Origin of the sequence: Variovorax sp. UC74_104, assembly GCF_044055375.1 — a bacterium.
GTDB lineage: Bacteria > Pseudomonadota > Gammaproteobacteria > Burkholderiales > Burkholderiaceae_C > Variovorax.
Map to the genome: position 1 here is coordinate 773840 of NZ_CP171978.1, position 56041 is coordinate 829880.

The window sequence follows — 56041 nt, forward strand, 5'->3', positions numbered from 1 at the left end:
GACATCGTGCAGACGGCCGAGTTCAGGAAGCGCTACGACGACATCGGCGCCTTCACCGTGGGCAGCTCGCCGGAAGACTTCGCGCGCTTCATCCAGTCGGAGACCGTCAAGTGGACCGCGGTGGTGAAGCAGGCCGGCATCCAGCCCAATTGAGCGGCAGGCCCCGGAGAATGCGCGCATGAGCACGCCCCCGAAGAACACCGTCGCGCCGGCCGAACTGTGGGCCCTGCTGCTGGCGGAGCCCGCGGCGGAGCTCGCCCTGCTCGACGTGCGCGAGACGCGCTGGTTCGTGCAGCGCCACCTGAACCTCGCGCGCAACGCGCCTCTCAGCGGGCTCGAACTGCAGGTCGGTGCGCTTGTGCCGCGCCGGTCCACGCCGGTGGTGCTCTACGACGACGATGACGCGCCCGACGGCGCCGCGCAGGCGGCATCGGCCGTGCTCGTGCGCCTGTGCTACAGCGACGTGCGCACCCTCGACGGCGGCCTGCGGCGCTGGGTGAGCGAGGGCCTGCCCGCCATTGACGGCTACGGCACGCTGGTGAAGGCCTTCGGCGACCGCGCACGGCTGCACTACGGCACGCCTGGCCTGCCCGTGGAGGCGCTGCGCGCGCGCCTGCGCGAAGGCCGCCCGACCACGCTGGTCGATGCGCGGCCGCGCGCGGAGTTCGAATTCCTCTCGCTGCCCGGCGCGCGCAACCACCCGGGCACCGAGCTGGCGCTGCGCCGCTTCGAGCCGCCCGATGCCGGCGGGCCCGATCACCTGTGGGCCATCAACTGCTTCAGCCGCACGCGCGGCATCGTCGGCGCGACCACGCTGCGGCTGCTGGGCCGCGCCAGCGAAGCGGTGTTCGTCGAGGACGGCGTCATGGACTGGGGCCTGCACGGCGCGCCCACCGTGCAGAACGCGGTGCCCGACGACGAGCTGCCGCCCGAATCCCCGCAGGTGCTGCGCGGCCTCGCCGACGAGTTGCTCGCGCGCTTCGCGCTGCCCGTGGCCGATGCGGCCCGGCTCGCCGATTGGCGCGAGGACCGCGAGCGCACCCTCTACCTGTTCGACGTGCGGCCCGAACCCGATCCGGCCTTTGCGGGCACCGGCTTGCGCCAGGTGCCGGGCGGCCAGCTGCTGATGCACTTCGAGAACCTCGTGGGCACGCGAGGCGCGCGCATCGTGCTGGTCGACGATCCGGCCCATCGCCTGCGTGCGGCCATCACCGCCTTCTGGCTCACGCAGCTGGGCCAGGCCGAGGTGTATGTATACGACGGCGAGTTCACGCCCCCGCAGGCCCCGCCGGACCCCTCGGCCGCCATCGACGGCGCGCCGCCGCCGCTGGACGCCGACGCCCTCGCGCAGCTGCGCAGCGACGGTGCCGCCACCGTGATCGACGTGGGTCCCAGCCTCGACTACGAGCGCGGCCACCTGCCGGGCGCGCTCTACATGCTGCCGGCTTCGCTCGCGCCGCTGGCCCCGCACGCCGCGGCCGGCCGCAAGCTGGTCTTCACCTCGCCGGACGGCGCGGCGGCCGCCCGCGTGGCGCGCGACGCGCAACGGCGCTGGCCGGATTCGGGTGCGGAGTTCACCTGGCTCCGGGGAGGAACGCAGGGCTGGAAGGCCTCGGGCAGGCCGCTGGCGACCGATCTGGTGCCGGCCCGGCTGCTCACCCCCTTCGACGACGACTGGGGCTCGGTGATGCGCGTCTTCGGTCCGCGCCGCGATGCGGCCTGGGCCGACTACCTCGCGTGGGAGCGCGCACTGTCGGAGCGGGTCCTGCAGGACCCGTCCGTGCGCTTCAGGTTCTTCGCGCTCAGCGCGCCGGCGTCGGGGCCGGGTCGGGCAGCTCGATCTTGATGTCGAGCACTTCGAGGTTGTCCTGGGTCTCCAGGTTGACCTTGATGTCGTCCGCGTTGATCGACACGTACTTGGAAATCACCGCCACCAGCTCGCGCTGGAGTTCGGGCAGGTAGTCGGGCCGCTTCTTGCCGCTGAGGCTCGAGCGCTCGTGGGCGAGGATGATCTGCAGCCGCTCTTTCGCGACGCTGGCAGTCTTCTTCTTTTCGCCCAGCAGGAACGAGAGGAAGGACATGGGCTACTTGCTCCCGAAGATTCGCTTGAAGAAGCCCGGCTTCTCCGCCTCGACGAAGCGCATCGGCCGTTCCTCGCCGAGGAAGCGGGCCACCACGTCGGTGTAGGCCTGGGCCACGTCGGTCTCCTTGTCGTGGATCGCCGGCACGCCCTGGTTGGAGGCGTGCAGCACGCTCTCCGATTCGGGGATCACGCCGATCAGCTTGATGCGCAGGATGTCCTGGATGTCCTCCAGCGACAGCATCTGGCCGCCCGCCACCCGGTTGGGGTTGTAGCGGGTGATGAGCAGGTGCTCCTTGATGGGCTCGCCGCCTTCCTTGGCGCGCTTGGTCTTGCTGCTGAGCATGCCCAGGATGCGGTCGGAGTCGCGCACCGACGAGACCTCGGGGTTGGTCACCACCAGCGCCTCGTCGGCGAAGTGCATGGCCATCATCGCGCCGGTCTCGATGCCCGCGGGCGAGTCGCAGACGATGTATTCGAAGTCCATCGCGGCGAGATCGGCCAGCACCTTCTCGACGCCTTCCTGCGTGAGCGCTTCCTTGTCGCGCGTCTGCGAGGCGGCCAGCACGAACAGGTTGTCGCACTGCTTGTCCTTGATGAGCGCCTGGCTCAGGTTGGCCTCGCCCTGGATGACGTTGATCAGGTCGTACACCACGCGGCGTTCGCAGCCCATGATCAGGTCGAGGTTGCGCAGGCCCACGTCGAAGTCGATCACAGCCGTCTTCTTGCCCGCGAGCGCGAGGCCCGAAGCAAAGCTGGCGCTCGTCGTCGTCTTGCCGACGCCGCCCTTGCCCGAAGTCACCACCACAATTTTGGCCATGGCCATTCCTTCTTGTTTCGATTCAGTTGTTGCTTGTCAGGGTCGCCGCATTCCGTGATCGGGTTCGTCCGGTCAGGGAATGGGATCGATCGAGATTTTCTTGCCGTCCAGGCGCACCTGGGCCGGCTTGCCCAGCACCGTGTCGGGCAGCGGCACCTCGTTGGTCCGGTAGATGCCGGCCACGGCCACCAGCTGCGCTTCCATGCAGGTCGAGAAGATCCGCGCCTCGGTGTTGCCGCGCGCGCCGGCAATGGCCTTGCCGCGCAGCGGCGCGTACACGTGCACGTTGCCGTCGGCGATGACCTCGGCGCCGAAGCTCACCACGGCCGTCACCACCACGTCGCCGCCGCGGGCGTACACCTGCTGGCCCGAGCGCAGCGGCTTGTCGATCAAGAGCGTGCCGTTGGCCGGCACCGGCACCTCGCGCACGATCTGCGGGGCTTCGGAAGCGGGGGGCTCGGCCGGCGGGGCCGGGGCGCGGGGCGCAGGGGCCGCGGGCATGGCCGCCACCGAGAGGCCGGCCGCGCGCGCGGCGGCGTGCTGGGCGTCGTTGCCGCCGCGCACCGCGATGGGCTGGGTCTGGTGGCGCGCCAGCAGGCCGCGCAGGGCGGCGAAGTCGATGTCGCCGTCGTCCTCCGACTCCTGCAGCAGCGAGAGGTCGATCACCACCGGCTCCTGCTCGAAGAAGTCGGGCGAATCCGCCAGCTGGGCGTCGAGTGCCTCGGCCAGCACGTCCAGGTCGGACGTCTTGAGGATCACTGCGATCAGCGGCAGCGTGGCGCTCTTGAATTCGAAAACCGCCTTGGTGCGCGCGGCGGAGACATCGGCCATTGGGAAAACGTCGGTGCGAAAAGCGTTGGAGTCTAACGGGCGCGGGCCAAAGGCCGGTGAAGGGCCCCCGCCTCAGGCCCTCCAGAGAACACTTCTTTCATGAGGTTACCAAGCCAACCCCCAGGCTTCGCGGCACTTCGTACCGCTTCGCCAACCCCCTTGCTGGGGGCGATACCGGTGGCCCGGCAAAGCCGGTTCCACGGTATCCCTGGAAGGCGCCTTCGCAGTTCAATTCTTCGAGCGGCCTAGCAGCGCGTAGAGAATGATCGCCCCGAAGGTCGCGCAGCCGATACCGCCCAGGGCGAAGTCGCCGAACTTCAGCGTGAAGTCGCCCGTGCCCACGATCAGCGTGATGGCCGCCACGATCAGGTTCCTGTTCTGCGAGAAGTCGACCTTGTTGTCGACCCAGATCTTGGCGCCGGCAATGGCGATCAGCCCGAACACCACGATGCTCACGCCGCCCATCACCGGCAGCGGAATGGCCTGGATCAGCGCGCCGAACTTCGGGCTGAAGCCCAGCACCAGCGCGATGACGGCGGCCACCACGAACACGGCGGTGGAATAGATGCGCGTGGCCGCCATCACGCCGATGTTCTCGGCGTAGGTGGTCACGCCCGTGCCGCCCGCGGCGCCGCTCACCACAGTGGCGATGCCGTCGCCGATGAAGGCGCGGCCCATGTACGGGTCGAGGTTGCGGCCGGTCATGGCCGTCACCGCCTTCAGGTGGCCGAGGTTCTCCGCCACCAGGATGATCGCCACCGGTGCGATCAGCAGCATCGCGTTGGCCGTGAACACCGGCGCGGTGAAGGTCGGCAGGCCGAACCAGGCCGCGTTGGCGATGCCGCTCAGGTCCACCGGCTTGCCCATGCCCAGTCCGTTGGTCAGCGCCGCGTAGACCAGCGTGGCCAGGATCAGCCCCACCAGGATCAAGAGGCGCTGCAGCATGCCGCGCGTGAACACCGCTACCAGGCCCACGCAGAGGAAGGTCACGGCCTGCATCCAGGCGTCGAAGTTGCCGGCCGCCATGTTCTTGACCGGCACGCTCGCCAGGTTGAGCCCGATCACCGCCACCACCGCACCGGTGACCACCGGCGGCATGAAGCGCTCGATCCAGCCCGTGCCCACGGCCTGCACGATGGCCCCGATCAGGATGTAGACCACCCCGCAGGCCACGATGCCGCCCAGCGCCACCGCGATGTTGGCGTTGGGGCCCTTGCCCGCGTAGCCGCTGGCCGCGATCACCACGCCGATGAAGGCGAAGCTCGAGCCCAGGTAGCTGGGCACCTTGCCGCCGGTGACGAAATAGAAGATGAGCGTGCCGATGCCGCTCATCAGGATCGCGATGTTGGGGTTGAAGCCCATCAGGATCGGCGCCAGCACCGTGGCGCCGAACATGGCGATGACGTGCTGTACGCCCATGGCGCCGGTCTGCAGCCAGGGCAGCCGCTCGTCGGGCGCGATGACCGCGCCGTTGGCCAGCGCGGACGCGGGCCGTTCAATCCAGTTGAACATTCTTCTATCTCCTCTTGTTGGATGTAGTGCTCGGTGGCCGGGCGTCCCGGCTTTCCCGGGGCGTGATTGTGGGTGATGAACCCCGCCCTGAACACCGGCACGCACCCTGCCGCCGGAGAAAGGAAACCGCCGCCTTCAGCGCGGCTGCAGCACCGCCATCGTGATGCGCGACACGCAGGTCAGCTCGCCCGCCTCGTTGGTCAGCTCGATCTGCCAGACCTGCGTGGTGCGCCCCCGGTGCACCGGCCGCGCGGTGCCGATGACCCAGCCGCTGGTGACCGAGCGGATGTGGTTGGCGTTGATGTCCAGGCCCACGGCCCGGTCGCCCTCGGGGGCGGAGTAGTGGGCGCCGCAGGAGCCCAGCGTCTCGGCCAGCACCACCGACACGCCGCCGTGCAGGATGCCGTAGGGCTGGCGGGTGCGCTCGTCCACCGGGCAGCGGGCGCGGATGAAGTCGTCGCCCACCTCCAGGAACTCGATGCCCAGCGCGGAAACGACCGTGCCCACGTGGTTGCTCGTGAGCGCCTCGACGGAGATCTCTTTCTTCCAGATACGCATTCAGTGCCTCTTTCTTTCTTCTTGCCTGTAACAGTGGCCAAAACTATAGCGATGGCGGCTGACAAACCGAGTCGCCTTTGCGTGCTACCTTGAGCCGATGAAGCACCCCCTGCGCCGCTGGCTCCTGGGCATCGCCGCCGCGCTGCTGCTCGGCGCGGGCGCCTTGGTGTGGGTGGTGAGCACCCGCCTGCCCACCGACGACGAAGTGGCCGCGAAGATCGCCGACGCCTTCCAGAAGCGCTTCGGCGTCGCCCTGAAGGTCGGCGGCGCCCACTGGGCGCTGGTGCCGGTTCCGGTGCTCGTGCTGTCCGACATCGCCACCGACCAGCCGCGCCCCATCACCCTGCGCCGCGTGACCGTGCGGCTCGATCCCGCGCCGCTGCTGCGGCGCGTCATCGCGGTGGACGAGATCGAGATCGAGGGCCTGGTGCTGCCGCGCGCCTCGTTTCGGGCGTTCCGGGGCAGGGGCCCCAAGCCGCAGGAAGGCGGCGGAGGGGGCATCGTCCCGCTGCCCGCGCCGTGGACGCTCGCTGCCGTGCCCGTGGAACAGCTGCGCTGGCGCGACGTGACCTGGATCGACCGGCGCGACATCGCGCTGGCCTACGACGGCGAGATCCGCTTCGACCCCGGCTGGCGCCCGCGCCAGGCCCGGCTCGAGCGCGCCGGCCTGGAGCCGCCGGCCCAGCCCGTGCGCCTGCGGCTGGACCGCCAGGCCGGGCAGGACCGCTGGCGCACCCGCATCGATGCGGGCGGCGGCACCTGGAACGGTGTCTCCCGCCTCGAGATCCAGCCCGACGGAAAGATCCAGCTCTCGGCCGACCTGGAGCCGCGCCAGATCGACATCGAGAGCCTGGCGCAGGCCTTCGGGCGCCGCACCTCGGTGGCGGGCAGGTTCTCGGGCACCACCACGCTGCGGGCCGAGGCCGCGAGCACCGACGAACTCGGCGCGCTGATCCGCGGCCTGCACACCCGCACCACCTTCTCGGTGCAGCCCGCCACGCTCACCAGGCTGGACGTGGCCAAGGCCGTCACCACCGCCGGCATCAGCCGCGGCGGCACCACCAGGCTGGACGAGCTCACCGGCACCCTCGACACCCAGGGCACCGAGGACGGCGTGGTCATGCAGTACAGCAACCTCAAGGCACGCTCGGGCGTGCTCACGGCCAGCGGCAACCTGAAGCTCTTCAACCGCAGGCTCGACGGCGAGATCGCGGTCGACCTCGTCGACGGCGTGGTCGGCGTGCCGCTGAAGATCGGCGGCACCGCGGGCGACCCGGAACTCTCGCTGACCGGCGGCGCGCTCACCGGCGCGGCCATCGGCAGCGCGGTGCTGCCCGGCGTGGGCACCGCCATCGGCGCGCGCCTGGGGCAGCAGGTGGAGAAGATGCTCGGCGGGGGCAAGCCGGAGAAGCCGGCACCGAAGCCCGTGCCCAAGGCCAGGCCCCGGCCCTGACCCCGGCCCCGAGCGAACTCTAGGCAAAGGCCTTGATGGCCGCCGGCACCGTCAGCACGGCCGTGTAGTAGCCCATGAACTGCACCCCGGTGTTGAACCCGATCGCGCGCGACAGCAGCCCGCCCAGCAGCCCCATCGTCAGGATCACCAGCAGCCCGAGCAGCTGGCCTTCCCACACGCTGATGACCACGATCAGCCCGACGAAGGTCGCGATGATCGCCTCGTGGCTCACCTTGCGCGAGACGAACAGTGCCGCGCGGCGCGCGAAGTTCATGGTGAACGGATAGGCCACCAGCGCGGCCAGGATCACCGCCAGCATGCCGTAGCCCAGGAACTCCCAGTGGTTCAGCAGGTTGTGCAGGTTGTGCGTCTGGCCGCTGGCCGCGTCGATGGTGAAGACCGGCGGTGCGTTGAAAAGCGGCGCGGCCGGCCCGGCCGCCACCGGGCTCAGTGGCAGGCCGATGGCGATCAGCGGGATCAGCGCCTCGGCGATGTAGGTGGCCTCGGTCACGCCGTTGCGCGCGGCCAGCGTGGTGGTGAGCCGATGGTAGGCGTGCTTCACGCGCGAGCCGACCAGCTCGCCCAGCACCACCGTCATCGCGACCGGGCTGAACACGAAGGTGGCGCTGGAGACCGCCGCCGTCGCGAAGGTCCACTTCACCTGCCCGCGGTCGAGCACCCGGAACGGATTGGGAAAGTAGCCCGACCAGCCCTTCACGTCGGGCGCCAGCGAGAAGGTGCGGACCTTGTCGCGCTTCATGCGGGCGCGCGCGGCGGGCGAGATCACCGAGAACAGGTCGGCCACCAGCGGCCCGATGGCAATGCCCAGGAAGTAGCTGATGCTGAGCTTCACGCCGTACTTGCCGGTGAGCGCCTGCAGCGCCACGATCACCATGACGAAGGGCACCAGCGTCGCCACCGAGGCCCAGCGCCCGCTGGAGAAGTACGCGATGGCCACTGCCGCCGCCACGAAGATCCACGGCGCCGCCTTGGTGATGGCCGCGCCGTAGGGCGCCAGCAGCACCGCGAACAGCACGGCCAGCGGCACCGCGATGAAGGCCGCGATGATCGCGCCCGACACCATCTTGCGCAGCGCGATGTGCGGCACGCCCAGGTTGCGCAGCACGTTGGCGTCCTGCAGCAGCGGCGTGGCCATGGTGTCGCCCGGAATGCCCAGAAGGGCGGTCGGCACCGCGTGCGTCATGTGCTTGGCGACGGCCGCCGCCAGGAAGAAGGTGAACACGCCCACCGGCGGCACGCCCAGCAGCACCACCAGCAGGGTGAGCGGCGCGAGCGTGGTGGTCTCGTCGGTGCCCGACACGAGACCGATCGCCGCGAAGACCACGGCGCCCACGAGGCCCATGCCGGTGGCCACGAGGATCTGGTTCAGGAGCGCGGCGTCGATCATTGCGCGGCTCCTTCGACTCCCTCGGCGCGCCGGGCGCGGGGCTCGTACGACGCGAACAGCTCGTGGATCTCGAGCTCCTTCATCTCGCGCACCACCACGGGCGGCAGGTCGTCCATCGAGCCCAGGCCGCCGTGCTCGGCGGCCAGCTCGGCCAGCACCTCCTCGCGCCAGCGCGGGTCGGCCGCCGCTCCCTCGACCACCTCGCGCTTCGGCTCGAACAGCCGCGCGCAGATCAGGCCCGACACCACGCAGCCGCCCAGGCCGGCGAGCATGGCGTAGGCCCGCGCCAGCTCGGGCGTGCCCACCGTGCCCGCGAGCACGCGGCTGGCGACGAGGTAGCCCGCGAGGCTCACCGCGACGCCGATCGCGATCGACCATGCGAGGTGGCCCAGGTCGGCCGTGTCGCCCCATATCTCCACCAGCCGCCAGCGGGCGGGCGTTGCTTCTTCTGCGTTCATTTCTCGTTGTCTCCGTCTGTGGTTGTGTTTGTGGTCGTCCGTCGCGCCCGTGCCTACTTCTTGCGCAGCGCCTCCAGCAGCGCCACCGCGCGGTCGGTGCGCACGTCGTGTTCGGCGGCCATCTGCCTGGCCACCGCGTCGATCTCGTCGCCCGTGGCGCCCGCCACCAGCGCGATGTTGCGGGCGTGCAGCGCCATGTGGCCGCGCTGGATGCCTTCGGTGGCCAGCGCGCGCAGCGCGCCGAGGTTCTGCGCGAGGCCCACCGCCACGGCCACCTCGCCGAGTTCCTGCGCCGACTTCACGCCGAGGATCTTCAGCGCGAGCCGCGCCAGCGGATGCGTCTTCGTCGCGCCGCCCACCAGGCCCACGGGCATCGGCATCTCGATGGTGCCGACCAGCGCGCCGCGGTTGTCCTTCTCCCAGGTCGTGAGCGAGGTGTAGCGGCCGTTGCGGCAGGCGTACGCATGCGCGCCTGCCTCCACCGCGCGCCAGTCGTTGCCCGTGGCGACGATCACCGGATCGATGCCGTTCATGATTCCCTTGTTGTGCGTGGCCGCGCGGTAGGGGTCGACGGCCGCGAAGGTGTACGCGTCGATCACGCCTTCCACCACCTCCTCGCCGCTGCGCTCGCGCGTGGCGAGCACGGCGGGTTCGAGCCGCACGCGCGCGCGGGCCAGCCGCAGGTCGGCCAGGTTCGAGAGGATGCGAAGGCGCACCGTGCCGCCCGTGAGCTGCTCGACCAGCGGCGACACCGCCTCGGCCATGGTGTTGACGGTGTTCGCACCCATCGCGTCGCGCACGTCGACGACCAGGTGCATCACCACCATCGGGCCGCGCGGCGTGTCGTCGAACACGTGCACCTCGATGTCGCGGCAGCCGCCGCCCAGGCCGATGAGCACCTTGTCGCGGCTGTTGGCCACCTCGAGGATCCGCTCGCGCGCCCGCAGCAGCGAGAGCCGCGCGCCGTACGGGTCGGCGATGCCGATCACCTGCACCTGCGCGCGCATCAGCGGCCCGGTGCTCGAGGCCTCGAAGCCGCCGCCTTCGCGCGCCAGCTTGGCCATGAAGGACGCCGCGGCCACCACCGAGGGTTCTTCCACCGCCATCGGCACCAGGTAGTCGCGGCCGTTCACGGTGAAGTTGCCGGCCACGCCCAGCGGCAGCTCGAAGGTGCCGATCACGTTCTCGACCATGCCGTTGGCGCGTTCCACGCCGAGGGCGCCGGGTGCCTGGAGCAGCGCGGTCTCGTCGGCGGCGAGCGACGCGGCGCGCGCGAGATGTTCGAGGCGCTGCGCCGGAGCGAGTGCGCGGAAATTGGGAATGCGGGAGTCTGCGACCATCGTTGTGTGTCTCTTCGTTCGAAAGAAAGAGGTTCTGGAGTCGGTTTCGGGAGCGCGCAATTTAGGTCGGCTGTACCGCCGGCGGAAGGTACAGTTTGTCGGGACAGTGCGGACAGCGGGCGGCCTTGCGTGCCCGCTGTGTCACAGTCGACGCCCATGACGACCATTGCGGATTCGCTCGCCAACGCCATCGAGCGCCAGATCGCGAGCGGCGCCTACAAGGCCGGCGACAAGCTCCCCTCGCTGCGCGAACTGGCGCAGCTCCACGGCTACGCGAAGAACACCGTGGTGGCCGCCTTCGAGCTGCTGGTGTCGCGCGGGCTGGTGGAGCCCAGGCGCGGCTCGGGCTACTTCGTGCGTCCTCCGCAGCAGCAACAGGCAGCTAAGGCACCCGAGGACGATGCCGGCAGCCTCGGCCGCGCCATGGACATCGTCTGGCTCATGCGCGAGCAGCTCAAGACGCAGCCCGACGCGATCGCCGTGGGCGACGGCTTCCCGCCTATCGCGTGGCTGGCCGACGTGCGGCTCGACAAGTACCACCCCAAGGTGGTCCGCACGGGGCTCGGCGCGCTCTTTCGCTACGGCAGCCGCTTCGGCTATGCGCCGCTGCGCGACCACCTGGTGCGCAAGCTCGCCGACTTCGGTATCGGCGCGGAGCCGCGGCAGATCGTGCTGACGCACGGCGCCAACGAGGCAATGGACATCGTCATCCGCTACTTCGTGCCGCCCGGCGGCAAGGTGCTGGTGGACGATCCGGGCTACTACCCGCTGTTCGGCAAGCTCAAGCTCGCGGGCGCCCAGGTGCTGGGCGTGCCGCGCCTGGCCGACGGGCCCGACCTTCGAGGCGCTGGAGCGCCTGCTCGTGGCCGAGCGGCCGCGCCTGTTCTTCACGCAGTCGATCGCGCACAACCCCACCGGCTCCGACATCTCTCCCGCCAAGGCATTCCGCGTGCTGCAGCTCGCGCAGAAGCACGACCTGCTGATCGTCGAGAACGACCCGCTGGCCGACTTCAAGCCCACCTCGCTGCCGCGCCTGGCCGCGCTCGACCAACTGGAGCGCACCATCTACATCGGCAGCTTCTCCAAGTCGTTCTCGGCGGCGCTGCGCGTGGGCTTCATCGCCTGCGGCGCGGACCTGGCGAGCGACCTGGCCGACCTGAAGGCGCTGATCCACGTGAGCAGCTCCGAATACTGCGAGCGCACGGTCGACGTCATCCTGAGCGAGGGCCACTACCAGCGGCACCTCAACCGCCTGCAGACGCGGCTGGGCGAGGCCACGCGCAATGCAATCAGGCTCTTCGAATCGGTCGATGCGGAAGTATTCGCGCGCACCCCGCAGTCGCTCTACGTGTGGGCCGCGCTGCCCGGCGTGGCCGACTCGCTGGCCTTTGCGAAGGAGCTGCTGCCGCGCAAGATCGTGATGGCGCCGGGGCGCATCTTCAGCGTCGACTCCACGCAGGTGTCGCGCTGGTCGCGCTTCAACGTGGGCGCCATGGCCGATCTGCGCTTCGCCAAGGCGCTGCGGGTCGCGCTGCGCCGGCAGGCGGGCTGAGCGCCCGCGGCTTCGTCAGCGCCCGAATTCCCCGTGCCGGCCCTCGCCGCCGGCGAAGCGCGCGGCGCCGGATGCGCCCTCCGCGAAGACCACCGGAACGCCCTGCGCGCCCTCGCGGCGCAGCGCCTCGGCCAGCGGCATGTCCCATTGCTCGTAGGCGGAGCGGCGGTCGGCCAGCATGCATTGCTGCGGAAAGTCGGCGAGCTCGCGTGCCAGCTGCTGCGCCGCGGCCAGCGCGCTGCCAGGCGGCGTCACGCGGTTGACCAGGCCCATCGCCAGCGCCTCGGGCGCGCCCACCGCACGGCCCGTGAGGATCATGTCGAGCGCGCGCCCCATGCCCACGATGCGCGGCAGCCGCACGGTGCCGCCGTCGATCAGCGGCACGCCCCAGCGGCGGCAGAACACGCCGAACACCGCGTCTTCGTCGGCCACGCGCAGGTCGGCCAGCAGCGCGAGCTCGAGGCCGCCGGCCACCGCGAAGCCGTTCACCGCCGCAATCAGCGGCTTCGACAGCGCCATGCGCGTCGGCCCCATCGGGCCGCTGCCGCCGCCTTCGGGGTCGAGCTCGTTGCGGCGGGCCGGGTCGCCCACGGCGCTGAGGTCGGCGCCCGCGCAGAAGTGGCCGCCCGCGCCGGTCAGCACGGCGACGCGCAGCGCATCTTCGGCCTCGAACCGGCCGAAGACCTCGCGCAGTTCGGCCGCGACCAGGCCATCCACCGCGTTGCGCTTGCCGGGCCGGTTCAGGGTGATGGTGCAGACGGCGCCATCTGTGGCGCAGCTCACGTATTGCATGGCCATGCACAGGTCCTTCCGGGGCAAAATCCCATCGTAGGAAATATTTCTTCATTTCGCAACGATGGACAAAATATGTAATGTGCCGGTGGCGGTCCCCAGCGCCCCCGACCTGATTCTCGACCTGCTCGTGGCCGACGGCGGCACGCTCAGCGCACAGTCGCTGTGCCGCGCGGGCGCGCTCATGGGCATCGGCGAGTCGACCCTGCGCGTGGGCCTGACGCGGCTGGCGGCCGAGGGCAAGATCGCCCGCGGCGAGCGCGGCAGCTACTCGCTCGACCGGCGAGGCGCGGCGCTCGCGCGCGCGGTCGACGACTGGCGGCACAAGCAGGCGCAGGCGGTCGCATGGCGCGGCGACTGGCTCGCCGTGCACGACGCGGGCGTCTCGCGCACCGACAAGACCGCGTGGCGCCATCATGCGCTCGCGCTCTCGCTGCGCGGTTTCGCGGCGCTGCGGCCGGGCCTGCAGATCCGGCCCGACAACCTTGCCGGAGGGCTGGAGGCCGAACGCGCGCAGCTGGCGGCGCTGGGGCTCGCGCCGAGCGCGCTGGTGTTCCGGCTGGCCGACCTCGACGATGCCGCGCAGGCCGCCGCGCGCAAGCTGTGGAACGTGCGCACGCTCGAAGCCGATTACCGTCGCCTTCAGACCGGCCTGGAACGCAGCGAGAAGCGCCTGCGCACCCAGAAGCTCGAGACCGCGACGCGCGAGTCGCTGCTGCTGGGGCGCGCCGTGATCGCGCACCTCATCCGTGATCCGCTGCTGCCGGCCGAGCTGATGTCGCCCAAGCCGCGCGCCGCGCTGCTCGCCGCCACCCGGCGCTACCAGGACAAGGCGCTGGTGCTGTGGCGCAAGTGGCTGGCGCAGCCGTAGCCCCTGGGGCGCCGCTTCAGTGCAGGGCGGCCAGTTCGTCGAACTGCACCACGCCTTCCTTCATGACCAGCGGAATGCGCTCGCCCTGGCCCAGCAGGCAGCCGATGTCGCGCAGCGGATTGCCGTCCACCACCAGCAGGTCGGCCAGGGCGCCGGGCACCAGCCGGCCCAGCCGGTCGCCCATGCCCAGCACCTCGGCGCCCACGGTGGTCGCGCTGGCGATGGCTTCGGCCGGCGACAGCACCTCGGCGCGCAGGCGGAACTCGTCGCTCTGCAGGCGCTGCGATTCGCCCAGCAGGTCGGAGCCGTAGCCCATCTTCACGCCCGCGGCCTTGTAGATCTCCAGCGAGCGCAGGCCCGCTTCGCGCACGCTGGCCACCTTGGCCACGCTCTCCGGCGGCAGGCCGAGGCTCTCGCCTTCGTTGGCCAGCGCGTCGTAGGTGACGAGCGTGGGCACCACGTAGGCGCCCAGCTCCGCCATGAGTCCGGCCGTCGGCGCATCGACGAGGTTGCCGTGCTCGATGGTGCGCACGCCGCAGCGCACCGCGCGCGCGATGGCCGCGGCGGTGTACGCGTGCGCCATCACGTAGGTGCCGCGTCCCTCGGCCTCGGCGACGATGGCGCGGATCTCGTCCTCGCTGTAGCCGAAGGCGCCCACCGGGTCGGTGGGCGAGGCCACGCCGCCGGAGGCCATGATCTTGATCTGGTCGGCACCCATCTGCAGTTCCTCGCGCACCGCCTTGCGCACCGCGTCCACGCCGTCGGCCACGCGGGCCAGCGCGCCGACGCGCACGCAGGTGGCGCAGGCGCCGTCGTTGTTGCTGCTGAGGTAGTCGGAGCGCGCGCGCATGTCGCCGTGGCCGCCGGTCTGGCTCAGCGCGCGGCCCGAGACGAACAGGCGCGGGCCCTGCGCGAGCCCTGCGTCGATCGCCTGCTTGAACGCGAAGCCCGCGCCGCCCGCATCGCGCACCGTGGTGAAGCCTCGGCGCAGCATGCCGCGCAATATCGGCACGCTGCGCAGCGTCACCAGCACGTTGGGCATGTGCACCTGCCGCGAGAGATTGAGCTCCACCGCGATCACGTGCACGTGCAGGTCGATGAGGCCGGGCATCACCGTGCGGCCCTTCACGTCGACGACGCGGGCCGAGGCGCTGCGGATCGGCTTGTCGGAAACCTCGCGGACCACGCCGTCCTCGACGAGGACGTGATGGTCTTCCAGCAGCTCGGCGCGCTGCGGGTCGAGCAGGTGGGCGTTGCTGAAGAGCACTGCGTTCGTCATGCGGGCGACTCCTTGGTCTGTTGCTCCATCACGGCGGGCACCGCCAGCTGCGCGAACACGCGCGCGGTCTCGACGTGTGCGTCGTCGTACCAATTCTCCTCGTGCAGCATGTTGAGCGTGCCCAGCGTCTCGCCGCGCCAGCGCAGCGGGATGTTCAGCACGCTGCGGCAGCCCAGCGACACGATGAGTTCATGGTCGTAGAACACGTCGCGCAGGTCGTCGGCGGTGCGCCCGATGTAGGGCAGGCCGCGCTGCATCACCTGCTGCATCCACGGCGAATCGGTGATCGGCTTGCGTCCGCCCACCGGGTAGGCCTCGCGCATGTTGGTGTAGATGCGCTCCGACTCGCGCGCCTCGCGGTGGTGGACCAGGATGGTGAAGAGCCTGTGGCCGATGGTCGCGGCCAGCGCCTTGTCGATCGCGTCGAAGGTGGCATGCGGCTGCTGCGTGTCGGCGTGCGCGAGCGCGACGGCCGACAGCGATTCGTCCAGAAGATGATTCCTTGGTTGCATGGATCTCGCTTGTCGTTCAGGAAAGCTCGGCGGCCGCGATGTCTTCGAGCGAACGGCCGCGCGTGGGAATGCCCATGAAGGTGACGGCCGCGGCGCCCAGCAGCAGCACGGCCGTCGTCATGCCGAACACGCCCGCGAAGCCCAGCGCCGGATACACGAAGCCGACCAGGATCGGCGCCGTGATGCCGCCGATGCGCCCGATGGCCGACGCCAGCCCCGCGCCGGTGGCGCGCACCTGCGTCGGGAACACTTCGGGCGTGTAGGCGTAGACGCCCGCGTAGGTGCCGTTCATGAAGAAGGACAGCAGCACGCCCGTCGCCATGATCTGCGTGTCGCTGTGCGTGAAGGCCAGCCCCAGCGCTGCGATGCCGCCCAGCAGCATGTAGGCCACGATGGTGGCCTGCCGGCCGATCTTCTCGTTGAGCCACGCGGCCGAGAAGTAGCCCGGGATCTGCGCCAGGTACATCACCAGCGAATAGCCGAAGCTCTTGGTGATCGTCATGCCGTTCTGGATCAGCAGGCTCGGGATCCAGGTGAAGAACGAGTAGTAGCTGAAGGTGATCGACAGCCACATCAGCCAGGTCATGACGCTGATGCGCATGAGCTTGCTGGAAACCAGCGTGGCGTAGTTCTTCAGCAGGCTGCCGCGGCTGCTGCTGGGAGGCGGCGCGGCCACGTCCTCGGCGTTGAGGGCAGGCAGCGCGAGGCCGCGGCGCGCCATGTCGGATTCCATCGCGTCGACGATGGTGTCCGCCTCGGCCTGCCGGCCCTGGCTCTCGAGCCAGCGCGGCGACTCCGGCAGCGCGCGGCGCCACCACAGCAAGAGCAGCACCGGCAGCGCGGTGATGAAGATCACGATGCGCCAGCCCTGCGGGTGCGCCGGCACGATGAAGTAGCCCAGCAATGCCGCCGCCACGAAGCCGAAGGAGAAGAAGCCCGCCAGCGCCCCGGTGAAGGTGCCCCGGTAGCGGCGCGCCACGAACTCCGAAAGGTAGGGCGCGATGATCGCGCTCTCGGCCCCCGCGCCGAAGCCGGCCACGATGCGCAGGCCGAGGAACACCGTCCAGCTGTCGACCATGCCGCTGAAGAGCGAGGCCACGCAGTAGATCGCCAGCGCCGACATCATCACCTTGCGCCGCCCGAACAGGTCGCCGCAGGTGCCGGCCGCGAGCGCGCCGAAGAAGAAGCCGATGAAGTTCGCGCTGGCCAGCACGCCGATCTGCACGCTGCCGAGCCCCCATTCGGTGCGCAGCACCGGCAGCACGAAGGCGATTACGGCTGCATCCATTGCATCGAAGGTGTAGCCCAGTCCTCCCATGAGGAGCAGGCGCCGGTGGAAGCCGGAGAACGGCAGGCGCTCGATGCGGGCAGACAGCATGGTCATGTGAATCCCTCGACTTCGGTGGTGCGTTGAAAGAGCAACGGTGGCGAAGCGGCAGATCGTAGGATCGCGGGGATATCACGACAAATTTATATGCGTGATTGTGTTCATTGACTCAGTGAATGAAATGACCGGACGGGGCACGCCATGAACTACCGCAATGCCGACCTCAACCTGCTCAAGGTGTTCGAGGCGCTCATGACCGAAGGCAACGTCACGCGCGCGGCCGGCAAGCTGTCGCTGACGCAGCCGGCCGTGAGCAACGCGCTGCGCCGGCTGCGCGACACCTTCGACGATCCGCTCTTCGTGCGCAGCGGCGCGGGCGTCAACCCGACGCGGCGCGCCATCGACCTGTGGGAGCCGCTGTCGCAGTCGCTGCAGGCGATCCGCGCGACCATGGATGTCGAGCACTTCGACGCGCTGCGCAGCACGGCGAGCGTGAGCATCGCCATGTCCGACTACGTGGCGTCCATCGTGGTGCCGCGGCTGGCGCAGAGGCTGGGCAAGGTCGCGCCGTCGATGCAGGTCCACGCCATTCCCAACACGCTGGTCGACTTTGGCCCGGTGCTGGCCGACAACAGGGCCGACTTCGCCATCAGCGTCTACAACGAAGAGGTGCGGAGGCCGACGTTCCTCAAGTCGCGGGCGCTGTGGTCGCCCGACTTCGTCTGCATCATGCGGGCGGGCCATCCACTGGCGCGCGCCGAGAGGATCCCGCTGAAGAAGTTTCTTGCCGCGCGCCACGTGGACGTGAGCCTGGTCGGCAAGACCACGCCCACCTACGACCTGTTCCTGCGCAGCCGCGGGCTGCAGCGCAACCTGGTCGCGACGGTGAACCACTACGGCGCGGCCTACGAGGTGGTGCGCCGCTCCGACCTGATCGCCGTGCTGCCGTGGTCGGAGAAGTTCGAGCCTGCGCGCCTGACGGGCCTGCGCAAGATGCCCGTTCCGCTGGAAGCGCCGCCGCGCATCATCGAGCTCTTCTGGCACCAGCGCAACGAGAGCTCGGGCCTGCACCGGTGGCTGAAGAACACGCTGCTCGACCTGTTCGAGCAGGCCTGAACGCCTGCCCGCGGCGGAAAGTCAGCCCTCCAGCCGCACCACCTGCGCATCGGCACCGGCAGGCGCGCGTGCATGCAGCCGCTCGACCTCGGCCGCGCGCCGCATGAGCACGGAGCGCTGGTTGATGTAGCCTTTGTCGGTGATCTCGCCCGCGTCGAGGCTCGGCGGCTCCGACAGCACCAGCGCGCAGGCGGGGCACTGCGACGAGCCCGCGCCCTCGTCGCGCAGCGATCGCATCACCGCGGCGATGCGATCGCCCAGCGCCTGCGGCGAAAGCGCGGCGCCCTGGGGGCTCGCGAAGACCAGCATGCCGATCTCGTCGCGGTCGTGGCCGGTGAGCACGATGTCCTGCACGTGCGGCGCGAGCATCGACACCAGCTTCACGCGCAGCGTGCCCACCGACACCCAGGTGCCGCTGGAGAGCTTGAAGTCTTCCGCCACGCGGCCGTCGAAGATCACGCCCTGCGCGGGCTGCGAAGGGTCGGCCAGGAAGCCGGCGTCGCCGATGCGGTAGTAGCCTTCTTCATCGAAGGCCTGCGCCGTTTCGCGCGGTGCGTCGCGGTAGCCGGGAAACACCGACACACCCTTGACGCGCATTTCCAGCTTCTCGCCATTGGGCACGAACTTGAGCTCCAGCCCCGGCAGCGGCGCGCCGATGCAGCCGGCGCCGTCGAGCTGCCAGTGCGCGGAGGTGATGGCGGGAGAGGTCTCCGTCGCGCCCCACGAGGTGGTGAGCCACAGGGGCCGCTCGGGCCGCACGCGCCTGGCCACTGCCTCGAGCCTCTGCCAGGTGGATGGAGCGAGCGCCGCCGCCGCGTAGAAGGCGAGGCGCAGCCGCGAGAACACCTCGGCGGCCAGCGCATCGTCGGCCTCCAGGAAGGGCAGCAGCATGTCGAAGCCGCGCGGCACGTTGAACAGCAGCGTGGGCTTCACCTCGCGCAGGTTGCGCACAGTCTTCTCGATCAGCCCGGGCGCTGGCCGGCCCTCGTCGATGTAGAGCGTGCCGCCGTGGCACAGCACCATGTGCAGGTTGTGGTTGGCGCCGAAGGTGTGGCTCCAGGGCAGCCAGTCGACCAGCACCGGCTTCTCCTGCGAAAGGAAGCGCCAGGTCTGCGCCATCATCTGCTGGTTGGCGCACAGCATGCGGTGCGTGTTGATGACCACCTTGGGCTTGCCGGTGGAGCCGGAGGTCAGCAGGTACTTGGCGTGCGTGTCGGGCAGCACGTCGGCGAAGGCCTGCATCACGGCGGGCGTTTCCTTCGCCGCGAGCAACTGATCGAATGACATTGCACCGGGATGCGCATCGGCGTTGCGGCTGAACACCGTAAACGCTTCGACGCCACAGCCCGCGAGCGAGCCGCCGTACACCTTCGCGTCGGATGCATAGATCAGTGCGGGCTTCAGCGCCTGCAGCATGCCGTGCAGCCGCGACGGGTCCTTCGCCATGCGCGAGTAGGCGCTGGACAGCGAGCAGGCGGTGCGGCCGATGTGCATGGCTGCGAGCATCAGGACCGCGTGGTCGATGGCGTTGTCCGAGAGGATCACGACCGGCTGGCCCGCCGGCAGGTTCAGGTCGAGCAGTGCCTGCGCGACCGAACCCACGGCCCGGCGCAGCGCGCGGTAGTCCAGCCTGCGCCAGCCTTCGCCGTTCTCGTCGCGCTCCGCGAAGGCCAGCGCGTCGGGTGTCTCGCTCGCCCAGCGTTCGATCCATTCGCCGATGCAGCGCGCGTAGGGCTTCAGCGTCATCGGCGAACGCAGCGCGAAGGAGCCGTCGTCGAAGTCGATGCGCACCGTGCGGGGCGGGGCGATCAGGGTTTCGTCGTTGAGGAAGTCGGTCATTTCAGTGTTCCGCGGTTTGTTCAGGGCGTGTGCGAATGGCACGGGGTGCTCCCCTCCGCGAATGTCCCCCGGGGCTGCGCCCCTCCTCCTTTATTTCGCTGCGGGGAGCACCCCGTGCCATTCGCACATGAGCGCAGTCGTAGTGCCGGCCGCACAAGCGCTGCGCCCATCGATCACGTCGATGGGGTGCCTTGCGCAGCGAAATAAAGGAGGAGGCCGAAGGCCGGGGGACATTCGCGGAGCAAGGTACCCCGTCGGCGTGATCGCGCCCCGAACAAAGCGCCCCACGCACAACAAGGCGAATGGAAAAGCAGGACTCCATCTAATCGAGCTTGCCGCTATCGGCCTTCGCGCGAATCAGGTTTAACAGCAGGGTGTCGCGCGCCGCTTCGAGGTCCGCTGTGTAGCGTTGCCCCAGTTCCTCGTCGACACCTTCCTTCACCTTCTTCTTCAGCTCCGCCGTCATCGACGGTGCGCCCGAGATCCTTCCACCAGTCCTCGATCGGCCCGCCCAGGTGCGCGAGAACGTGCTCGATGCCGCCCGCACCGCCCGACAGGTGCAGGTTCATGAACGGCCCCATCACTGCCCAGCGCAGGCCGGGCCCGTGCGCGATGGCCGTGTCGATGTCGGCCACGCTGGCCACGCCCTGGTCGACGAGGTGGAAGGCTTCGCGCCACAACGCGGCCTGCAGCCGGTTTGCGATGTGGCCTTTCACCTCGCGCTTCACGTGGATCGGCCGCTTGCCGATGGCGGCGTAGAAGGCCATGGTGCGCTCGACGGCCTCGGCCGAGGTCTGTTCGCCGCCGATCACCTCCACCAGCGGGATCAGGTGCGGCGGGTTGAACGGATGCCCCAGCACCACGCGCTGTGGATGCGCGCAGCCCGACTGCACGCCGCTGATCGCGAGGCCCGAGGAGCTCGATGCGAGGATCGCCTGCGGCGGCGCGGCCGCATCCATGCGGCTGAACAGGTCGATCTTGAAATCCATGCGCTCGGGGCCGTTCTCCTGGACGAAGTCGGCCACCGAGACGGCGTCTTCAAGGCTGTCGTGGAAGCGCAGGCGTTCGATGGAGGCACCCGGCGCGAGGCCGAAGCGCTTCAGCGTGGGCCAGTGCTTCGCCACGGCTTCGCGCAGCCGCTCCTCCGCGCCGGGCGAGGGGTCGGTCGCGTTCACGTCGAGCCCGTGCGCGAGGAAGTGCGCGGCCCAGCTCGCGCCGATCACGCCGGTGCCGACCACCGCCACGCGCTGGATGTCCGAGGATGTGCTCATGTCGATTTCCACCGCGCGCAGCGGCTCTCCGCCTTCGTGGTCCATGCGGCCTCGCCGCGGATCGGCTCGACCACCTTGTAGTAGTCCCAGGGCTCCTTCGACTCGGCCGGCGCCTTCACCTGCATCAGGTGCATGTCGTGCACCATCAGCCCGTCTTCGCGCAGCCAGCCGCCCTTGACGAACATGTCGTTGAACTTCGTCTTGCGCAACTGGGCCATCACCTTGTCGGCGTCGTCGCTGCCCGCGGCCTTCACCGCCTGCAGATATTGCAGCGCGGCCGAGTAGTCGCCGGCGTGGAATGAGGAGGGCATGCGCTTGTGCCTGTCGAAGAATCGGCGCGCCCATTCGCGCGACTCGGGGCTCTGGTTCCAGTACCAGCTGTCGGTGAGGTACATGCCCTGCGACGCCTTCAGGCCCAGCGCATGCACGTCGTTGATGGTGATGATCATGCCGGCCAGCTTCATGTTCTTGCCGATGCCGAACTCCGCCGCCGACTTGATCGCGTTGACCGTGTCGCCGCCCGCGTTGGCCAGCGCCAGCACCTGCGCCTTCGAGCTCTGCGCCTGCAGCATGAAGGAAGAGAAGTCGCTCGCGCCCAGCGGATGCTTCACTGAGCCCGCCACCGTGCCGCCCGCGGCCTGCACCGTCTTCGTGGCGTCGTTCTGCAATGCCGCGCCGAAGGCGTAGTCGGCCGTCACGAAATACCAGCTCTTGCCGCCGGCCTTGACCACCGCACTCGCGGTGCCGCGTGCCATGGCCACCGTGTCGTAGGCGTAGTGCACCGTGTAGGGCGAGCAGTACTCGTTGGTGAGGCCCGAGGCGCCCGAGCCCACCACGAAGTAGGGCTTCTTCTTGTCCGCCGCCACGCCCGCCATGGCGATGGCCGCACCCGAGTTGACGCCGGCGATCAGCATGTCGACCTTCTGCACGTCGAACCACTCGCGCGCCTTGGCTGCGGCGATGTCGGGCTTGTTCTGGTGATCGGCCGTGACCAGCTCGATCTTCCTGCCGTCGATGGCGCCGCCCATGTCGGCGATGGCCATGCGGATCGCCTCGGCGCCGGCCGGACCGTCGTAGTCGCGGTAGATGCCCGACATGTCGCTGATGAAGCCGATGCGGATCACGTCGTCGGACACCTGGGCCGAGGCGCCCGTTGCGGCGAATGCCGCGCCGAGTGCCACGGCCAGGGCGGTTCGGGAAAGATTGCTCATGTACTTGTCTCCGTTCGTTTTCCTGTCGCCTGCCTTCAGCCCAATGCGAACTCGGGCCTGGGCGTGCCCACCCGCGGCAGGCGCATCATCTGCCGCGCCTCGGCGGGCGTGGCCACTTCCATGTCGAGCTCGCGGATCACGCGCACGATGCGCTCGGTGAGCTGCACGTTGGTGGCCAGCTCGCCCTGGCGGAAGTAGAGGTTGTCCTCCAGGCCCACGCGCGCATGGCCGCCCAGCAGCAGCGCCGCCACGTTGGCCTCCAGCTGCGAAGGGCCGATGCCGCTCACGCAGAAGATGCTGCCCTTGGGCAGCGTGTCGACCATCATCTGCAGGAAGCGCGGCGAATACGGCATCGCATTCTGGAAGTTGCGGTGCACGTTCATCACCAGGTTGATGAAGTAGGGCTCGTCGTCGTGGCCCTCGCCGATCAGCGTGGTCGTGTCCTGCAGGATGTGCGTGGGGCTGAACACTTCCCACTCGGGCTTGATGCCGCGCGCCTTCATGCCCGCGGCCAGTTCGCGCCCGCGCGTGATGGGCGTGTCCATCAGGATCTGCTTGCCCTCGAAGCTCAGGTTGAGCGTGGTCGCGTCGAGCGTGCACATCTCGGCGCCGGCGTCCATGCCCTTGATGCGCTCCTCCCACGCGATCTCCCAGCGGTCGCCGGCCAGCGGCCTGACCATGTCGCCGTGCACGCCGCCGCCGGTGGAGTTGTTGATGACGATGTCGCAGCCGCCCGCGCGGATGCGGCTGTTGATGTCGCGGTACACCTCGGCGTCGCAGGTGGCGCCGTCGTCGGGCCGGCGCGCGTGGATGGCGACCACGCTGGCGCCGGCGTTCCAGCAGCGCAGCACGTCGGCCGCGATCTCGGCGGGCTGGGTGGGGAGGTGGGGGTTCTGCGACTTGTGCGCCATGCCGCCGGTGGGGGCGATGGTCACGATCACTTTGCGCTTCGACATGCTCGGGGGCTCCTGGTGTCTTTCATTGGGGCCGCGCTATTATTTTTGGGTGCGCAGGCACACTCAGTCATCGCGACGACATTCGGGCTCAGGGTTTACGCACCCCGCGCCTTCAGGAGCTTTCATTTCATGCCCACGACGAAGCCGGCCCCCAGGGCGGCATCGCTGACGATCCCGCAACTGCTGCAAGGCTCGGCCTGGTTCCCCCTGCTCGACGTGAGCGCGGGCGAGCGCGTGCTCGACGAGATGCGCGAGGTCGAGGTGGCGGCGGGCGCTGCCCTGTGCCGGCGCGGCGACACGCCGCTGCACTGGTACGGCACGCTCGAGGGCTTGCTCAAGTGGTCGATCACGTCGAGCGACGGCCGCTCCGTGACCTTCGGCGGGCTCTCGGTGGGCAGCTGGTTCGGCGAGGGCACGCTGCTGCGCGCGCTGCCGCGCTCGGCCGACATCATCGCGCTGCGGCCCAGCCGCGTGGCGGCGCTGCCGCTGGAAACCTTCGAGTGGCTGCACCGCACGCAGCGCGGCTTCGATCACTTCCTGCTGCAGCAGATCAACGAGCGGCTGCACTGGTTCATGGGCAACTACGCGGCGCATCGCCTGCTCGACGCCGACAGCCAGGTCGCCCGCGCGCTGGCGGGGCTGTTCCACCCGTGGCTGCACCCGGGAAGCGAGCCGTACCTGCAGACCTCGCAGGAAGAGATCGCGAACCTCTCGGGTGTCTCGCGCCAGCGCTGCAATGCGGCGCTGAACCGGCTGAAGGAGGCGGGCTTCCTTCGTATCGAGTACGGCGGCATCACCGTGATCGATCTCGAAGGGCTGCGGCGGTTCATCAGCGAGTGAGCGGATTCGCTCCCTCTCCCCTCGGGGAGAGGGGACAACGCCAAGTCAGCGCGTATGGTGCGACGCCGCCCGCTCGTACACCGGCGTGTGGATCCCTTCCATGCGCGCCTTCAGCTGTAGCGCCAGGAACTGCGAATAGTGCCGCGACTGGTGCAGGTTGCCGCCGTGGATCCAGAGGTTGTCTACCTGCGTCGGCTTCCACATGTTGCGCAGCTCGCCTTCCCACGGGCCCGGGTCCTTGGGCGTGTCGGAGCCCAGGCCCCAGCACTTGCCGACCTTGTCGGCGATCTCGGGCGAGATCAGGTCGGCGAGCCAGCCGTTCATCGAGCCGTAGCCGGTGGCGTACACCAGCAGGTCGGCGGGCAGCTCGGTGCCGTCGGTCAGCGTCACCGAGCGCTCGTTCACCCGCTCGATGTTCACGCCGCTCTTCAGGTGGATGCTGCCGTTGGCCACCAGCTCCGAGGCGCCCACGTCGATGTAGTAGCCCGAGCCGCGCCGCAGGTACTTCATGAAGAGGCCCGAGCCGTCGGCGCCGAAGTCGAGCATGAAGCCCGCCTTTTCGAGCCGTGCGTACAGGTCGGCATCGCGCTTCTTCATCTCCTCGTACACCGGGATGTGGAAGGTGTGCATGATCTTGTAGGGCACCGACGCGAAGATCAGGTCGGCCTTGTGGTGGTCGATGCCGTTCTTCACCGCCTGTTCCGAATAGAGCCCGCCCAGCGCCAGCTCCATGAGCGACTGCGAGGGCGCGATGTGCGTCGACGAGCGCTGGACCATCGTCACATCGGCGCCGTGCTCCCACAGGGCGGCGCAGATGTCGTGCGCCGAGTTGTTGGAGCCCAGCACCACGCACTTCTTGCCGGCATAGGCCTCGGGCCCGGGGTGCTGGCTGGAGTGATGCTGCTCGCCCTTGAAGTTCTCCGCGCCCGCGATCTTCGGCACGTTGGGGTAGCCCGACACGCCCAGCGCGAACACCAGCTGCCTCGGCCGCAGCACCACCGGCTTGCCTTCGCGCTCCACCGTCACCTCCCAGCGCTGCGTGGCTTCGTCGAAGCGCGCCTTCTTCGCGATGGTGGAGCTCCAGTAGTTGAGCTCCATGATCTTGGTGTACATCTCCAGCCAGTCGCCGATCTTGTCCTTGGGCGCGAACACCGGCCAGTCGTCGGGGAAGGGCATGTAGGGCAGGTGGTCGTACCAGACCGGGTCGTGCAGGCACAGCGACTTGTAGCGCCTGCGCCAGGAGTCGCCGGCCTTCGCATTGCGCTCCACGATGATCGTCGGCACGCCCAGCCGACGCAGCCGCGCGCCCAGCGCAATGCCGCCCTGGCCGCCGCCGATGATCACCACCTCCGGCTGCTCTGTGTAGCCCAGCGTGGCCTCCTCCTCGCGGCGCTTCTCGAGCCAGGTCTGGCGGCCCTTGTGCACGCCGTGCTCCGCGCCCTTGATGCGGTTCTCGCCCGTCTTCTCCTCGAAGCCTTTCAGCTCGGTCATGGTGGTGAGCAGCGTCCAGGCCTTGCCGTTGCGCAGCCGCAGATGGCCGCGCCCGCGCGCCACGCGCGTCTCGAAGGTGAACCATGCATCGACCACGCCATCGGCCTCGGTCGCCTCGCCTTCCACCGCGAAGGCCGTGGGCTGCACGTCGGCCAGCCGCGCCTGCAGCATCGCGCGGATGGCATCGGGGCCTTCCTGCGTGCGGATGTTCCAGGTGAAGGCGACAAGGTCGCGCCAGAAGCCGTCGGCCTCGAACAGAGAGGCGGCCGCGTCGATGTCGTTGCGCGCGAGCGCGGCGGCGAAGTCGGCGAGCCATTGAGCCGCGGCCCGGGTGGGGGCGGTGGTGGGGTCTGTCATTGCGTGTCTCCGTTGCGTCGTTGATGGATGCGCGGCGCCTTGGGGGCGGCGCGGCATGCGTTGCGCAGCTTTCGTGCCGCGCGTCGGCTCACGGGGAATCAACGGCTTGGGCAGGTTTTTGTCTCACTGCATGTATCCCGTCTCGATCGCAGTGCGACTGTGCTGCGACTCGTCGAGACGAGTGATTCAGGCGAAGAAGACTTTGGAACTAATTTTGAGAGGGGTGATGCGAACCTCACCGAACAAATGTGGTGTTGATCCGACTTTCAATAGGCCTTTTATCTTCGTAAACAAAGGTTGTCGCTACATTCGAAGGGCCCCGGCGTCGCCGGAGTGCATCGATCAATACAAATCCAGAGGGACAGAGAGATGAGGAGAAGCATTGGCACCGCGTTCACCGCGGCCATGGTGGTTGGTCTTGCCGGTTGCGGCGGTGGTGGGGGAGGAGGAGGGGGGCGGCTTCCCGCTGCTGCCGATCGCGGTTGCGCCGGCTCCAGCGCCGGCACCGCAAACGCCGGCTGCGCCAGAGTTGAAGCTCACCGTCGAGATCGGCGGCAGCGCGGCCAGCCCGGACGGTTCGGGCAACTACGTCGTCGTGCCAGGCCAGTTGGTGGTGGTCAAGGCGAGCGATAGCGCGGCATGGCTCGGCAGTTCTCAAAGCACCGGCACGACCCGTACCGATGTCGATACCACCGCAACGCAATGGGTTTCACGCTTTGCTAATTCGAGCAAGTCGGCGACCGGCAGCTACAAGCTCGTGGCCAATGCGTCGGAGAATCGCTCGAAGGAACTGAACTTCACCGTCAAGACGGGCACGTACGGCAACGGTGAATACATGGTCTTCGCGGGCAACGGCTCGCGTCAGAAACTCAGCCTCGATCTCGACAATGCAACCTATAGCCTGACTGACGCAGCGGGCGACACGACGTCGGGAACGATGACGCCGCTCACGACGCCGGCCGACGCCAACTGGCAGATTCAGAGCAGTCGAATGACCGTCACCAATGCGTCCTCGCTATGGATCTCGGGTGACAGCATCGTTGGCGGCTTTCCTTTCGCAAAACCGTTCTCTGCGCCAGTGTCATATGCCGAATCCGCCTTTTTCGCCACTCGGGCGCTGGTCCTGACACAAAGCAAATTGGACGGCACCTACGACCGAGCTCGCATCGAAGTCTCGGCCTCCGGCGGCGAATCGGCCATCGCACAGATCCAGATTTCGGGCGGCGGAACTGTGATGAAGCAGTGCGTCGACCAGATCATTTATCGGATCGAGCTTTGCCCCACAGCCAAGCTGGTCACCAGCAAGGTCGAAGCAGACACGGAGGCGGGCATGTGGCGGCTGAAAGACCCGACTGACGGAACATTGCTTGGAAAATTTGCAATCGCCAATGTCGAAGGCGACAAGATCTACCTCAGCGCGGGCACATCGCCTGCCAATGGCAATCAGGTTCTTGCCATCGGCGTGCCCGCGGCTGCCGACTTCAACGCTTTCAGCAGCCTGGCATGGTCCACGAACGGTACGTTGGATATGGTGATCGTTTCCCCGGCGGGCTATCAGCTTGCCAATCCGATCTCCACTCTCACACTGAGCAGCCTTGGTTCTTCGTCTCCACCTGGCATGCGAGCAGCAGAGTCCGGCGCGGATCTCTACTTCGCCATGCGCTCGAAGCGACTCGAGTTGCTGATCGGCGGGCGCAGTCCTTCGCCAAAGGCTGGCTTCTTGCATATGGGTTTCGTCTATAGAGAAAACTGATCGGTCGATTGAAGACCCGTACGCTGTCGCGGGCGTAGCGGGCTTCTCGCCTCGCTGTTGCACCGGATGTGAGGCGTTGCGCCAAGCTTCGTACCGCTGCGGATCGAGACTTCCGTCCGCTATCCGCGGCGCGGCGCCACGATGCCCAGCCGCTTCATGTGCCGGTAGGCAGTCGCGCGGCTCATGCCGAGTTCATCGGCCGCGCGAGCGACATGCCAGCGATGGCGCTTCAGCGTGTCGATCATCCGGTCGGCCTCGGCGGCGGGATCTTCGCCGGGCTCTTCGATGCGCTCCTTGTTACAGGCTGCGATTTCCGCGAGCGGCTGCAATTGCAGATCCTGCGCGCCCACGCTTGCCCCGCTGCACAGCGCCAGCGCGAGCCTCAGCACATTGCGCAGCTCTCGCAGATTCCCTGGCCAGTCGTGCGCCAGCAGCCTCTGCATCGCCTCTTCCGACAAGCGTGCCGGCGAAGACATCGCCGCGGCCTCCTCGTTGAACATGCCCTCGATCAGGTAGCGCATGTCGCCGCGCTCGCGCAGCGGCGGCAGCTTCAGCACCGCGCCGCACAGTCGGTAGTAGAGGTCCTCGCGAAAGCGCCCCGAGGCCACCAGCCCGGGCAAGTGCCGGTGCGTGGCCGCCACCACCGCGATGTCCACGCGCTGCGGCGACTCTGCGCCCAGCGGCAGCACCTCGCCTTCGGAGAGCACGCGCAGCAGCCGCGTCTGCAGCGCCATCGGCATGTCGCCGATCTCGTCGAGGAACAGCGTGCCGCGGTCGGCCTGCGCGATCAGGCCTTTCATGCCCTTGGCGCGGCCGCCGGTGAAGCTGCCGGGCGTGTAGCCGAACAGCTCGCTCTCGATCAGCGAATCGGGAATGGCCGCGCAGTTCACCGCCACGAAGGGCATCGCCGCGCGGCTGCTCGCGCCGTGCAGCGCGCGGGCCAGTACCTCTTTGCCGCTGCCGGTCTCGCCCTCGACCAGCACGTGGATGCCGCGGTCCACCAGCCGGCGTGCCTGCGCGAGCAGCTTCTGCATCTGCGGATCGTCGCCCGCGATACGTTCCAGCGGCGGCAGTCGATCGCCCGGGCGTGCCGATGGCGATGCCGGCGCGGCGGCCGCAGCAGCCGTTCCCGTCGTCATCGCAGGCCTGCGCACGCGCGGCGCCAGTAGCGACGCGTGGTACTCGCCGCCGCCCGGCAACAGCACTGTGTGCGCGAAGGGCATCGCCGACGCGCCGCCGTTGCCGATGCGCCAGATCGCATCCATCGGCATGTGCAGCCATTCGGATATCGCGCCGCCCAGCGCACGCCCTGCAAAGGCCTGCCGCGCGCCGCCGTTTGCGCCCACCACCGTGCCGCCCTCGTCGAAGGCCAGCATCACTTCGCCCGCCACGTCGACGAGGCCGAAGGCACTGCCCAGCCGCAGGATCCAGTGGCCGCGGAAGCTGCGCAGGAAGTCGGCGTCCTCGATCATCCGCGCGTAGATGGCCACCAGGTGCCGCACGAGATGCTGGCTCTCCCTGGCCTCGGGCGAGCGCAGCGCCGAAACATCGAGGATGGCCGTGAGCTTGTCGCTGTGGTCGAACAGCGGCGCGGTGGTGCAGGTCAGCGCGATGTGCGTGGCGTCGAAGTGCTCGGTCTGGTGGCAGGTCATCGGCTGGCGCTCGACCAGGCAGGTGCCCACGCCGCAGGTGCCCGCGTGCGCCTCGTTCCAGTCCGCGCCCAGGTAGAGGCCGGCCTTGCGCAGCTGGTCGTCCCACGCGGGGTTGCCGATGTAGTCGACGGTGATGCCTTCGGCGTCGGTCAGCAGCACCATGTAGCCCAGGTCGGCCACGCGGCGGTAGATGTCTTCCATGCCCGCGCGCGCGGCGCGCAGGAAATGTTCGAGCTGCTGCTGGTGCGCGCGCACCTCCTGCGCCGGCAGGATGCGCGCCGGCGTCGGCTTCGACGGATCGAGCCCATGGTCGCGCACGCACCGCGCCCACGACTTGTGGACCAGGCTCTGCGCCGGATCGGCCACCAGCGCGGTGCCGGTGGCGATGGAGTAGACGTTGTCGATGTGACGCGATTGCAGGGACGTCATGCGCAGCCTCGCGAATGGGTGGGCACGGCCACGCGGGGCCGTGGAGCCGACCATCATTCGGCTGTCGCACTGTCGCAGCACAGAGGTGAAACCCGGTGAAGTCCGAAGACCACCTTCGTGCTTTGCAACAGAGTGTGCCGCCGGTTCCCTCAGCGGCAGGCGAAGCTCTCGGCCTTGCTCACGTCGCCGCCGAGGTACGCGATCTTCTTCGGATAGGTGCACAGCGGCCGCGCGAGCGACTTGCCGGCGTTCTGCATCACCATGCCGTCGGGCGCGATGCCTTTCTCGACCCAGTCGATCAGCGCCGTGAACAGCTGGTTCTGCGCCGGCAGCGGTGGGTCGGCCGCGGGGCTGGTGCCGGCCAGGCCGTTGACGGAGCCCACGCCCGCGCAGTGGCCCATCGCGGGAATCTCCACGTAGCGGTAGAACTTCTGCAGTGCATCGATGCCGCCCATCGCCTTGGCCGCGCGCTCGTAGTAGTTGGACGTGCCCGAGTTGGGGATGAGCTGGTCGGCCAGCCCGTGGTAGGTCAGCAGCTTGGCACCGCGGTCGCGGAAACGTGCGAGGTCGGGGTTGTCGGCGTTGATGTTCGCGAACGCGGACTGCAGTGCCTTGCCGCGGTCGCTCGCGTTGGCGAGCTGCGCGTAAGACAGGTCCTTCCACTTGTCCGCGCCGTTGCCCGTGGCGTTGATGAAGTCCGGCGTGGCGATCGTCGGGTCCTGCAGGTTCAGAGCCACCTGGTGCGCGGCGATGTGGAAGGGCATGGGCACGCCGGCCACCGAGTCGGCGAGCGAGAAGCCCGGCGCGCCGGGGCTGTTGAGCGCGGTGCCGCGCGTGAGGCCGTACCAGAGCTGGTTCGACGCCAGCGTGGCGCCGTAGCCGTTGTCGCCCGCGGGCGCCGGCGCGCTGCCGTCGCGCGTCTGACCGTACCAGATCTTGTTGACGGCCTGCGCCTGCGCGGTGCTCAGGCAGGCGGCGGTGGCGTTGGTGCCGCCGCTGGCGGTGCAAAGCACAGTCTTGTCCTGCGCGGGGTCGTACTTGCAGGCGGCAGGGTCGCTGATGAAGCCGTCGTGCTGGCCCGTGAGCGCGCTGTCGCAGGCGCTCACCGCCGACGAGGACACCAGCGCCAGTTGGTCCGGCGTGAGCGGGGTGCCGCCGAGGTCGCGCTGAATCACCACCTGCGGATAGAGCTCGGCGGTGATGAAGCTGGTCCAATTGATCGCGCTGTTGCCGGCCAGGATGCCGTCGAAGTCGTCGGGGTTCACCTGCGCCTGCATGTGGCCCTGGCGGCCGCCGGTGGAGCAGCCGTCCCAGTAGGCGTATTTCGCGTCGCGCTGGTAGAAGCCGGCGGCGAGTGCCTTGGCCTTGACTGCCATCTGGTGGATGCCGCGGCTCGCGAAGTCGGTCCACAGCGTGGTGTTGACGGTGCCGTCGGGGTTCATCGCGAACGAGCCGTCGACCGAAGGCAGCGGGGCCTTCGAAGCGTGCCCCGCGTCGGTCACCGCGCTCACCGAGCCTTCGCCCGCCGCGATCGCGGCGGCATTGGCGCCGCCGATCTGCGTCTTCGCGCTGATGCCTGCGTCGCCGACGAAGCCGCCGCCGCCGAGCACTCGCACGCGGTTGTTCCACGAGGCCTGCGAAGGCAGCCACACCTCGATGCCGATGCCCGGCGAGGTCGATGGCGCATCGGCCGGGCCCGCATGGCCCGGCCCCACGTTGAGCTTGACCATGCACACGTCGCTGGCTGCCACCGTGCCCGAGGCTTTGCCGTCGAGGTTCAGGTCGTCGCCTTTCCTGAACTGCTTCACCACCGTCACGGTGGTGTCGGCATCAGGCTTGAACGCGGTCTTCAGGCTTTCGTCGCAGGCCAGCGCCACCGGCGCGGCGGCGGGTGGCGCCGGCGAGGGAACCAAAGGCAGAACGGCGGGGCCGGGCGAACTGCTGCCGCCGCATGCGGTGAGCGCGGCCGCGGTGACAAGGCTCAGACAGAGGGCGGTCGCCGCGCGGGGGGCTGGCGTGGGTGTTGGCATCTTCTCGTCTCCTGTTATGTAGAGACATGAATTTGCCCGCGCCCCCCGCCGCGGTATATCAACATGCGATCAACGCTTGCAGGATTCCTTCACCCTCCACCGGGACTTACCCGCGCCGCGCGCGCGCCGGCGTGGTGCCCACCAGCTGGCGGAACACCTGCGTGAAATGCGCCTGGCTCGAGAAGCCCACGGCCTGCGCGATCTCTGCGAGCGACTGGTTGCCGCGCAGCAGCGACAGCGCATGGCGCACGCGCTGCTCCATTACGTAGCGGTACGGCGTCGCGCCGGTGCTGGCGCGGAACAGCCGCGTGAAATGCACCGCGCTCAGGTGCAGCTCGGCCGCGAGTTCGTCGATGCCGAAGTCCTCGGACAGATGCTGCATGACCCAGTCGTACACCTTGCGAAGATCGTTCTGCGAGAGCCGTCCGCGCGGACGCCGGGTGTTGCCGATGGCGCCGTAGCGGTTCTGCAGGTAGCTCGCGAGCGCCATCGACAGGCCCTGCGCGTGGAGGCGGCCCGAGCTGCAGCCGCGCTCCACCTCGTCGCGCATGGCGAGGACCAGTGCCGACAGCGTCGCATCGGTGGTCGACAGGTGCGTCTGCAGGTGCAGCTCGCCGTCGCCCTCGGGCATGAGGCTGCGCAGCGCCTCGGGGCGGATCTCCAGCACGATGGTCTCGGTGAGTTCGCCAGTCCAGGTCGCGCGCTCGACCTCGTAGCCTTGTTCGAAGATGAAGATTCCGCCGGCGTTCGACTCGAAGGGATGCAGGCGCCGCCCCCGCGTCATCGCGCCTTTCACATGGCCGCGCACGCACAGGCCGATCAGCGGATGCGGGTTGTAGCAGGCGGGGTTCTCGCCGTCGCCCGACATCGCGCGCACCTCGAGCGCGAAGCCCTGCCACGCAGTGGCCTGCGCGTTCATCAGCATCCTGCCGTCGAAGGGCAGGGGCTTGCCCGATGTGTCGAGGAGGCTGATCTCGCGCGTCATCGCGTGGCCTACACGCCCAGCAGCTCCTCCAGCGCATGCGGCTCGGCCAGCAGCTCCGCCGAGGCGCCGTGCCGCACGATCTGCCCTTTTTCCATCACCACCGAGAGATCGGTGTTCGCGAGCACCTTGCGGTAGTCGCGGTCGACGATCAGCGTGGCGATGCCTGTCGCGCGGATCTCGCCGATCACGCGCCAGATCTCGGCCACGATCAGCGGTGCGAGGCCTTCGGTGGCCTCGTCGAGGATCAAGAGGCGCGGGTTGGTCATGAGCGCGCGGCCGATGGAGAGCATCTGCTGCTCGCCGCCCGACAGTTGCTGGCCGCCGTGCGAGAGGCGCTCGGACAGGCGGGGGAAGGTGGCCATCACGCGGTCGAAGGTCCATTCGCGGCGGCCGTCGATGCCCGCTCGCTCGCTCATCACGAGGTTCTCGCGCACCGAGAGGTTGGGGAAGATGCCGCGCCCTTCGGGCACGTAGCCGATGCCAAGGCGCGCCATCTTCTCGGGCGGCAGGCCGGTGACGGTGCGGCCGTCGACCTGCACTTCGCCCGACGCGGGGCGCACGTAGCCCATCATGGTGCGGATCAGCGTGGTCTTGCCCATGCCGTTGCGCCCGAGCAGGCCGACGGAGGTGGCCGCCGGAATGCCGGCATGCACGCCGCGCAGGATGTGGCTGTTGCCGTAGTAGGTGTTGAGGTCGCGCACGAGCAGCATGTCAGTGGTCTCCCGCCGGGCCGCCCCAAGGGAGGCCAGCGCCCCCTTGGGGGGCAGCGAATACACGAAGTGATGAGCGTGGGGGCATCAGTGGTCCTCTCCGAGATAGGCCGTGCGCACTTCGGGGTTCTCGCGGATCTCGGCCGGGTTGCCGCTCGCGATGACCGCGCCGTTCACCATCACGGTGATGCGGTCGGCGATGCGGAAGACCGCGTCCATGTCGTGCTCCACCAGCAGGATCGCGTGCGTGGCCTTCAGCCGCGCGAGCAGCGTGAGCATGCGGTCGGTCTCCTCGGCGCCCATGCCGGCGAGGGGCTCGTCCAGCAGCAGCACGCGCGGGTTGGTGGCCAGGCACATCGCCACCTTCGAGCTGGCGCTGCGCGCCGTGGCTCATGGTGCCGGCGATGCGCTGCGCCTCGTGCGCGAGGCCGGCGGCTTCGAGTGCCGCGTCGGCCGATGCGCTGCTGGTGGCGCAGCCGCGCGAGGACTGCCAGATCGCCCAGGGCTTCGGCCTCGCGGCCTGCGCGGCGAGGCGGCAGTTCTCGTGCACGCTGAACTCCGGGAAGATGGTCGTGCGCTGGTAGCTGCGGCCCACGCCGTCGCGCGCGCGCTTCCATTGCGCTCGGCCGGTGATGTCCACGCCGTCGAGCGCGATGCGGCCTTCGCTCGCCTCGATCTCGCCCGAGAGCATGTTGATGAGCGTCGACTTGCCGGCGCCGTTGGTGCCGATCACGGCGTGCACCTCGCCCACGTGCAGGTCGAGCGTGACGGCGTTGACCGCGGTGAGGCCGCCGAAGCGGCGGGTGAGTTTTTCGACGGAAAGGAGAGCGGCCGTCATGCAACCCCCTTTGGAGAGAGGCGCTGCACAAGGCCGATCAGCCCCTTCGGCAGCAGCGCCACGAACACGATGATCGTGAGCCCCAGCGTCAGCTGCCAGTGATCGGCCAGCGGGCCCATCACCGCGTGCGTGGAGAAGATCTCCTTGAGCAGCGTGAACGCGATGGCGCCGATCACCGCACCGCGCAGGTGGCCGAGGCCGCCGAGGATCACCATCAGCAGCACCTCGCCCGAGTTGTGCCAGGCCATCAGCTCCGGGTTGACCACGCCGTCGCGCGAGGCAAGCAGGAAGCCCGCGAGCCCGGCCAGCGCGCCGGCCAGCACGAAGGCTGCGAGCTTGTAGCCATACACCGCGAACCCCGCCGCGCGCATGCGCTGCTCGTTCACGCGAATGCCCGCCAGCGCCGCGCCGAAGCGCGAGCGCCGGATGAGCGCCAGCAGCGCGTAGGTGAACACCAGCGACGCCAGCACCACGTAGAACAGCACCGTGCGGTTCTCCATGTCGAGCGCGCCGATGGCGGGCCGCACGTACATGTAGATGCCGTCGCTGCCGCCGCCGACCTTGGTGTCGTGGAACACGAAGAAGGCCATCTGCGCGAAGGCCAGCGTCACCATGATGAAGTACACGCCGCGCGTGCGCAGGCTTAAAGCGCCGACGAAGAGCGCATAGAGCGCCGCCGCGCCCATGGACAGCGGCAGCAGCAGCGCGAAGTTGCCGCCCTCGTTGCCCGAGGCCAGCACGGTGACGTATGCGCCGATGCCGTAGAACGCCGCGTGGCCCAGGCTCACGAGGCCGGTCATGCCCACCAGCAGTTCCAGGCTCAGCGCGAAGATCGAGAGGATCATCACCTTCACGATGAAGTCCGATGCGTAGTTGCCCATGAACGGGCCGGCGACGCCGATGGCGACCGCGCAGGCCACGGGCAGCAGGAATGCGCCGCGCTTCATGGCTGTCATGGCCGCCTCCCCATCAGCCCCTCGGGCTTCCAGATCAGCACGATGGCCATCAGCAGGTAGATGCCGATGCCGGCAAGGTCGGCGAAGAACACCTTGCCGAAGGTGTCGACGAAGCCCACCAGCAGCGAGGCCACCAGCGCGCCGGTGATCGAGCCGATGCCGCCGATCACCACCAGCACGAAGCAGATGATGAGCACGCTCGCACCCATGTTCGGATACACCGAAGACATCGGCGCGGCGATCATGCCGGCCAGCGCCGCGAGCGCCACGCCGGCGGCGAACACGATGCGGTAGAGCCGCTTCACGTCGATCCCCAGGCCGCGCACCATGTCGCGGTTGCTCGCGCCGGCGCGGATCATCATGCCCAGCCGCGTGCGGTTGACCACCCAGTACAGGCCCACGGCCAGCACGATGCAGGCGGCCGATGCGAAGAGCCGATACCACGGGTAGCTCATCACGCTGCCCAGCGCGAAGCTGCCGTCGAGCCACGCGGGCACCTTCACGCCGTGTACGTCGTTGCCCACGAGGATGGAGCGCAGCTCCTCGAACACCAGGATCAGGCCGTAGGTCATCAGCACCTGCTGCAGGTGGTCGCGCTGGTAGAGATAGCTGAAGAAGGCCCATTCGAGCAGGTAGCCGAATACGGCCGCCAGCACCACGCCGGCCACCAGCATCAGCAGGAACTGGTCGCCGAACAGCGGCGCGAGCGAGAACGCCATGTACGCGCCGATCATGTAGAAGCTCCCGTGGGCAAGGTTGATGACGCCCATGATCCCGAAGATCAGCGTCAGCCCCGAGGCCACGAGGAAGAGAAGGAGTCCGTACTGAACCGAGTTCAGGCACTGGACCAAAAAGGTTCCGAAATCCACGAGGAGGTTCTCTCAGGGCGGGATCGTTGAGGAGGGATGCAGTTCGCGGGACACCGCGGAACCGGCTTCGCCGGGCCGCAGGTGTCGCCCCCTGCAAGGGGGTTGGCGCAGCACACGAAGTGCGCGAAGCCTGGGGGCGTACCTATTTACATCCTGCAGCCGCGGGCGGGGTCGGCCAGACCCTTGATCGCGGTGCTCACGAGTTTGTTCTCCTTGCCCTCCACCTTGCGCAGGTAGATGTCCTGCACCGGGTTGTGGGCCTTGCTCACGGTGAACGCGCCGCGCGGGCTGTCGATCTTCGCCTTCTCGATGGCGGCGGAGAACTCGGCCTTCTTCGAGATGTCGCCCTTGGTCGCGTTCAGGCCCACACCCAGCATCTGCGCCGCGTCGTAGCCTTGCACGGCGTACACGTCGGGCTGCAGCTTGAACGACTTGGCGTACGCCACGCGGAAGGCGTTGTCGCGTGCGGTGTTCAGGCCGTCGGCGTAGTGCAGCGTGGTGAGCATGCCCTGGGCCGATTCGCCCTGCGCGTCGAGCGTGCCGTCGGTCAGGAAGCCGGGGCCGTACAGCGGAATGGTCTTGTTGAGGCCTGCGGCCTGGTAGTCCTTGACGAACTTCACCGCGCCGCCGCCGGCGAAGAAGGCGTACACCGCATCGGGCTTGGCCGCCGCGATCTCGGTCAACAGCGCCTGGAACTCCACGTTGGGAAAGGGCAGGGTGAGCTGCTTGTCGACCTTGCCGCCGTTCTTCTCGAAGCCTTCCTTGAAGCCGTTGACCGACTCGTCGCCCGCGGCGTACTTCCAGGTGATGGTCATCGCCTTCTTCTTGCCCTGCTGCTTTGCCGCCACCTCGCCCATGGCGTAGGCCGGCTGCCAGTTGCTGAACGAGCTGCGGAAGATGTTGGGCGCGCACATCGGGCCGGTGACGGCGTCGGCGCCTGCATTGGGCACGATCAGCACGGTGCCGCTTTCCTTGGCGGCCTTGGCCATGGCCATGGCCACGCCCGAGTGCACCGTGCCGACGATCACGTCGACGTTGTCGCGCTTGATGAGCTTGTTGACGTTGTCGGTGGCCTTGGCCGGGTCGGACTCGTCGTCGACCTTGAAGTACTCGATCTCGCGGCCGGCGAGCTTGCCGCCCTGCTCGTCCACGTAGAGCTTGAAGCCGTTCTCGATGGCCACGCCCAGTGCGGTGTAGGTGCCGCTGTAGGGCAGCATCAGGCCGACCTTGAGCTTGCCTGTGCCTTGCGCGCCTGCAGCCGACGCGAGGGCGGCGAAGGCGATGGCCGTGAGGGCCAGGCGGGCGGTGCGGATTGTCATGGTGTCTGTCTCCTGTTTTTGGTGATGAAGGAAGTGGCCGCGACGATGACACGATCCGGCTGATCGCGATGCGGGGAATGCCCGCATTCAGGGATTTCGAGCAGCTCGCAACCACCGACGCGCGCGGCGATGCCGCGGATCTGCGCGAGGGTGCCGTACTCGTCGTCGATGCCCTGCACGGCGAGCACGGGGCAGCGGATTCCGTCGAGTTCGCGCTCGATGTTCCAGTCGCGGAATGGCGGGTGCAGCCAGATGCGGTTCCAGCCCCAGAAGGCCGAGTCGGCGCTGTCGTGGTAGCGGCCCAGCTTCTGCGGCAGGTCGGTGCCGAGGTAGGCGGTGCGCGCGTTCTCGATGTTCGCCACCGTCACGTCCTCCACGAAGATGTGCGGCGCCAGCACGACGAGGCCAGCAACCTTGTCCGGAAAGCGCGAGGCGTAAAGCAGCGAGATCGAGCCGCCGTCGCTGTGGCCGAAGAGCCAGGGCTTCCGGTCGCCGAGGCCGAGCGCGGCGAAGAGCGCGGGCAGCACCTCGTGCGCCTGGCGGTGCATGAAGTCGACGTCCCAGATCTCGTCGTCGGTGCGCGGCGTCGATCGGCCGTAGCCGGGGCGCGAGAACACGAGGCCGCGCACGCCGGCGGCTTCGCACAGCCGCGCGGGGAAGTCCTTCCACATCGCGACGGAGCCCAGGCCCTCGTGCAGGAAGACGACGAGCGGGGCGTCGATGCGCTCGGGGGCGATCCACTGGCATTCGATGCGGATTTCGCGGCCGCGCCAATCGATGGTGGCGAAGGCAGTGCTCATGACTGTTGCGCCCTCTCCCAGAGGGAGAGTGGACAAGACAAATGCTTCATGCCTGCCTTTCCTTCTCACGCAACCTGAACCGCTGGATCTTCCCCGTCGCCGTCTTCGGCAGCTCGGCCACGAATTCGAGAAAACGCGGGTACTTGTACGGCGCCAGCCGCTCCTTCACGAAGGCCTTGAGCTCGTCCTCGGTGGCCGCGCCGCCGTCCTTCAGCACGACGAAGGCCTTGGTCTTGGTCAGGCCGTCGGCGTCTTCCTTGCCGATCACCGCCGCCTCGAGCACGGCCGGGTGCTGCATCAGCGTGGCCTCGACCTCGAAGGGCGAGACGTAGATACCGCTGACCTTGAGCATGTCGTCGCTGCGTCCGGCGTAGGTGTAGTAGCCGTCGGCGTCGCGGGTGTACTTGTCGCCGCTCTTGGTCCAGCCGCCCTGGAAGGTCTCGCGCGACTTCTCGCGGTTGGCCCAGTACATCAGCGCCGAGCTGGGGCCGCGGATGTAGAGGTCGCCCACCTCGCCGTCGGGCACGGGGCGGCCGTCCTCGCCGCGCAGCTCGACCTCGTAGCCTTCCACCGGCCGGCCTGTGGTGCCGTAGCGCACGTCGCCCGGCCGGTTGGAGATGAAGATGTGCAGCATCTCCGTCGAGCCGATGCCGTCGATGATCTCGCAGCCGAAGTGCTGCTTGAAGCGCTGCGCGATCTCGCCGGGCAGCGCCTCGCCGGCCGAGGAGCACATGCGCAGTGCCACCGCCTCGCGCGCGGGCAGCTTCGGCGATGCGAGCATGCCCGCGAAGCCGGTGGGCGCGCCGAAGAACACGGTCGGTTTGTGTTCCACCCAGCGGCGGAAGGTGGCGTCGGGCGTGGGCGCTCGGCCATCAGCACCACGGTGGCACCCACCGAGAGCGGGAAGGTCAGCGCATTGCCCAGGCCGTACGCGAAGTACATCTTGGCGGCAGAGAAGCAGACGTCGTCCTCGGTGAGGCCGAGCACCGGCTTGCCGTAGAGCTCGGCGGTCCACCACAGGTTGGCGTGCGTGTGGACCGTGCCCTTGGGCTTGCCGGTGGAGCCGGAGGAATACAGCCAGAAGCCCGGGTCGTCCGATGCGGTGGTCACGGGCGAGGCCAGCGGCTCGACGGCGGCGAGCGCGGCGTCGAACTCCTGCGCGCCTTCGGGCAGTGCACCGGCGGGCTGCGACACGAGCAACGTGCGCACCTCGTGCCCGCCGCGCGACATCGCTTCCTGCAGCGTGGGCAGCAGCGCGCCCGAGACCAGCACCGCCTGCGCGCGGCTGTGGTCGAGCATGTAGGCGTAGTCGTCGGGCGTGAGCAGCGTGTTGACCGCCACCGGCACCACGCCCGCGTAGAGGCTGCCGAGGAAGCTCACGGGCCAGTCGTTGCCGTCGAGCATCAAGAGCAGCACGCGCTCCTCGCGCCGGATGCCGGCCGCCTGCAGCGCGGCGGCCAGGCGGCGCGAGCGCTCCTCGAGCTGGCCGTAGCTCATCGTGCCGCGGTCGTCGATGTAGGCGGTGCGCGCGGCGCGTTCGCGGTTGAGCTCGAACAGGTGTCCGGCGAAGTTGAATCGTGGGGGCAGGGTCATGGTCTTGTCTCCTTCAGCCTTGCGTGTTCTTGCTTTTTCTTCTTCTAGAGGCCGAGTGCGGCGAGGACGCCGGGGCTTGCCTGTACCGCCGTGCGGCGGTGATAGAAATCGAGCGCGCGCAGTCCGCCCAGTTCGGCGCCGCCGCCCGCGCGGCCGGGGCCGCCGTGCAGCGACATCGGCATCACGTTGCCGTGGCCGGTGTGGGCCTGCGCCACTTCGGGCGTGACGACGTGCACGCGGCCGTGGCTCGGTGCGACGGCGAGCGCGGCCTGCGCCAGCACCGCGTCGTCGCTTCCATATATGGATGTGACGAGCGAGCCCTGGCCGCGATGCGCCAGCGCGATGCCGTGCGCGAGGTCTCGGTAGGGCAGCAGGGTGGCAACGGGGCCGAACACTTCGATGTCGTGCACCTGCTGCGCCGCGTCGGCGTCGCGCGCGCCCAGCAGCACGGGGCCGATGCAGGCGGCGACGGCCGGGTCGGCATCGACGAGGGGCTTGTTGCGGCCGTCGTGCAGCACGGTGGTCTGCGCGGACAGCGCGGCCAGCCCTCCGCGCACCGAGTCCAGCTGCGCGCGGCTCACGAGCGAACCCATGCGCACGCTCTCGTTGCGCGGGTTGCCGACCGTGGTGCCCGCGAGCTTCGCGCCGATGGCCTCGGCGGCAGCGTCGTACAGCTCCGCCGGCACCAGGATGCGTCGGATGGCGGTGCACTTCTGGCCCGACTTCACCGTCATCTCGCGCACCACTTCGCGCACGAGCAGGTTGAAGGCGTCGCTGCCGGGCGCGGCGCCGGGCAGTAGCAGGGCGCTGTTGAGGCTGTCGGCCTCGATGTTCACGCGCACCGAGCGCTGCGCCACGGCCGGGTGCGAACGGATCACCGCGGCGGTCTCGGCCGAGCCGGTGAAGGAGGCCACGTCGAAGGGCTGCAGCGCGTCCATCAAACCGGCCGAGCTGCCGCAGACGATGGAAAGCGCACCGGCCGGCAGCACGCCCGCGTCGACCACGTCGCGCACCATGCGCTGCGTGAGCCAGGCGGTGGCGGTGGCCGGCTTCACGATCACCGGCACGCCCGACAGCAGCGCGGGCGCGGCCTTCTCCCACAGGCCCCACGAGGGGAAGTTGAAGGCGTTGATGAAGAGCGCCACGCCCTGCGTCGGCACCTGCAGGTGCTGCGACTGGAACACAGGCTCCTTGCCGAGCTTGACCGCATCGCCGTCGCGCAGCGCGCGCACGTCGCCCAGCGCATCGCCCCATTTCGCGTACTGGCCGAGCGTGAAGATGGCGCCGTCGATGTCCACGGCCGAGTCGTTCTTCACCGTGCCCGAGTTGGCGGTGGCGATCTCGTAGTACGCGTCGCGGTTGACCTGCAGCACCTTCACGACGGCCGCAAGCAGCCCCGCGCGCTGGCGGTAGGTGAGGGCGCGCAGCGCGTTGCCGCCCTGTTCGCGTGCGAAGGCGAAGGCGGCGGGCAGGTCCAGGCCGGTGGCGTCGACGCGAGCGAGCTCGGTGCCCAGGACCGGGTCGAACAGCGGCGTGCCGGCGCCAGAACCGTTTTGCCAGCGGCCGGAGACGTAGTTGGGAAGAAGCGCGGTCATTGGGTGGACTTGATCTGCCCTTCGGGCAGTAGATAAAGGACGAGTGCGCGGCCACTGGCCACGGTCGGGCGATGCGCTGTGCCGGGGCCGTAGACGCACCAGCCCGCGGGCCGGCCGTCGAAGGTGGCGGCGGTGTCGTCGAGCGGCATGATCAGGTCGATCTCGCCGTTGGGATGCGTGTGGTGCGGACCGGCGATGTCCTGCATGTCGACCACGTCGACCGAGAACCGGTGCAGTGCGTCTTCGGCCTTGAAGACGCGGCCGTACCTGATGCCGCCGCCCTCGCGCTCGCAGAGCCAGCCTTCGGCGACGCCGCCGATGCAGGCCTGGCGCAGCTGCTCGAAGCTGGCGCTGCCGGCGCCGTGGTGGGTGTTGAGCCACTGGTCGAGTTCGCCGTCGAGCGGCTTGCCGGCGATCTGGGCGGTCAGGCCGGCGATCAGCTGGTGGAATGCTTCCTTGCCGGTGGCGGGAGTGCTGCTGCTGTCGGACATCGTAGGGCCTCGAACTTTGGAACTACCTTGCAGGATCACTGCGCGTGCAGTATCTTGCGTGTGGCCGAACAATAAGCATCGAGACAATGAGTGTCAAGCAATATAGTGCATCTATGGTGTTTACCCTGAGCGAGCACAATCCCGGCGAAGAACGAGGAATTGCATGAACGAGCATGTAGACGCGGCGCTGGCCGCCGCGGCTGAAGGCGGCAATGGCGCGCCGGGCCAGGCCGTCGCCGGGGAGGCGAAGAATCCGCTGCTGTCGGCACTGGGCGACCGCGTGCGCAACCTGCGCGCGCAGCGCGGCCTCACGCGCAAGGCAGTGGCCATCGCGGCCGACGTGTCGGAGCGCCATCTCGCCAATCTCGAATACGGCATCGGCAACGCGTCGATCCTGGTGCTGCAGCAGGTGGCTGGCGCGCTGCACTGCTCGCTGGCCGAACTGGTGGGCGACGTCACGACCAGCTCGCCCGAGTGGCTGCTGATCCGCGAACTGCTCGAGAACCGCAGCGAGGCCGACTTGCGCCGCGTGCGCGTGGCGATCGGCGAGCTGCTGGGCACCGCCTCGGTCGACCCGGCGCGGCACCGGCGCATCGCGCTCGTGGGGCTGCGCGGCGCGGGCAAGTCGACGCTCGGGCAGATGCTCGCGGAAGACCTGGAAGTCCCGTTCATCGAGCTCAGCCGCGAGATCGAGAAGCTCGCGGGCTGCAGCGTGCGCGAGATCCACGACCTCTACGGCACCAACGCCTATCGCCGATACGAGCGCCGCGCCCTGGAAGAAGCCGTGCAGATCTACAGCGAGGTGGTGATCGCCACGCCCGGTGGCATCGTCTCCGACCCGGCCACCTTCAACGAGCTGCTTGCGCACTGCACCACCGTGTGGCTGCAGGCCGCGCCCGAGGAGCACATGGGCCGCGTGGCCGCCCAGGGCGACACCCGCCCGATGGCCGCCAGCAAGGAAGCGATGGAAGACCTGCGCCGCATCCTGAACGGCCGCGCCGCCTTCTATTCGAAGGCCGACCTGTCGGTGGACACCAGCGGCAAGACGCTGCCGCAGAGCTTCCAGGCGCTGCGCGCCGCTGTGCGCCAGTCCATGGGACTGGTCTAGGCGCCCCTCCGGCCCTTCCAAATCTGAAAAAAAGTGCAGCAGGCATTGACTTGCCTAGTTGCATGCAGCATGATGCATGTCATCGGAGCAGTAAAGTGCATTATCTTTCCTGTTCACGGTTTCCGAACACTGCCCCACAGCTGCCCCCACAGGAGACTTCCGCATGACCGACACCACCACGCTCCAGGCGCCCCAGCGCGTCGACTACCGCACCGAACCCGGCCAGTACCGCCACTGGTCGCTGAGCTTCGATGGCGCCATCGCACGCCTCGTGCTCGACATCGCGGAAGACGGCGGCATCCGTCCGGGCTACAAACTCAAGCTCAACAGCTACGACCTGGGCGTGGACGTGGAACTCAACGACGCGCTCAACCGCATCCGCTTCGAGCATCCCGAAGTCCGCAGCGTGATCGTCACCAGCGGCAAGGACCGCATCTTCTGTTCCGGCGCCAACATCTTCATGCTCGGCGTCTCCAGCCACGCATGGAAGGTGAACTTCTGCAAGTTCACCAACGAGACGCGCAACGGCATCGAAGACTCTTCCAGGCATTCGGGCCTGAAGTTCCTCGCGGCCGTGAACGGCGCCTGCGCCGGCGGCGGCTATGAACTGGCGCTGGCCTGCGACGAGATCCTGCTGGTGGACGACCGCTCCTCCGCCGTCTCGCTGCCCGAAGTACCGCTTCTGGGCGTGCTGCCCGGCACCGGCGGCCTGACCCGCGTGACCGACAAGCGCCACGTGCGCCATGACCTCGCCGACATCTTCTGCACCAGCGTCGAAGGCGTGCGCGGCCAGCGCGCGGTCGACTGGCGCCTGGTGGACGCGGTCGCCAAGCCCGCGCAGTTCGCCGCCGCCGTGCAGGAGCGCGCGTCGCAGCTCGCCGCCGGCAGCGACCGCCCGGCCAACGGCAAGGGCGTGGCGCTGACCCGCGTCGAGCGCACCGACAGCGCCGACGGCATCTCGTACGCGAACGTCAATGTGCAGATCGACCGCAGCAAGCGCACAGCCACCATCACCGTGAAGGCGCCTGCCGGCGCGCAGCCCTCGGACATCGCCGCCATCGAAGCAGCCGGCGCCGCATGGTGGCCGCTGGCGATGTGCCGCGAGCTCGACGACGCCATCCTGAACCTGCGCACGAACGAACTCGACATCGGCACCTGGCTGCTCAAGACCGAGGGCGATGCCGCCGCCGTGCTCGCGTCGGACGCCGTCATGCTCGCCAACAAGGACCACTGGCTGGTGCGCGAGACCATCGGCGCGCTGCGCCGCACTCTGGCGCGGCTGGACGTGTCCTCGCGCAGCCTGTTCGCGCTGATCGAAGCCGGCTCGTGCTTCGCCGGCACGCTGGCCGAACTGGCCTTCGCGGCCGACCGCGCCTACATGCTCGCGCTGCCCGACGATGCAGCGCGCGCACCGAAGCTCACGCTCGACGAATTCAACTTCGGCTTCTTCCCGATGGTGAACGACCAGAGCCGCCTGCAGCGCCGCTTCTATGAAGAAGCCGCGCCGCTGGAAGCCGCGCGCGCCGCCGCTGGCAAGCCGCTCGATGCCGACGAGGCGCTGAAGCTGGGCCTGGTGACCGCCGCGCCCGACGACATCGACTGGGACGACGAGATCCGCATCGCCATCGAGGAGCGCGCCGCGATGTCGCCCGACGCGCTCACCGGCCTCGAAGCCAACCTGCGCTTCGCGAGCAAGGAGAACATGGCGACCCGCATCTTCGGCCGGCTCACCGCCTGGCAGAACTGGATCTTCAACCGCCCCAACGCCGTCGGTGAAAAGGGCGCGCTGAAGGTCTACGGCACCGGTCAAAAAGCCGGCTTCGACTTGAACCGCGTCTGACAGCACAGCCCAGTCCCGCAAGAACCCAAGGAACAACGATGAGCACGATCAACTACAGCGAGAAGATCCCCAACAACGTCAACCTCGGCGAAGACCGCACGCTGCAGCGCGCGCTCGAAGGCTGGCAGCCGAATTTCATCAACTGGTGGGACGACGTGGGCCCCGAGGGCTCGACCAACCACGAGGTCTACCTGCGCACGGCCGTGAGCGTCGATCCGCAGGGCTGGGCCCAGTTCGGCCACGTGAAGATGCGCGACTACCGCTGGGGCATCTTCCTGAACCCGGGCGACGCCAACCGCGAGATCCACTTCGGCGACCACAAGGGCGAGAAGGCCTGGCAGGACGTGCCGGGCGAGCACCGCGCCAACCTGCGCCGCATCATCGTGACTCAGGGCGACACCGAGCCCGCGTCGGTGGAGCAGCAGCGCCACCTGGGCCTGACCGCGCCCAGCATGTACGACCTGCGCAACCTGTTCCAGATCAACGTGGAAGAGGGCCGCCACCTGTGGGCCATGGTCTACCTGCTGCACAAGCACTTCGGCCGAGACGGCCGCGAAGAGGCCGAGGCCCTCCTGCAGCGCACCTCGGGCGACGAGAACAACCCGCGCATCCTGGGCGCATTCAACGAGCGCACGCCCGACTGGCTCGCGTTCTTCATGTTCACGTACTTCACCGACCGCGACGGCAAGTTCCAGCTGTCTGCGCTGGCCGAGAGCGCCTTCGATCCGCTGGCGCGCACCACGAAGTTCATGCTGACCGAGGAAGCGCACCACATGTTCGTGGGCGAGAGCGGCGTGTCGCGCGTCATCGCGCGCACCGCGCAGGTCATGAACGAGCTGAAGACCGACGACCCGCAGAAGGTGCGCGCCGCCGGCGCCATCGACCTGGGCACCATCCAGCGCTACCTGAACTTCCACTACAGCGTGACCATCGACCTGTTCGGCGCCGACCAGTCGAGCAACGCGGCCATCTTCTACAGCTCGGGCCTGAAGGGCCGCTACGAGGAAGGCAAGCGCACCGACGACCACGTGCTCAAGGGCCAGACCTACAAGGTGCTCGAGGTGAAGGACGGCCAGCTCGTCGAGAAGGACGTGCCGATGCTCAACGCGCTCAACGAAGTGCTGCGCGACGACTTCATCAAGGACTCGGTGGCCGGCGTGGGCCGCTGGAACAAGGTGCTGGAAAAGGCCGGCATCCCGACCCGCCTGGTGGTGCCGCACAAGGCCTTCAACCGCCAGATCGGCGCGCTCGCCGGCATCAAGATGTCGCCCGAAGGCCGCGTGGTGAACGACATGGAATGGGCCGCCAAGCGCGACGAGTGGTTGCCCAGTGCCGAAGACTTCGCTTTCGTGGCATCGTTGATGGGCCGCGTGGTGGAGCCGGGCAAGTTCGCCGGCTGGATCTCGCCGCCGGTGATGGGCATCAACAGGCAGCCGGTCGATTTCGAGTACGTGCGTTTCGGCTGATTGGTATTTGGGTATTGCTCCTTCCCCCGCTGGGGGAAGGCTGGGGTGGGGGCAAGCGGCGCGACCACGACAAACGCCGCATGCCCCCACCCAACCCTCCCCCAGAGGGGGAGGGCTCTAGGAGAACAACATGGACATGGCCGTCGAAGCCGGAGTCATCAAGCAGCACCTGATCGACCCCGAGATCTGCATCCGCTGCAACACCTGCGAGGCCACCTGCCCCGTCAACGCGATCACGCACGACGACAACAACTACGTCGTGCGTGCCGACATCTGCAACGGCTGCATGGCCTGCATCTCGCCGTGCCCCACGGGCTCGATCGACAACTGGCGCACCATGCCGCTGGTGCGCGCGTATTCCATCGAGGAGCAGTTCACCTGGGAGTCGCTGCCCGCGGAGCTCTCGCCCGAGGAACTCGAAGCGGCCGGCGTCGCGCCGGGTGCGGAAGCTGCCGCTCCTGATCAGACGCAGGCGCAGGCCCAGATCCAGGCTGCGGTCGAAACGCTCGAGCCGGCCTTCAACTCCGCGCAGTACGGCGCCATCGTGCCGCCCTGGTCGGCCGCGCACGCCTACACCAACCTCTTTCCGCCGAAGACGCCGACCACCGCCACCGTGGTCGGTAACTTCAACTGCACCGAGGCCGGCTTCGACAGCGAGACGCACCACATCGTGCTCGACTTCGGCGTGGTGCCCTTCCCGGTGCTCGAGGGCCAGTCGATCGGCATCGTGCCGCCCGGCACCGACGCCATGGGCAAGCGCCACCATGCGCGCCAGTATTCGGTGGCCAGCCCTCGCAACGGCGAGCGGCCCGGCTACAACAACGTCTCGCTCACCGTGAAGCGCGTGACCGAGGACCACGACGGCACGCCCGTGCGCGGCGTGTGCTCCAACTACGTGTGCGACCTGAAGGTGGGCGACACGGTGCAGGTGGTGGGGCCCTTCGGCTCCTCGTTCCTGATGCCGAACCATCCCAAGTCGCACATCGTGATGATCTGCACCGGCACCGGCAGCGCCCCGATGCGCGCCATGACCGAATGGCGCCGCCGGCTGCGCAAGAGCGGCAAGTTCGAGGGCGGCAAGCTGCTGCTGTTCTTCGGCGCGCGCACGCAGCAGGAGCTGCCGTACTTCGGCCCGCTGCAGTCGCTGCCCAAGGACTTCATCGACATCAACCTCGCGTTCTCGCGCACGCCGGGGCAGCCCAAGCGCTACGTGCAGGACCTGATGCGCGAGCGCGCCGCCGACCTGGCCGCGCTGCTGAAGGACGGTGCCAGCCACTTCTACGTGTGCGGCCTCAAGAGCATGGAAGAGGGCGTGGTGCTCGCGCTGCGCGACGTGGCCAAAGATGCGGGGCTCGACTGGGACACGGTGGGCGCCGCGCTGAAGCGCGAAGGCCGCCTGCACCTCGAGACCTACTGAGCCGCGGCGGATGAAGTTCGCCGACTTCCACGCGGGCCAGGTCATCGAGGCCGGGCCCTATGTGCTCACCGAGGCCGAGCTTCTGCAGTTCGCGCGGGCCTACGACCCGCAGTGGTTCCACGTCGACGCGGAAGCCGCGGCCGACAGCCCCTTCGGCGGGCTCATCGCGAGCGGCTGGCACACCTGCTCCATCGCAATGAAGCTGGTGGTGGAGGCTGCGCTCGCAGGTTCGGAGTCCTTCGCATCGCCGGGGCTGGAGCAGGTGCGCTGGCCCAACCCGGTGCGCCCCGGTGATGCATTGCGCCTGGTGGCCGACGTGATCGAGGTGCGCCGCTCCGAGAAGCGCCCGACGCTCGGCATCCTGCGCTGGCGCTGGAGGCTTTTCAACCAGCGCGAGCTGATGGTGCTCGACGCCGAGGTCACCAGCCTGTTCAAGCTCAAGCCGGCCAACCAGGCGACAGAAAGAACGTGAAAAGGCCCGCGGCGCTCCGGCGCCGCGGGCCTTTCTCATCGAGCTGAAGTCGCGGTTACTTCTTGATGTCGACTGCGCCCGAGCCCTGGGCCTTGCCGTGCGCCTTCGCGCCCACGGCAGGCGCCTTCACCGCACCGCCAGCCGAGCCGACCGCACCGGTCGCGCCATCCAGGGTGCCGCCGACGGTATTGGTCACGCCGCCCACGGCGTTGGTTGCTCCGCCGACTGCATTCGTGGCTCCGCCGACGGCGCCTGTCGCGCCGCCCAGCACGCCGCCGACCGCATTGCCGACCGTGCCTGTTGCGCCGGTTGCCGCGCTACCGGCGTTCGTGTTCGCGCCGGCCCCTGCGTTGGCGCCGGTCGCGGCACCTGCGCCGCCGCGTGTGCCCGTGGTGGAGCCCGAGGCATTCACGTCGGCATTGACCCCGACGCCGACCCCGACGCCTTGCGCCTGGGCAACGCCGCCGATGGCCAGCAGACCTGCGAGCAGGGTGCCGAGGACGATGCGGTTGTGTTGATGCTGTTGCTTCATGGGTGACTGTTCCTTTCGTAGCGTGGTCACGGTTTCCTGGACCGATCGGGTTCGATCGATCCGGGTGCAACCATGGCCGAGCCGCGATCTGTCGCCATGTGCGCCAGGTTCGCCTGCACGCGTGGGAACCGGCCGTCGGCGGAAACGGGGGCTCGTGCGTTAGGGCGCCGGATCGACGTTCGGGCCCTCAAGGCAGCAGATGCGCACGGAAGAAGGCAGTTGTCTTCCTGTTCACATCCGGCAACACCTCCGCACGGTCGAAGCCCGGCGCGTCATCGAGCATGTCGCCGATCAGCCCCGTGAGGCCCGGCGGAGGCGGCGACAGCAGCGCCCCGTGGCCGCCGGAAGGCATGGCGGCGATCAGCTCGCAGCGTGGAAGGCAGGCCGCGAGCACGCGGTCGCTATGGAATCGCGGAACTAGCCAGCGGTCCTGCTGCGCGGTGACGAGGCCCAGCGGCACGCGCGGATTGGCCAGCGAGGCCATGTCGAAATCGGCCGACGATGGCACGCCCGCCACGATGGCCGCGATGCGCGGGTCGGTGTGCTCGCGAGGCGCGGCGTCATCGCCAAAGCGGTGGCGGATGACGAGGAGCGCCGCCCATTTCTTGATGCCATCGAGCGGGCCGCCGGTGAGCCGCGTGATGAGGCCGACACAGGACTGGAAGTCGTCCACCAGATTGGCTTCGCAGTGCCGCGCAAAGGCGGCCGGCGACCAGCGCCCGCCCGCCAGGCTCAGGGCCGTGTGACCGCCCGCCGACATCCCGTACATGCCGACCTTGTCGAGCCTCAGCAGCGGCGCGAAGCGCGGGTCGCGGGCTACCGCGTCGATAGCGCGCGACACCTCGGCCGGGCGCATGGTCCAGCTGTCGGGACCGGGGTTGCCGTCGTCCTTGTAGTTGTCGGCCTTGTGCTCGGGCATGGCGACCACGAAGCCGGCCTCGACCAGGCTGCGCGCGATGTCGGCATGGACCCACGGCGCGCCGCCCGAGCCATGCGAGATGACGACCAGTCGGCCGTTGCCGGGCACCGGCGTACCTTGCACCGCGACGTCGAGCGTGAAGCGGGCGCGCCGGTTCGGCTGGGCCGCGTCGGAGGATGGATAGAACACCGTGACCGGACCGTCGCCAGGCGCGGCGGGAAGCTCCGCCAGGCCCATCGAGGCCCGCGCCCAGCCGCAGCACAGCGCGATGAGCAGGAAGAAGAGAGGAGAAGAAAGAGAAAAGCGTCGCATCGGGTGGTTCCTTGCCTTGGAAGGCCCGCACGATGCCGGGGCGTCGCCGCCGCGTCTTGCCGAAAACCGCAAACGCCGTTTTCGGCCAGAGATTTCAGGATTCGGCCAGCTTCTTCCTGCGGAATTCAGTGGGCGTGAGGCCCGTGGCGGCCTTGAATGCGCGGTTGAACGGGCCGATGGACTGGAAGCCCGCGGTCAGCGCGATGGTCAGCACCGGCAGCTCGCGCTTGAAGGGATCGGCCAGCGCCGCCATCGCCTCGGCCAGCCGAAAGCCGTTGACGAAGGCGTTGAAGTTGCGGTGGCCCAGCCGCTGGTTGATGAGGCGGCGCAGGCGGTACTCGGGTACCGAGAGCCGGGCGGCGAGGGCGGCGATGCTCAGGTCTTCGCTGCGGTATGCGAACTCGATCGCCATGGCGTGCTGCAGGGATGCGGCGAGGCGATCTTCGGCGGGGTCGGAGGCTGGCTCGGGAGCAGGCTCCGACTCGGCGGGCTCCTCGGCGAGTGGGGGTGGCGGTGCCGGCGCGTCCGGCATCACTGGCGAAATCGCGGCCGGTGCCTGTGCCGCCGGAAAGAACTCCGACCCCGCCAGCCGCACCATCCGCCATGCCACCACTGCCACGATCAGCAGAAGCATCGCCGCGTCGGCCGTGGCGGAGGGGCCCGAGAGCTGTCCGCGCGGGGACGCCAGCCGCACCACCAGCATCCCGACGCTGTAGCCGACGCCCGTCACCACGATGAACACGCGCAGCCGGCGCCGGCCCTCCACCAGGTCGGCCCGCCATTGCGAAGCCGCGGCCATCGCCGCAAGCACCGCGAACACCAGCGGCACGGCGCGCTGGATGCCCATGGTGACCGGCGCGAGCACCGAGGCGCTGCCGGCGACCATCGCGCAGTTGAACGCCGCCAGTACCGCCACCGCCAGCCATGAAGCGATGTGCAGGGGCCGCAGCGCGAAGTCGTCGTCGAAGAGTGCTCGCACGAACACCCAGAACAGCACCGCGTTGCCGACCGAGATCGCGACGAAGGGCGATTGCCAAGCGCGAGGCACCGTCGCCTCGAACAGCGGCGTGGAGCCGATCACCTGGATGCACAGGCCAAGGGCGAGCAGCACACCCGCGCGCGCCACTGGCAGGCGGGGGCGGTCGCGGCCGAGGACCAGTGCCAGCACGAGCAGCAGGGCCAGCAGCACGCCGCGCAGCGCGGCATCGAGCAGGGTGATCGGGGCGGGTGTCATGGTCGGGCCCGATTCTCACGCAGGCTCCGTGACAGCTGAAGGGAACTCCGGTTGCGCAAGACCCTCCGCCGTGCCATGTCAAACACACGCAACTCATAATGTTGCATGAAACGAGACAGCAAGCTTTCCGCCGTCCTCCATGTGCTGCTGCACATGGCCGAGATGAAGGCGCCCGTCACCTCCGAGTCGCTCGCGGCGGCGATGCAGACCAATCCGGTAGTCGTACGCCGACTCATGGCCGGCTTGCGGCAGGCGGGATTCGTGAGCTCGGCCAAGGGGCATGGCGGCGGCTGGGTGCTGTCTTGTACCTTGTCGGCGGTGACGCTGGGCGACATCCACAACGCGGTGGGCGCGCCTGCGCTGCTCGCCATGGGCAACCGCACCGAGAGCCCCGGCTGCATCGTCGAACAGGCGGTGAACGCGGCGCTCGACGGTGTGTGCGACGAGGCCGAGGCGCTGCTGCTCAGGCGCTTCAACAGCATCACGCTGGCCGATCTTTCCAGGGACTTTCATCGCCGCATGACGGGCGGCGGCTTCACATCGAAGGACATCGAACATGCGACATGACGCTCTGATCGCGGGCGGCAGCTTTGCCGGCCTTTCCGCTGCCATGCAGCTTGCCCGGGCGCGACGCAAGGTCTGCGTCGTCGACACCGGCGCGCCGCGCAACCGCTTCGCCGCCGCATCGCACGGCTTCTTCGGGCAGGACGGCGTGCCGCCCCTGAAGATGATTGCAGACGCGCGCGAGAAGCTGCTCGCGTACCCGAGCGTCGAGTTCGTCGAGGCCGCAGTGGTGGATGCGCGCGCCGATGAGGCTGGTGGATTCGCCGTGTCGCTCAGCAACGGCGAGCGCCGCTCGGCCGGCAAGCTGCTGCTGTCCTATGGCGTGCAGGACCGTCTGCCCGAGCTTCCCGGCCTCGGCGAACGCTGGGGTGCGAGCGTGCTGCACTGTCCCTATTGCCACGGCTACGAATTCGGCGGGCGCCGGCTGGGCGTGCTCTATCACCACGGGGTGCAGCCGCAGGACCACGCGCTGCTGATCGCCGAATGGGGCCCGACCACGCTCTTCCTCAACGGTGGCGAAGGGCCTGATGCCGAGGCGCGCGCGAGGCTGCAGGCGCGCGGTGTCGCCATCGAGCCCGGTCGCATCGCCGGCCTGGAAGGCGACGCGCCCGACCTCGCCGGCGTGCGCATCGACGACGGCAGGCTGGTGCCGATCGACGCGCTCTACGTGACGCCGCGCACGCGCCCCGCAAGCCCCCTGGCCGAGCGGCTGGGCTGCGCCTTCGACGACGGCCCGCTGGGCAAGGTGCTGCGCGTCGATGCGATGAAGATGACGACCGTGCCCGGCGTCTACGGCGCGGGCGATCTCGCGATGATGTTCTCCAATGCCACCCTGGCGTCGGCGGACGGGCTGATGGCTGGTGTTTCGATGCACCGCTCGATGGTGTTCGAGGCCTGAAAGGCAGAAAAAGAACTTTTTTCGCGGAATCGGGAAAATCGGCTCCAAATCACCCTATAATCTGAGGCTCACGCGGGAATAGCTCAGTTGGTAGAGCGCAACCTTGCCAAGGTTGAGGTCGAGAGTTCGAGACTCTTTTCCCGCTCCAAATTGCAAAAAGGCCACCTCATCAGGTGGCCTTTTTCTTTGGTGCGCCGATTTAGCCTTTCGCCGCCAACACCGTCCCCCGACTTTCTCCAAACCCGATGCGCGCATGCCCCGGCTTCTCGCACCAGCCGCGCAGCAGCACCGCGTCGCCGTCCTCCAGGAAGCCGCGCTGCTCGCTGTTGGCCAGCTTCACCGGGCTTTGCCCAACGCGCGTCAGCTCGATGATCGCGCCGGCTTCGCCCTCGCCGGGGCCGGAGATCGTGCCGCTGCCGAACAGGTCGCCTGGGTTCAGGCTGCAGCCGCCCATGGTGTGGTGCGCCACCATCTGCGCGACGGTCCAGTACTGGTGCCGGAAGCTGGTCGACGAAAGCCGCGACGCTCCGGTCTTCTCCTTGCGGGCTTTTTCGCTTTCGAGCCACACCTCCAGCCGGATGTCGATCGCGCCGCTCTCGCGGTTCGCTGCATGCTCCAGGTAAGGCAGCGGCTGGGGCTCGTTCGACGGGCGCGTCCATGCCTGCCGGTAGGGCGCGAGCGCTTCCATCGTCACGATCCACGGCGAGATCGTGGTCGCGAAGTTCTTCGCGAGGAAGGGCCCGAGCGGCGCCATCTCCCAGAACTGGATGTCGCGCGCTGACCAGTCGTTGAGCAGGCAGATGCCGAAGATGTGTTCTTCCGCCTGTTCGAGCGCAATCGCATCGCCCTGCGCGTTGCCCTTGCCGATCCATACGCCGAGCTCCAACTCGTAGTCGAGCCGCGCGCAGGCCTGGTAGGTGGGCGCTTTTGCGCCAGGGGCCATCGCTTGTCCCATCGGGCGGTGGAAGCGCTGGCCGCTCACGCCGATGGTCGACACGCGCCCGTGGTACGCGATCGGGATCCAGCGGAAGTTGGGCGTCACGTCGCCATCGGGGTTCATCAGGCGGCTGATGTTCAGCGCGTGGTCGATCGAGGTGTAGAAGTCGGTGTAGTCGCCGATGCGCGCGGGCACGGTGTATTCGATGTCGGCCTGCGGCACGAGGCATTCGCGCACGGCCTGCACTGCGGCGATGGGCGAGTCGTTCTTCAGCAACTCGAAAAGCGCGTGGCGCAGTGCTTTCCAAGCGCCGTTGCCGAGTGCGAAGAAGTCGTTGAGCGCCGGCAGCGCGGCGGCGTTCGCGGCGTCGAGCGCGGGGCCGTCGAGCTGCTGCTTCATGACCAGCGCTGCCAGGTCCAGCACCTGGTCGCCGATCGCGACGCCGCCGCGGAATGCCTCGGCGCTTCCGGCGCGGCGGAACACCGCATGCGGCAGGTTCTGGATGGGGAAGTCGCTGTCCGGCGCATTGGCCGATTCGACCCAACTGCGCGCGTGAACGTCGTGCGTGTGGTTGAGTTCGATGGTCATCGGCGCGACCTCATGCCGAAGCCATCAGCGCGTCGTCGAAGATCGCGACCGCGCGCGTCCACCCGGCCGACGCGCCGCGGATCTTGTGCGGGAAGCAGCTGATGTAGAAGCCCGTGGGCGGCAGCACTTCCAGGTTGTGCAGCTTCTCGATGTGGCAGTAGCCGATGTCGCGGCCGGCCTTGTGGCCTTCCCAGATCAGCGAGGCGTCCTGCGTCTCGCCGTACTTCTTCGCGGTGTGCACGAAGGGCGCGTCCCAGCTCCATGCGTCGGTGCCCGTCAGGCGCACGCCGCGCTCCAGCAGGTACATCGTCGCCTCGTAGCCCATGCCCGCGCCGGCCGACACGTAGTCGGGGTTGCCGTAGCGCGAGCCGGCGCGCGTGTTGACCACCACGATCTCCAGCGGACTCAGCGTGTGGCCGATGCGCTTGAGCTCGGCCTCGACGTCGGCGGCCGTCACCACGTAGCCATCCGCGAAGTGACGGAAGTCGAGCTTCACGCCGGGCTGGAAACACCATTCGAGCGGCACGTCGTGGATGGCGATGGCGGGCTTCTTCTCGCCCAGCGCCTTGTCCATGGTCGAGTGGAAGTGATAGGGCGCATCGAGGTGCGTGCCGTTGTGCGTCGACAGCTGCACCAGCTCCACCGCCCAGCCTTCGCCGTCGGGCAGGTCTTCCTTCTTCAGGCCGGGAAAGAAGGGCTCGATCTGTTCGTAGGTCTGCTCGTGCGTGAAGTACTGGATCTTCGGCGCGAAGGCCGGCGGGTCGGAGAGCACGTCGTTTTCGAGAAAGATCGAGAGATCGACGAATTTGCGTGGCATGGGAACTCCTTGTGGGTGTACGTTTTGGAGAAGACGGAGGATTCAGGGACGCTGCCAGCGCAGCAGCCGTTGCTCGGCAAAGGCCAGCAGCGCATTGCTCGCGAAGCCGATGAGCCCCAGCAGCACGATGCCCGCGAACAGGTCGCTCGCGCGGAAGGCGCGCGCGGCCAGCAGGATGGCCTGGCCCAGGCCGCTTTGCGAGGCGATCATCTCGCCCACCACCGCGACGATCAGCGCGATGGTCAGCGCGAGCCGCATGCCGGCGAGGATGTCGGGCATCGCGTTGGGCAGGCCCATCTTCCAGATGTACGCCGCGCGCGACATCTGCAGGCAGCGCGCCACTTCCGACAGGCGCGGCTCCACGGCCGCGAAGCCGTGCACCGTGGCCAGCAGCACCGGCCACATTGCCCCGAAGGCGACCACGAAAAGCACCATGCCGGGGTTCAGCCCGAAGATGGAAATCGCCAGCGGCAGCAGCGCGGAGGCGGGCAGGGGGCGGATGCATTCGAGCGTCGGCTGAATCCATGCGCGCACCGATGGCGACACGCCGATGGCCGCGCCGAGCAGCACGCCGAAGAGCGATGCGAGCAGCCAGCCTTCGATCATCCGGCCCACCGTGGCCTGCGTGAAGCCGAGCAACTCGCCGCTGCCATCGCCGCCCGAAAGATTCAGCCCTTCGAGCAGGCTGGCGAACGTGGCCTGCGGTGTCGGCAGGAACACGCGGCTCACCCAGCCCGCGTTGCTCGCGATCCACCACAGCGCGACGAGCGCGAGCAGCACGCCCAGCGAGCCGACCCTGTAGAGGCCGATGCGGCTGTCGTTCATGACGGCATCCCCATGCGCCGCGACACCGCGCGCTGCAGCATCAGCATGCCCGCGTTGACCGCGAAGCCCACGACGCCGATCCAGCCCAGCCAGGCGAGCATCAGCGCCGGGTCGAAGCTCTGCTGCGCAATCATCATCGCGTAGCCCATCCCGTTCGGATTGGCCGCGATCTCCACCGTCACTGCCACCACCAGCGCCACCGCCACGCCGAGGCGCAA

At 68.7% G+C, this 56041-nt stretch carries 47 protein-coding genes, 1 tRNA gene and 4 pseudogenes (2 of these 52 cut by a window edge); 16 read left to right on the forward strand and 36 right to left on the reverse strand.

Features of this window, described 5'->3' with window-relative positions:
- Positions 1-153: the 3' end of a Bug family tripartite tricarboxylate transporter substrate binding protein gene (locus ACHMXA_RS03820; protein WP_395318597.1), read on the forward strand. The gene continues 828 nt to the left of window position 1, outside the view; 153 of the gene's 981 nt are visible here — the last part of the coding sequence; its start codon lies off the left edge, out of view; the stop codon is at positions 151-153.
- A gap of 25 nt (positions 154-178) precedes the next feature.
- A complete protein-coding gene (locus ACHMXA_RS03825) occupies positions 179-1846 on the forward strand; it encodes a rhodanese-like domain-containing protein (RefSeq protein ID WP_395318599.1) in 1668 nt (555 codons plus the stop codon).
- Here ACHMXA_RS03825 and minE read toward each other — a convergent pair.
- The 5 genes from minE to ACHMXA_RS03850 form a co-directional block, all read right to left on the reverse strand.
- Entirely contained in the window at positions 1803-2081 is a 279-nt protein-coding gene (gene minE / locus ACHMXA_RS03830) for a cell division topological specificity factor MinE (RefSeq protein ID WP_019653579.1), read from the reverse strand. The two genes, ACHMXA_RS03825 and minE, sit on opposite strands and share 44 nt — an antisense overlap.
- A gap of 3 nt (positions 2082-2084) precedes the next feature.
- Positions 2085-2900 (reverse strand): septum site-determining protein MinD, encoded by an 816-nt coding sequence (minD, locus tag ACHMXA_RS03835; protein WP_020723003.1) that lies wholly within the window; start codon positions 2898-2900, stop codon positions 2085-2087.
- A 72-nt stretch (positions 2901-2972) separates the two neighbouring features.
- Complete coding sequence (gene minC, locus ACHMXA_RS03840) at positions 2973-3731, reverse strand: septum site-determining protein MinC (protein ID WP_395318602.1); 759 nt, start codon at positions 3729-3731, stop codon at positions 2973-2975.
- A gap of 228 nt (positions 3732-3959) precedes the next feature.
- On the reverse strand, positions 3960-5243 hold the full coding sequence (locus tag ACHMXA_RS03845) for a solute carrier family 23 protein (protein ID WP_395318604.1): 1284 nt from the start codon (positions 5241-5243) through the stop codon (positions 3960-3962).
- A 135-nt stretch (positions 5244-5378) separates the two neighbouring features.
- Positions 5379-5801: a hotdog fold thioesterase gene (locus ACHMXA_RS03850; protein ID WP_176665464.1), complete on the reverse strand. Its 423-nt coding sequence runs from the start codon at positions 5799-5801 to the stop codon at positions 5379-5381.
- Positions 5802-5898: 97 nt separating this feature from the next.
- Here ACHMXA_RS03850 and ACHMXA_RS03855 point away from each other — a divergent pair, with 97 nt between their 5' ends.
- Positions 5899-7254 carry a hypothetical protein gene (locus ACHMXA_RS03855; RefSeq protein ID WP_395318606.1) on the forward strand — a complete coding sequence of 452 codons (1356 nt, stop codon included), beginning with the start codon at positions 5899-5901 and terminating at the stop codon, positions 7252-7254.
- Between the two features lie 19 nt (positions 7255-7273).
- Here the strand turns inward: ACHMXA_RS03855 and ACHMXA_RS03860 are convergent, their stop codons facing one another.
- From ACHMXA_RS03860 to ACHMXA_RS03870, 3 genes are read right to left on the reverse strand one after another with little or no spacing between them, the layout of a single operon-like run.
- Positions 7274-8662 carry a tripartite tricarboxylate transporter permease gene (locus ACHMXA_RS03860; protein ID WP_395318608.1) on the reverse strand — a complete coding sequence of 463 codons (1389 nt, stop codon included), beginning with the start codon at positions 8660-8662 and terminating at the stop codon, positions 7274-7276.
- Positions 8659-9120, reverse strand: a complete 462-nt coding sequence (locus tag ACHMXA_RS03865) for a hypothetical protein (RefSeq protein ID WP_395318610.1) — start codon at positions 9118-9120, stop codon at positions 8659-8661. The genes ACHMXA_RS03860 and ACHMXA_RS03865 overlap by 4 nt, the downstream gene beginning before the upstream one ends.
- 53 nt (positions 9121-9173) lie before the next feature.
- Complete coding sequence (locus tag ACHMXA_RS03870; RefSeq protein ID WP_395318612.1) at positions 9174-10460, reverse strand: hydroxymethylglutaryl-CoA reductase, degradative; 1287 nt, start codon at positions 10458-10460, stop codon at positions 9174-9176.
- 156 nt (positions 10461-10616) lie between these two features.
- Here ACHMXA_RS03870 and ACHMXA_RS03875 point away from each other — a divergent pair.
- Positions 10617-12012 (forward strand): annotated as a pseudogene (locus tag ACHMXA_RS03875) (PLP-dependent aminotransferase family protein).
- 15 nt (positions 12013-12027) lie between these two features.
- Here ACHMXA_RS03875 and ACHMXA_RS03880 read toward each other — a convergent pair.
- On the reverse strand, positions 12028-12804 hold the full coding sequence (locus ACHMXA_RS03880) for a crotonase/enoyl-CoA hydratase family protein (RefSeq protein ID WP_395321215.1): 777 nt from the start codon (positions 12802-12804) through the stop codon (positions 12028-12030).
- Positions 12805-12892: 88 nt separating this feature from the next.
- On the opposite strand from ACHMXA_RS03880, the gene ACHMXA_RS03885 reads away from it, so the two are divergent.
- Positions 12893-13675 carry a PaaX family transcriptional regulator gene (locus ACHMXA_RS03885; protein ID WP_395318614.1) on the forward strand — a complete coding sequence of 261 codons (783 nt, stop codon included), beginning with the start codon at positions 12893-12895 and terminating at the stop codon, positions 13673-13675.
- A 16-nt stretch (positions 13676-13691) separates the two neighbouring features.
- Here ACHMXA_RS03885 and ACHMXA_RS03890 read toward each other — a convergent pair whose 3' ends face one another.
- Genes ACHMXA_RS03890 through ACHMXA_RS03900 form a run of 3 tightly spaced genes read right to left on the reverse strand, consistent with a single transcriptional unit; the run spans position 13692 to position 16850 of the window.
- Positions 13692-14954 carry an amidohydrolase family protein gene (locus tag ACHMXA_RS03890; RefSeq protein WP_395318616.1) on the reverse strand — a complete coding sequence of 421 codons (1263 nt, stop codon included), beginning with the start codon at positions 14952-14954 and terminating at the stop codon, positions 13692-13694.
- Positions 14951-15466, reverse strand: coding sequence for a GAF domain-containing protein (locus tag ACHMXA_RS03895; RefSeq protein WP_395318618.1), 516 nt, complete (start codon positions 15464-15466; stop codon positions 14951-14953). The genes ACHMXA_RS03890 and ACHMXA_RS03895 overlap by 4 nt, the downstream gene beginning before the upstream one ends.
- A gap of 16 nt (positions 15467-15482) precedes the next feature.
- Positions 15483-16850, reverse strand: a complete 1368-nt coding sequence (locus tag ACHMXA_RS03900) for an MFS transporter (RefSeq protein ID WP_395318620.1) — start codon at positions 16848-16850, stop codon at positions 15483-15485.
- 144 nt (positions 16851-16994) lie between these two features.
- Between ACHMXA_RS03900 and ACHMXA_RS03905 the strand changes: the two genes are divergently transcribed.
- Positions 16995-17909 (forward strand): LysR family transcriptional regulator, encoded by a 915-nt coding sequence (locus tag ACHMXA_RS03905; RefSeq protein ID WP_395318622.1) that lies wholly within the window; start codon positions 16995-16997, stop codon positions 17907-17909.
- A 21-nt stretch (positions 17910-17930) separates the two neighbouring features.
- Here ACHMXA_RS03905 and ACHMXA_RS03910 read toward each other — a convergent pair whose 3' ends face one another.
- From ACHMXA_RS03910 to ACHMXA_RS03925, 4 genes and pseudogenes are all read right to left on the reverse strand, one after another.
- The gene (locus tag ACHMXA_RS03910) at positions 17931-19748 is read right to left on the reverse strand and encodes a feruloyl-CoA synthase (protein ID WP_395318624.1); all 1818 of its coding nucleotides are present in this window, start codon (positions 19746-19748) and stop codon (positions 17931-17933) included.
- A gap of 322 nt (positions 19749-20070) precedes the next feature.
- Positions 20071-21019: pseudogene (locus ACHMXA_RS03915) on the reverse strand (3-hydroxyacyl-CoA dehydrogenase NAD-binding domain-containing protein).
- Entirely contained in the window at positions 21016-22230 is a 1215-nt protein-coding gene (locus ACHMXA_RS03920) for an ABC transporter substrate-binding protein (protein ID WP_395318626.1), read from the reverse strand. Before ACHMXA_RS03920 ends, ACHMXA_RS03915 begins: the two are co-directional and overlap by 4 nt.
- A 35-nt stretch (positions 22231-22265) precedes the next feature.
- Positions 22266-23186 carry a 3-keto-5-aminohexanoate cleavage protein gene (locus tag ACHMXA_RS03925; RefSeq protein ID WP_395318628.1) on the reverse strand — a complete coding sequence of 307 codons (921 nt, stop codon included), beginning with the start codon at positions 23184-23186 and terminating at the stop codon, positions 22266-22268.
- Positions 23187-23315: 129 nt separating this feature from the next.
- Between ACHMXA_RS03925 and ACHMXA_RS03930 the strand changes: the two genes are divergently transcribed.
- Complete coding sequence (locus ACHMXA_RS03930) at positions 23316-24026, forward strand: Crp/Fnr family transcriptional regulator (protein WP_395318630.1); 711 nt, start codon at positions 23316-23318, stop codon at positions 24024-24026.
- A 45-nt stretch (positions 24027-24071) separates the two neighbouring features.
- Here ACHMXA_RS03930 and ACHMXA_RS03935 read toward each other — a convergent pair whose 3' ends face one another.
- Complete coding sequence (locus tag ACHMXA_RS03935; protein ID WP_395318632.1) at positions 24072-25874, reverse strand: NAD(P)-binding domain-containing protein; 1803 nt, start codon at positions 25872-25874, stop codon at positions 24072-24074.
- Positions 25875-26292: 418 nt separating this feature from the next.
- On the opposite strand from ACHMXA_RS03935, the gene ACHMXA_RS03940 reads away from it, so the two are divergent.
- Positions 26293-27627 carry a hypothetical protein gene (locus ACHMXA_RS03940; RefSeq protein ID WP_395318634.1) on the forward strand — a complete coding sequence of 445 codons (1335 nt, stop codon included), beginning with the start codon at positions 26293-26295 and terminating at the stop codon, positions 27625-27627.
- A 119-nt stretch (positions 27628-27746) separates the two neighbouring features.
- On the opposite strand, the gene ACHMXA_RS03945 is transcribed toward ACHMXA_RS03940, so the two are convergent.
- From ACHMXA_RS03945 to ACHMXA_RS04000, 12 genes and pseudogenes are all read right to left on the reverse strand, one after another.
- Complete coding sequence (locus ACHMXA_RS03945; protein ID WP_395318636.1) at positions 27747-29708, reverse strand: sigma-54-dependent Fis family transcriptional regulator; 1962 nt, start codon at positions 29706-29708, stop codon at positions 27747-27749.
- 149 nt (positions 29709-29857) lie between these two features.
- On the reverse strand, positions 29858-31738 hold the full coding sequence (locus ACHMXA_RS03950) for a tannase/feruloyl esterase family alpha/beta hydrolase (protein WP_395318638.1): 1881 nt from the start codon (positions 31736-31738) through the stop codon (positions 29858-29860).
- Between the two features lie 106 nt (positions 31739-31844).
- Positions 31845-32723 carry a helix-turn-helix domain-containing protein gene (locus ACHMXA_RS03955; RefSeq protein WP_395318640.1) on the reverse strand — a complete coding sequence of 293 codons (879 nt, stop codon included), beginning with the start codon at positions 32721-32723 and terminating at the stop codon, positions 31845-31847.
- 8 nt (positions 32724-32731) lie between these two features.
- Positions 32732-33433, reverse strand: a complete 702-nt coding sequence (locus ACHMXA_RS03960) for an ABC transporter ATP-binding protein (protein ID WP_395318642.1) — start codon at positions 33431-33433, stop codon at positions 32732-32734.
- Between the two features lie 87 nt (positions 33434-33520).
- Positions 33521-34271, reverse strand: a pseudogene (locus ACHMXA_RS03965) (ABC transporter ATP-binding protein).
- Entirely contained in the window at positions 34268-35227 is a 960-nt protein-coding gene (locus ACHMXA_RS03970; RefSeq protein ID WP_395318644.1) for a branched-chain amino acid ABC transporter permease, read from the reverse strand. The pseudogene ACHMXA_RS03965 and the gene ACHMXA_RS03970 overlap by 4 nt, the downstream one beginning before the upstream one ends.
- Positions 35224-36096 (reverse strand): branched-chain amino acid ABC transporter permease, encoded by an 873-nt coding sequence (locus tag ACHMXA_RS03975; RefSeq protein WP_019653558.1) that lies wholly within the window; start codon positions 36094-36096, stop codon positions 35224-35226. The genes ACHMXA_RS03970 and ACHMXA_RS03975 overlap by 4 nt, the downstream gene beginning before the upstream one ends.
- A 146-nt stretch (positions 36097-36242) precedes the next feature.
- Positions 36243-37415, reverse strand: a complete 1173-nt coding sequence (locus ACHMXA_RS03980; RefSeq protein ID WP_395318647.1) for an ABC transporter substrate-binding protein — start codon at positions 37413-37415, stop codon at positions 36243-36245.
- Positions 37412-38215: an alpha/beta fold hydrolase gene (locus ACHMXA_RS03985; protein ID WP_395318649.1), complete on the reverse strand. Its 804-nt coding sequence runs from the start codon at positions 38213-38215 to the stop codon at positions 37412-37414. The genes ACHMXA_RS03980 and ACHMXA_RS03985 overlap by 4 nt, the downstream gene beginning before the upstream one ends.
- A gap of 46 nt (positions 38216-38261) precedes the next feature.
- Positions 38262-39808, reverse strand: a pseudogene (locus ACHMXA_RS03990) (benzoate-CoA ligase family protein).
- A gap of 44 nt (positions 39809-39852) precedes the next feature.
- Positions 39853-41403 carry a 3,4-dehydroadipyl-CoA semialdehyde dehydrogenase gene (locus ACHMXA_RS03995; RefSeq protein ID WP_395318651.1) on the reverse strand — a complete coding sequence of 517 codons (1551 nt, stop codon included), beginning with the start codon at positions 41401-41403 and terminating at the stop codon, positions 39853-39855.
- Positions 41400-41894, reverse strand: coding sequence for a DUF4863 family protein (locus ACHMXA_RS04000; RefSeq protein WP_395318653.1), 495 nt, complete (start codon positions 41892-41894; stop codon positions 41400-41402). Before ACHMXA_RS04000 ends, ACHMXA_RS03995 begins: the two co-directional genes overlap by 4 nt.
- A 163-nt stretch (positions 41895-42057) precedes the next feature.
- Here ACHMXA_RS04000 and ACHMXA_RS04005 point away from each other — a divergent pair, with 163 nt between their 5' ends.
- From ACHMXA_RS04005 to ACHMXA_RS04025, 5 genes are all read left to right on the forward strand, one after another.
- Entirely contained in the window at positions 42058-43002 is a 945-nt protein-coding gene (locus ACHMXA_RS04005) for a helix-turn-helix transcriptional regulator (protein WP_395318655.1), read from the forward strand.
- Positions 43003-43165: 163 nt separating this feature from the next.
- Positions 43166-44842, forward strand: a complete 1677-nt coding sequence (gene boxC, locus ACHMXA_RS04010; RefSeq protein ID WP_395318657.1) for a 2,3-epoxybenzoyl-CoA dihydrolase — start codon at positions 43166-43168, stop codon at positions 44840-44842.
- 38 nt (positions 44843-44880) lie between these two features.
- Positions 44881-46308 (forward strand): benzoyl-CoA 2,3-epoxidase subunit BoxB, encoded by a 1428-nt coding sequence (gene boxB, locus ACHMXA_RS04015; RefSeq protein WP_395318659.1) that lies wholly within the window; start codon positions 44881-44883, stop codon positions 46306-46308.
- A gap of 130 nt (positions 46309-46438) precedes the next feature.
- Positions 46439-47725 carry a benzoyl-CoA 2,3-epoxidase subunit BoxA gene (boxA, locus tag ACHMXA_RS04020; protein ID WP_395318661.1) on the forward strand — a complete coding sequence of 429 codons (1287 nt, stop codon included), beginning with the start codon at positions 46439-46441 and terminating at the stop codon, positions 47723-47725.
- Between the two features lie 10 nt (positions 47726-47735).
- Entirely contained in the window at positions 47736-48197 is a 462-nt protein-coding gene (locus ACHMXA_RS04025) for a MaoC family dehydratase (RefSeq protein WP_395318663.1), read from the forward strand.
- 55 nt (positions 48198-48252) lie between these two features.
- Here the strand turns inward: ACHMXA_RS04025 and ACHMXA_RS04030 are convergent, their stop codons facing one another.
- The 3 genes from ACHMXA_RS04030 to ACHMXA_RS04040 form a co-directional block, all read right to left on the reverse strand.
- The gene (locus tag ACHMXA_RS04030; RefSeq protein ID WP_395318665.1) at positions 48253-48729 is read right to left on the reverse strand and encodes an adhesin; all 477 of its coding nucleotides are present in this window, start codon (positions 48727-48729) and stop codon (positions 48253-48255) included.
- 187 nt (positions 48730-48916) lie between these two features.
- Entirely contained in the window at positions 48917-49960 is a 1044-nt protein-coding gene (locus ACHMXA_RS04035) for an alpha/beta hydrolase family protein (protein WP_395318667.1), read from the reverse strand.
- 94 nt (positions 49961-50054) lie between these two features.
- A complete protein-coding gene (locus tag ACHMXA_RS04040) occupies positions 50055-51194 on the reverse strand; it encodes a helix-turn-helix domain-containing protein (RefSeq protein ID WP_395318669.1) in 1140 nt (379 codons plus the stop codon).
- Between the two features lie 105 nt (positions 51195-51299).
- Here ACHMXA_RS04040 and ACHMXA_RS04045 point away from each other — a divergent pair, with 105 nt between their 5' ends.
- The 3 genes from ACHMXA_RS04045 (at position 51300) to ACHMXA_RS04055 (ending at position 52804) form a co-directional block, all read left to right on the forward strand.
- A complete protein-coding gene (locus tag ACHMXA_RS04045; protein WP_176665499.1) occupies positions 51300-51761 on the forward strand; it encodes an Rrf2 family transcriptional regulator in 462 nt (153 codons plus the stop codon).
- Positions 51751-52656 (forward strand): NAD(P)/FAD-dependent oxidoreductase, encoded by a 906-nt coding sequence (locus ACHMXA_RS04050; RefSeq protein WP_395318672.1) that lies wholly within the window; start codon positions 51751-51753, stop codon positions 52654-52656. Before ACHMXA_RS04045 ends, ACHMXA_RS04050 begins: the two co-directional genes overlap by 11 nt.
- A gap of 72 nt (positions 52657-52728) precedes the next feature.
- Positions 52729-52804, forward strand: a tRNA-Gly gene (locus ACHMXA_RS04055).
- Positions 52805-52855: 51 nt separating this feature from the next.
- Here the strand turns inward: ACHMXA_RS04055 and fahA are convergent.
- The 4 genes in view from fahA to ACHMXA_RS04075 are tightly spaced (at most 42 nt apart) and all read right to left on the reverse strand, a layout consistent with a single transcriptional unit that may run on beyond the window.
- Positions 52856-54181 (reverse strand): fumarylacetoacetase, encoded by a 1326-nt coding sequence (gene fahA, locus ACHMXA_RS04060; protein ID WP_395318674.1) that lies wholly within the window; start codon positions 54179-54181, stop codon positions 52856-52858.
- Positions 54182-54191: 10 nt separating this feature from the next.
- Positions 54192-54998: a cyclase family protein gene (locus tag ACHMXA_RS04065; protein ID WP_395318676.1), complete on the reverse strand. Its 807-nt coding sequence runs from the start codon at positions 54996-54998 to the stop codon at positions 54192-54194.
- 42 nt (positions 54999-55040) lie between these two features.
- Positions 55041-55823: an ABC transporter permease gene (locus ACHMXA_RS04070; protein ID WP_395318678.1), complete on the reverse strand. Its 783-nt coding sequence runs from the start codon at positions 55821-55823 to the stop codon at positions 55041-55043.
- Positions 55820-56041: the final stretch of an ABC transporter permease gene (locus ACHMXA_RS04075; protein ID WP_395318680.1), read on the reverse strand. The gene runs 549 nt beyond the window's last position; only the last 222 of its 771 coding nucleotides appear in the window; the start codon falls outside the window, past its right edge — the gene reads right to left on this strand; the stop codon is at positions 55820-55822. The genes ACHMXA_RS04070 and ACHMXA_RS04075 overlap by 4 nt, the downstream gene beginning before the upstream one ends.

Coding starts and splice junctions, on each gene's coding strand:
- ACHMXA_RS03825 (WP_395318599.1), top strand. CDS start 179: ATGAGCACGCCCCCGAAGAACACCGTCGCGCCGGCCGAACTGTGGGCC.
- minE (WP_019653579.1), bottom strand. CDS start 2,081: ATGTCCTTCCTCTCGTTCCTGCTGGGCGAAAAGAAGAAGACTGCCAGC.
- minD (WP_020723003.1), bottom strand. CDS start 2,900: ATGGCCAAAATTGTGGTGGTGACTTCGGGCAAGGGCGGCGTCGGCAAG.
- minC (WP_395318602.1), bottom strand. CDS start 3,731: ATGGCCGATGTCTCCGCCGCGCGCACCAAGGCGGTTTTCGAATTCAAG.
- ACHMXA_RS03845 (WP_395318604.1), bottom strand. CDS start 5,243: ATGTTCAACTGGATTGAACGGCCCGCGTCCGCGCTGGCCAACGGCGCG.
- ACHMXA_RS03850 (WP_176665464.1), bottom strand. CDS start 5,801: ATGCGTATCTGGAAGAAAGAGATCTCCGTCGAGGCGCTCACGAGCAAC.
- ACHMXA_RS03855 (WP_395318606.1), top strand. CDS start 5,899: ATGAAGCACCCCCTGCGCCGCTGGCTCCTGGGCATCGCCGCCGCGCTG.
- ACHMXA_RS03860 (WP_395318608.1), bottom strand. CDS start 8,662: ATGATCGACGCCGCGCTCCTGAACCAGATCCTCGTGGCCACCGGCATG.
- ACHMXA_RS03865 (WP_395318610.1), bottom strand. CDS start 9,120: ATGAACGCAGAAGAAGCAACGCCCGCCCGCTGGCGGCTGGTGGAGATA.
- ACHMXA_RS03870 (WP_395318612.1), bottom strand. CDS start 10,460: ATGGTCGCAGACTCCCGCATTCCCAATTTCCGCGCACTCGCTCCGGCG.
- ACHMXA_RS03880 (WP_395321215.1), bottom strand. CDS start 12,804: ATGCAATACGTGAGCTGCGCCACAGATGGCGCCGTCTGCACCATCACC.
- ACHMXA_RS03890 (WP_395318616.1), bottom strand. CDS start 14,954: ATGACGAACGCAGTGCTCTTCAGCAACGCCCACCTGCTCGACCCGCAG.
- ACHMXA_RS03895 (WP_395318618.1), bottom strand. CDS start 15,466: ATGCAACCAAGGAATCATCTTCTGGACGAATCGCTGTCGGCCGTCGCG.
- ACHMXA_RS03900 (WP_395318620.1), bottom strand. CDS start 16,850: ATGACCATGCTGTCTGCCCGCATCGAGCGCCTGCCGTTCTCCGGCTTC.
- ACHMXA_RS03905 (WP_395318622.1), top strand. CDS start 16,995: ATGAACTACCGCAATGCCGACCTCAACCTGCTCAAGGTGTTCGAGGCG.
- ACHMXA_RS03910 (WP_395318624.1), bottom strand. CDS start 19,748: ATGACCGACTTCCTCAACGACGAAACCCTGATCGCCCCGCCCCGCACG.
- ACHMXA_RS03920 (WP_395318626.1), bottom strand. CDS start 22,230: ATGAGCAATCTTTCCCGAACCGCCCTGGCCGTGGCACTCGGCGCGGCA.
- ACHMXA_RS03925 (WP_395318628.1), bottom strand. CDS start 23,186: ATGTCGAAGCGCAAAGTGATCGTGACCATCGCCCCCACCGGCGGCATG.
- ACHMXA_RS03930 (WP_395318630.1), top strand. CDS start 23,316: ATGCCCACGACGAAGCCGGCCCCCAGGGCGGCATCGCTGACGATCCCG.
- ACHMXA_RS03935 (WP_395318632.1), bottom strand. CDS start 25,874: ATGACAGACCCCACCACCGCCCCCACCCGGGCCGCGGCTCAATGGCTC.
- ACHMXA_RS03945 (WP_395318636.1), bottom strand. CDS start 29,708: ATGACGTCCCTGCAATCGCGTCACATCGACAACGTCTACTCCATCGCC.
- ACHMXA_RS03950 (WP_395318638.1), bottom strand. CDS start 31,738: ATGCCAACACCCACGCCAGCCCCCCGCGCGGCGACCGCCCTCTGTCTG.
- ACHMXA_RS03955 (WP_395318640.1), bottom strand. CDS start 32,723: ATGACGCGCGAGATCAGCCTCCTCGACACATCGGGCAAGCCCCTGCCC.
- ACHMXA_RS03960 (WP_395318642.1), bottom strand. CDS start 33,433: ATGCTGCTCGTGCGCGACCTCAACACCTACTACGGCAACAGCCACATC.
- ACHMXA_RS03970 (WP_395318644.1), bottom strand. CDS start 35,227: ATGACAGCCATGAAGCGCGGCGCATTCCTGCTGCCCGTGGCCTGCGCG.
- ACHMXA_RS03980 (WP_395318647.1), bottom strand. CDS start 37,415: ATGACAATCCGCACCGCCCGCCTGGCCCTCACGGCCATCGCCTTCGCC.
- ACHMXA_RS03985 (WP_395318649.1), bottom strand. CDS start 38,215: ATGAGCACTGCCTTCGCCACCATCGATTGGCGCGGCCGCGAAATCCGC.
- ACHMXA_RS03995 (WP_395318651.1), bottom strand. CDS start 41,403: ATGACCGCGCTTCTTCCCAACTACGTCTCCGGCCGCTGGCAAAACGGT.
- ACHMXA_RS04000 (WP_395318653.1), bottom strand. CDS start 41,894: ATGTCCGACAGCAGCAGCACTCCCGCCACCGGCAAGGAAGCATTCCAC.
- ACHMXA_RS04005 (WP_395318655.1), top strand. CDS start 42,058: ATGAACGAGCATGTAGACGCGGCGCTGGCCGCCGCGGCTGAAGGCGGC.
- boxC (WP_395318657.1), top strand. CDS start 43,166: ATGACCGACACCACCACGCTCCAGGCGCCCCAGCGCGTCGACTACCGC.
- boxB (WP_395318659.1), top strand. CDS start 44,881: ATGAGCACGATCAACTACAGCGAGAAGATCCCCAACAACGTCAACCTC.
- boxA (WP_395318661.1), top strand. CDS start 46,439: ATGGACATGGCCGTCGAAGCCGGAGTCATCAAGCAGCACCTGATCGAC.
- ACHMXA_RS04025 (WP_395318663.1), top strand. CDS start 47,736: ATGAAGTTCGCCGACTTCCACGCGGGCCAGGTCATCGAGGCCGGGCCC.
- ACHMXA_RS04030 (WP_395318665.1), bottom strand. CDS start 48,729: ATGAAGCAACAGCATCAACACAACCGCATCGTCCTCGGCACCCTGCTC.
- ACHMXA_RS04035 (WP_395318667.1), bottom strand. CDS start 49,960: ATGCGACGCTTTTCTCTTTCTTCTCCTCTCTTCTTCCTGCTCATCGCG.
- ACHMXA_RS04040 (WP_395318669.1), bottom strand. CDS start 51,194: ATGACACCCGCCCCGATCACCCTGCTCGATGCCGCGCTGCGCGGCGTG.
- ACHMXA_RS04045 (WP_176665499.1), top strand. CDS start 51,300: ATGAAACGAGACAGCAAGCTTTCCGCCGTCCTCCATGTGCTGCTGCAC.
- ACHMXA_RS04050 (WP_395318672.1), top strand. CDS start 51,751: ATGCGACATGACGCTCTGATCGCGGGCGGCAGCTTTGCCGGCCTTTCC.
- fahA (WP_395318674.1), bottom strand. CDS start 54,181: ATGACCATCGAACTCAACCACACGCACGACGTTCACGCGCGCAGTTGG.
- ACHMXA_RS04065 (WP_395318676.1), bottom strand. CDS start 54,998: ATGCCACGCAAATTCGTCGATCTCTCGATCTTTCTCGAAAACGACGTG.
- ACHMXA_RS04070 (WP_395318678.1), bottom strand. CDS start 55,823: ATGAACGACAGCCGCATCGGCCTCTACAGGGTCGGCTCGCTGGGCGTG.